This window comes from Shewanella algidipiscicola, from assembly GCF_900380485.1.
GTDB lineage: Bacteria > Pseudomonadota > Gammaproteobacteria > Enterobacterales > Shewanellaceae > Shewanella > Shewanella algidipiscicola.
In genome coordinates this window covers 1-57,671 of the sequence record NZ_OXJV01000018.1, presented here as the reverse complement: position 1 = coordinate 57,671, position 57,671 = coordinate 1, and the positions used below count along the sequence as shown (strand labels likewise).

Annotated in this window: 47 protein-coding genes and 1 pseudogene (1 of these 48 running past the window's edge); 29 read left to right on the top strand and 19 right to left on the bottom strand. The window is 45.4% G+C overall.

The annotated features are described in order from the left end of the window. The 4 genes from infB to rpsO all read left to right on the top strand — a co-directional run. Positions 1-1,037 carry the end of a translation initiation factor IF-2 gene (infB, locus tag DN599_RS14115; protein WP_110458237.1) on the top strand. 1,612 nt of this gene lie to the left of the window's left edge, so the window shows 1,037 of its 2,649 coding nt (coding positions 1,613-2,649); its start codon lies off the left edge, out of view; the stop codon is at positions 1,035-1,037. A 52-nt stretch (positions 1,038-1,089) separates the two neighbouring features. Beyond that, a complete protein-coding gene (rbfA, locus tag DN599_RS14110) occupies positions 1,090-1,512 on the top strand; it encodes a 30S ribosome-binding factor RbfA (protein WP_110458236.1) in 423 nt (140 codons plus the stop codon). Beyond that, positions 1,512-2,459: a tRNA pseudouridine(55) synthase TruB gene (truB, locus tag DN599_RS14105; protein ID WP_110458235.1), complete on the top strand. Its 948-nt coding sequence runs from the start codon at positions 1,512-1,514 to the stop codon at positions 2,457-2,459. Before rbfA ends, truB begins: the two co-directional genes overlap by 1 nt. A gap of 96 nt (positions 2,460-2,555) precedes the next feature. After that, complete coding sequence (gene rpsO / locus DN599_RS14100) at positions 2,556-2,825, top strand: 30S ribosomal protein S15 (RefSeq protein ID WP_110458234.1); 270 nt, start codon at positions 2,556-2,558, stop codon at positions 2,823-2,825. A 123-nt stretch (positions 2,826-2,948) separates the two neighbouring features. Here the strand turns inward: rpsO and DN599_RS14095 are convergent, their stop codons facing one another. After that, positions 2,949-4,982 carry a putative bifunctional diguanylate cyclase/phosphodiesterase gene (locus DN599_RS14095; protein WP_110458233.1) on the bottom strand — a complete coding sequence of 678 codons (2,034 nt, stop codon included), beginning with the start codon at positions 4,980-4,982 and terminating at the stop codon, positions 2,949-2,951. Between the two features lie 194 nt (positions 4,983-5,176). On the opposite strand from DN599_RS14095, the gene pnp reads away from it, so the two are divergent. The 10 genes from pnp (at position 5,177) to deoD (ending at position 18,921) form a co-directional block, all read left to right on the top strand. Continuing rightward, on the top strand, positions 5,177-7,279 hold the full coding sequence (gene pnp, locus DN599_RS14090; protein ID WP_110458232.1) for a polyribonucleotide nucleotidyltransferase: 2,103 nt from the start codon (positions 5,177-5,179) through the stop codon (positions 7,277-7,279). 129 nt (positions 7,280-7,408) lie between these two features. Then, positions 7,409-8,299, top strand: a complete 891-nt coding sequence (nlpI, locus tag DN599_RS14085) for a lipoprotein NlpI (protein WP_110458458.1) — start codon at positions 7,409-7,411, stop codon at positions 8,297-8,299. 425 nt (positions 8,300-8,724) lie between these two features. Continuing rightward, entirely contained in the window at positions 8,725-10,311 is a 1,587-nt protein-coding gene (gene prfC / locus DN599_RS14080) for a peptide chain release factor 3 (RefSeq protein WP_110458231.1), read from the top strand. Positions 10,312-10,694: 383 nt separating this feature from the next. Further along, positions 10,695-11,516, top strand: coding sequence for a TatD family hydrolase (locus tag DN599_RS14075; protein ID WP_110458230.1), 822 nt, complete (start codon positions 10,695-10,697; stop codon positions 11,514-11,516). Between the two features lie 177 nt (positions 11,517-11,693). After that, positions 11,694-12,953: a NupC/NupG family nucleoside CNT transporter gene (locus DN599_RS14070; RefSeq protein ID WP_110458229.1), complete on the top strand. Its 1,260-nt coding sequence runs from the start codon at positions 11,694-11,696 to the stop codon at positions 12,951-12,953. Positions 12,954-13,330: 377 nt separating this feature from the next. Then, complete coding sequence (locus tag DN599_RS14065; protein WP_110458228.1) at positions 13,331-14,146, top strand: nucleoside-specific channel-forming Tsx family protein; 816 nt, start codon at positions 13,331-13,333, stop codon at positions 14,144-14,146. A gap of 457 nt (positions 14,147-14,603) precedes the next feature. After that, on the top strand, positions 14,604-15,377 hold the full coding sequence (gene deoC, locus DN599_RS14060; RefSeq protein WP_110458227.1) for a deoxyribose-phosphate aldolase: 774 nt from the start codon (positions 14,604-14,606) through the stop codon (positions 15,375-15,377). Between the two features lie 177 nt (positions 15,378-15,554). Then, positions 15,555-16,886 carry a thymidine phosphorylase gene (gene deoA / locus DN599_RS14055; RefSeq protein WP_110458226.1) on the top strand — a complete coding sequence of 444 codons (1,332 nt, stop codon included), beginning with the start codon at positions 15,555-15,557 and terminating at the stop codon, positions 16,884-16,886. Positions 16,887-16,897: 11 nt separating this feature from the next. Further along, positions 16,898-18,115, top strand: coding sequence for a phosphopentomutase (locus tag DN599_RS14050; RefSeq protein ID WP_110458225.1), 1,218 nt, complete (start codon positions 16,898-16,900; stop codon positions 18,113-18,115). Positions 18,116-18,210: 95 nt separating this feature from the next. After that, the gene (gene deoD, locus DN599_RS14045) at positions 18,211-18,921 is read left to right on the top strand and encodes a purine-nucleoside phosphorylase (RefSeq protein ID WP_110458224.1); all 711 of its coding nucleotides are present in this window, start codon (positions 18,211-18,213) and stop codon (positions 18,919-18,921) included. Positions 18,922-19,094: 173 nt separating this feature from the next. Here the strand turns inward: deoD and DN599_RS14040 are convergent, their stop codons facing one another. Continuing rightward, on the bottom strand, positions 19,095-19,886 hold the full coding sequence (locus tag DN599_RS14040; RefSeq protein WP_239473313.1) for a YtjB family periplasmic protein: 792 nt from the start codon (positions 19,884-19,886) through the stop codon (positions 19,095-19,097). Between the two features lie 42 nt (positions 19,887-19,928). Between DN599_RS14040 and serB the strand changes: the two genes are divergently transcribed. Both serB and DN599_RS14030 read left to right on the top strand, forming a co-directional pair. Continuing rightward, positions 19,929-20,918 carry a phosphoserine phosphatase SerB gene (gene serB / locus DN599_RS14035; RefSeq protein WP_110458223.1) on the top strand — a complete coding sequence of 330 codons (990 nt, stop codon included), beginning with the start codon at positions 19,929-19,931 and terminating at the stop codon, positions 20,916-20,918. Positions 20,919-21,192: 274 nt separating this feature from the next. Beyond that, on the top strand, positions 21,193-22,113 hold the full coding sequence (locus tag DN599_RS14030; protein WP_110458222.1) for an alpha/beta fold hydrolase: 921 nt from the start codon (positions 21,193-21,195) through the stop codon (positions 22,111-22,113). A 23-nt stretch (positions 22,114-22,136) separates the two neighbouring features. On the opposite strand, the gene DN599_RS14025 is transcribed toward DN599_RS14030, so the two are convergent. Further along, on the bottom strand, positions 22,137-24,539 hold the full coding sequence (locus DN599_RS14025) for a PilZ domain-containing protein (RefSeq protein ID WP_110458221.1): 2,403 nt from the start codon (positions 24,537-24,539) through the stop codon (positions 22,137-22,139). 205 nt (positions 24,540-24,744) lie between these two features. Between DN599_RS14025 and radA the strand changes: the two genes are divergently transcribed. Continuing rightward, on the top strand, positions 24,745-26,118 hold the full coding sequence (gene radA / locus DN599_RS14020; RefSeq protein WP_110458220.1) for a DNA repair protein RadA: 1,374 nt from the start codon (positions 24,745-24,747) through the stop codon (positions 26,116-26,118). A gap of 258 nt (positions 26,119-26,376) precedes the next feature. Here radA and DN599_RS14015 read toward each other — a convergent pair whose 3' ends face one another. Further along, positions 26,377-26,862: a mechanosensitive ion channel family protein gene (locus DN599_RS14015; protein WP_110458219.1), complete on the bottom strand. Its 486-nt coding sequence runs from the start codon at positions 26,860-26,862 to the stop codon at positions 26,377-26,379. Between the two features lie 242 nt (positions 26,863-27,104). Next, positions 27,105-27,473: a PilZ domain-containing protein gene (locus DN599_RS14010; protein ID WP_110458218.1), complete on the bottom strand. Its 369-nt coding sequence runs from the start codon at positions 27,471-27,473 to the stop codon at positions 27,105-27,107. A 331-nt stretch (positions 27,474-27,804) separates the two neighbouring features. On the opposite strand from DN599_RS14010, the gene torR reads away from it, so the two are divergent. Next, positions 27,805-28,515, top strand: a complete 711-nt coding sequence (gene torR, locus DN599_RS14005; RefSeq protein WP_110458217.1) for a two-component system response regulator TorR — start codon at positions 27,805-27,807, stop codon at positions 28,513-28,515. Here torR and torT read toward each other — a convergent pair. Further along, complete coding sequence (gene torT, locus DN599_RS14000; protein WP_110458456.1) at positions 28,512-29,603, bottom strand: TMAO reductase system periplasmic protein TorT; 1,092 nt, start codon at positions 29,601-29,603, stop codon at positions 28,512-28,514. The two genes, torR and torT, sit on opposite strands and share 4 nt — an antisense overlap. 97 nt (positions 29,604-29,700) lie before the next feature. On the opposite strand from torT, the gene torS reads away from it, so the two are divergent. Further along, positions 29,701-32,700 (top strand): TMAO reductase system sensor histidine kinase/response regulator TorS, encoded by a 3,000-nt coding sequence (torS, locus tag DN599_RS13995; RefSeq protein WP_110458216.1) that lies wholly within the window; start codon positions 29,701-29,703, stop codon positions 32,698-32,700. A gap of 1,211 nt (positions 32,701-33,911) precedes the next feature. Continuing rightward, a complete protein-coding gene (locus DN599_RS13990) occupies positions 33,912-34,391 on the top strand; it encodes a hypothetical protein (protein WP_110458215.1) in 480 nt (159 codons plus the stop codon). Between the two features lie 105 nt (positions 34,392-34,496). Here DN599_RS13990 and DN599_RS13985 read toward each other — a convergent pair whose 3' ends face one another. The 3 genes from DN599_RS13985 to DN599_RS13975 are packed head-to-tail and all read right to left on the bottom strand — an operon-like array spanning position 34,497 to position 37,060. Continuing rightward, positions 34,497-35,516 carry a zinc-binding alcohol dehydrogenase family protein gene (locus DN599_RS13985; RefSeq protein ID WP_110458214.1) on the bottom strand — a complete coding sequence of 340 codons (1,020 nt, stop codon included), beginning with the start codon at positions 35,514-35,516 and terminating at the stop codon, positions 34,497-34,499. A gap of 10 nt (positions 35,517-35,526) precedes the next feature. After that, complete coding sequence (locus DN599_RS13980) at positions 35,527-36,630, bottom strand: alkene reductase (RefSeq protein ID WP_110458213.1); 1,104 nt, start codon at positions 36,628-36,630, stop codon at positions 35,527-35,529. Between the two features lie 13 nt (positions 36,631-36,643). Then, on the bottom strand, positions 36,644-37,060 hold the full coding sequence (locus DN599_RS13975) for a VOC family protein (protein WP_110458212.1): 417 nt from the start codon (positions 37,058-37,060) through the stop codon (positions 36,644-36,646). Positions 37,061-37,157: 97 nt separating this feature from the next. On the opposite strand from DN599_RS13975, the gene DN599_RS13970 reads away from it, so the two are divergent. Continuing rightward, on the top strand, positions 37,158-38,081 hold the full coding sequence (locus tag DN599_RS13970; RefSeq protein WP_110458211.1) for a LysR family transcriptional regulator: 924 nt from the start codon (positions 37,158-37,160) through the stop codon (positions 38,079-38,081). 666 nt (positions 38,082-38,747) lie between these two features. Continuing rightward, on the top strand, positions 38,748-39,968 hold the full coding sequence (locus DN599_RS13960; protein ID WP_110458210.1) for a DEAD/DEAH box helicase: 1,221 nt from the start codon (positions 38,748-38,750) through the stop codon (positions 39,966-39,968). Positions 39,969-40,027: 59 nt separating this feature from the next. Here the strand turns inward: DN599_RS13960 and torD are convergent, their stop codons facing one another. The 4 genes from torD to torE are packed head-to-tail and all read right to left on the bottom strand — an operon-like array spanning position 40,028 to position 44,601. Continuing rightward, a complete protein-coding gene (gene torD / locus DN599_RS13955; RefSeq protein WP_110458209.1) occupies positions 40,028-40,678 on the bottom strand; it encodes a molecular chaperone TorD in 651 nt (216 codons plus the stop codon). A gap of 28 nt (positions 40,679-40,706) precedes the next feature. Continuing rightward, a complete protein-coding gene (torA, locus tag DN599_RS13950) occupies positions 40,707-43,199 on the bottom strand; it encodes a trimethylamine-N-oxide reductase TorA (protein ID WP_110458208.1) in 2,493 nt (830 codons plus the stop codon). Positions 43,200-43,212: 13 nt separating this feature from the next. Continuing rightward, the gene (torC, locus tag DN599_RS13945; protein WP_110458207.1) at positions 43,213-44,391 is read right to left on the bottom strand and encodes a pentaheme c-type cytochrome TorC; all 1,179 of its coding nucleotides are present in this window, start codon (positions 44,389-44,391) and stop codon (positions 43,213-43,215) included. A gap of 39 nt (positions 44,392-44,430) precedes the next feature. Then, entirely contained in the window at positions 44,431-44,601 is a 171-nt protein-coding gene (gene torE, locus DN599_RS13940) for a trimethylamine N-oxide reductase system protein TorE (protein WP_110458206.1), read from the bottom strand. 515 nt (positions 44,602-45,116) lie between these two features. Here torE and DN599_RS13935 point away from each other — a divergent pair. Continuing rightward, positions 45,117-46,475, top strand: a complete 1,359-nt coding sequence (locus DN599_RS13935) for an NCS2 family permease (RefSeq protein WP_110458205.1) — start codon at positions 45,117-45,119, stop codon at positions 46,473-46,475. A gap of 106 nt (positions 46,476-46,581) precedes the next feature. Here DN599_RS13935 and DN599_RS13930 read toward each other — a convergent pair whose 3' ends face one another. The 3 genes from DN599_RS13930 to DN599_RS13920 all read right to left on the bottom strand — a co-directional run bounded on the left by DN599_RS13930 (position 46,582) and on the right by DN599_RS13920 (position 50,807). Next, complete coding sequence (locus DN599_RS13930; RefSeq protein WP_110458204.1) at positions 46,582-46,986, bottom strand: CBS domain-containing protein; 405 nt, start codon at positions 46,984-46,986, stop codon at positions 46,582-46,584. Positions 46,987-47,257: 271 nt separating this feature from the next. Continuing rightward, positions 47,258-48,535, bottom strand: coding sequence for a YjiH family protein (locus tag DN599_RS13925; RefSeq protein ID WP_110458455.1), 1,278 nt, complete (start codon positions 48,533-48,535; stop codon positions 47,258-47,260). A gap of 718 nt (positions 48,536-49,253) precedes the next feature. Next, positions 49,254-50,807 (bottom strand): methyl-accepting chemotaxis protein, encoded by a 1,554-nt coding sequence (locus DN599_RS13920; protein WP_110458203.1) that lies wholly within the window; start codon positions 50,805-50,807, stop codon positions 49,254-49,256. Between the two features lie 412 nt (positions 50,808-51,219). On the opposite strand from DN599_RS13920, the gene DN599_RS13915 reads away from it, so the two are divergent. Next, a complete protein-coding gene (locus tag DN599_RS13915) occupies positions 51,220-51,924 on the top strand; it encodes a DUF998 domain-containing protein (protein ID WP_110458202.1) in 705 nt (234 codons plus the stop codon). Here the strand turns inward: DN599_RS13915 and DN599_RS13910 are convergent. Together DN599_RS13910 and ubiU are read right to left on the bottom strand one after the other, a co-directional pair. After that, entirely contained in the window at positions 51,921-52,820 is a 900-nt protein-coding gene (locus tag DN599_RS13910) for a U32 family peptidase (protein ID WP_110458201.1), read from the bottom strand. The genes DN599_RS13915 and DN599_RS13910 overlap by 4 nt on opposite strands. An 18-nt stretch (positions 52,821-52,838) precedes the next feature. After that, positions 52,839-53,840: a ubiquinone anaerobic biosynthesis protein UbiU gene (gene ubiU, locus DN599_RS13905; protein WP_110458200.1), complete on the bottom strand. Its 1,002-nt coding sequence runs from the start codon at positions 53,838-53,840 to the stop codon at positions 52,839-52,841. 196 nt (positions 53,841-54,036) lie between these two features. On the opposite strand from ubiU, the gene ubiT reads away from it, so the two are divergent. After that, positions 54,037-54,549, top strand: coding sequence for a ubiquinone anaerobic biosynthesis accessory factor UbiT (ubiT, locus tag DN599_RS13900; protein WP_110458199.1), 513 nt, complete (start codon positions 54,037-54,039; stop codon positions 54,547-54,549). A 199-nt stretch (positions 54,550-54,748) separates the two neighbouring features. Here ubiT and DN599_RS13895 read toward each other — a convergent pair whose 3' ends face one another. Beyond that, positions 54,749-55,009, bottom strand: a complete 261-nt coding sequence (locus DN599_RS13895; protein WP_110458198.1) for a YfhL family 4Fe-4S dicluster ferredoxin — start codon at positions 55,007-55,009, stop codon at positions 54,749-54,751. A gap of 409 nt (positions 55,010-55,418) precedes the next feature. Between DN599_RS13895 and DN599_RS13890 the strand changes: the two genes are divergently transcribed. From DN599_RS13890 to DN599_RS13875, 4 genes and pseudogenes are all read left to right on the top strand, one after another. Next, positions 55,419-56,240 carry a BrxR family helix-turn-helix transcriptional regulator gene (locus DN599_RS13890; protein ID WP_204165138.1) on the top strand — a complete coding sequence of 274 codons (822 nt, stop codon included), beginning with the start codon at positions 55,419-55,421 and terminating at the stop codon, positions 56,238-56,240. A 128-nt stretch (positions 56,241-56,368) separates the two neighbouring features. Further along, on the top strand, positions 56,369-57,346 hold the full coding sequence (gene cas1f, locus DN599_RS13885; RefSeq protein WP_110458197.1) for a type I-F CRISPR-associated endonuclease Cas1f: 978 nt from the start codon (positions 56,369-56,371) through the stop codon (positions 57,344-57,346). Beyond that, a pseudogene (locus DN599_RS13880) lies at positions 57,343-57,516 on the top strand (hypothetical protein); the annotation flags it as partial. The gene cas1f and the pseudogene DN599_RS13880, both read left to right, overlap by 4 nt. A gap of 65 nt (positions 57,517-57,581) precedes the next feature. Further along, on the top strand, positions 57,582-57,671 hold a 90-nt coding region (locus tag DN599_RS13875; protein ID WP_162599214.1), incomplete at its 3' end, for a transposase.

The window sequence follows — 57,671 nt, the reverse complement described above, 5'->3', positions numbered from 1 at the left end:
TTGAAGGGATCTTACTTGAAGCCGAAGTATTAGAGCTTAAAGCGGTTCGTGAAGGTATGGCAGCTGGTGTTGTTGTGGAATCTAAACTTGATAAAGGCCGTGGCCCTGTGGCTACAGTACTGGTTCAAGAAGGTACCCTAAGACAAGGTGATGTTGTTCTGTGTGGTCTTGAGTACGGTAAAGTCCGTGCGATGAAAGATGAAAACGGTAATGCTATCACTGAAGCGGGTCCATCGATTCCTGTCGAGATCTTAGGTTTGTCAGGTGTACCATCAGCTGGTGACGAAGCAACCGTTGTACGTGATGAGCGTAAAGCGCGTGAAGTTGCACTGTACCGTCAAGGTAAGTTCCGCGATGTGAAACTTGCTCGTCAGCAGAAGTCTAAGCTTGAAAACATGTTTGCTAACATGACAGAAGGCGAAGTTCAGGAGCTTAACATCGTGCTTAAGGCCGATGTACAAGGTTCACTCGAAGCGATTTCTGATTCACTTAACAAGCTGTCTACCGATGAAGTTAAAGTTAACATCATTGCTAGCGGTGTAGGTGGATTGACCGAGACTGACGCATCACTTGCTGCAGCATCTAACGCGATTATGGTTGGCTTTAACGTTCGTGCCGATGCACAAGCGCGTAAGACTATCGACAGCGAAAGTGTTGACCTACGTTATTACAGCGTTATCTATCATCTTATCGATGAAGTTCGCGCTGCAATGGGCGGCATGTTAGCGCCAGAATTTAAGCAAGAGATCATTGGTCTTGCTGAAGTTCGTGATGTGTTTAAGTCGCCTAAGATTGGTGCAATTGCTGGTTGTATGGTTACCGAAGGTACCATCAAGCGTAGCGCGCCAATTCGTGTACTGCGTGATAACGTGGTTATTTACGAAGGTGAACTTGAGTCACTGCGTCGCTTTAAAGATGATGTTAGCGAAGTGCGTAGTGGCATGGAGTGTGGTATCGGTGTGAAGAACTATAATGACGTCAGAGTTGGCGATCAGATAGAGGTCTTCGAAACGATCGAAATCGCTCGAACCTTATAATCAAAAAGGGGCGGCGCAAGCCGCCTTTTTTAGTTAAGAGATGGCAATAATTATGGCAAAAGAATTTAGTCGTACTCGTCGTATTGCTCAGCAGCTTCAGCAAGAGCTTGCTCAAGTGTTACAGCGTGATATTAAAGATCCGCGTATTGGTATGGTTACCGTTAATGACGTCGATGTGTCTCGCGATCTCAGTTACGCCAAAGTCTATGTTACCTTCTTTGAAGAGGACAAAGCTGTGGTGGAGGAGAAGCTTGCTGCATTAGAAACCGCCGCTGGGTATGTTCGTTCATTGGTCGCTGGCCGTATGAAGCTGCGTGTGATGCCTGAAATTCGATTTATCTATGATGCATCCTTGGTTGAAGGTATGCGCATGTCTAACTTGGTTAGCCAAGTGATCAGCTCTGATCAGGCTAAAGCGAAAGAGCATGGCTCTGATGCAACAGACACAGATGAACTTGAGCAAGGTGATAAGTAATGGCGCGTAAACCTAAAGGTCGGTTTATCGACGGCATAGTGCTACTCGATAAAGACACTGGGATGAGCTCCAATTTTGCATTGCAGCGTGTTAAGCGCATATACAATGCCGCTAAGGCCGGACATACCGGTGCTTTGGATCCATTAGCCACGGGTATGTTACCCATCTGCCTTGGTGAAGCGACCAAGTTTTCGCAGCACTTACTTGATGCTGATAAGCGTTATTTAGTCACTGCGAAACTGGGTGTACGCACCGATACCAGTGACTCTGATGGTGAAGTGGTGCAAACGCGCCCACTCAATTTTACTCAGGCACAACTTGAAGAGGCGTTAGCGTCTTTTCGCGGTGAGACCATGCAAGTGCCTTCAATGTTTTCGGCATTGAAGTATCAAGGTCAACCATTGTACAAGTATGCGCGTGAAGGGATTGAAGTGCCTAGAGAGGCAAGGCCTATAACCGTATATGAGCTTAATTTTATTAAGCTAGATGGTGATGAGTTAACCTTGGAGATCCATTGTTCTAAAGGTACCTACATTCGCACAATTACCGATGATTTAGGCGAAATGCTCGGTTGCGGGGCCCATGTCATCATGCTGCGCCGCACCGGTGTGGCAGGTTACCCTTATGACAAAATGGTCACTCTTGAGCAGCTAGAGGCGCTATTAGCCCAGGCTGAGAGTGAGCAGCGCCCACCGAAAGAGCTACTCGACCCGTTATTGCTACCAATGGATACCGCGGTTAGTAGCTTTAAAGAGATCAATGTATCTAGTGAGTTGGCGCATTACCTCATGAATGGTAATCCGGTCCAGGTAGCCAATTTACCTATTGACCAATTAGTGAGAATTACCATTGGTGATGGGCACAAATTTGTTGGTATTGGTGAAATGAATGATGACGGTTTGCTAGCGCCCAAGCGCCTGATTGTTTTACGTGATGAGCAGGCTTAATGCTTGCAAGTGATGGCTAAAATCGTTACTATATCGCGCTCTCTTTGGCTGAGTTAGTGATCGGCTAAAGTATTTATATTATTTTTGGAGATAAAAATGTCACTAAGTACAGAAGTAAAAGCACAAATTTTGGCTGATTTCGGTCGTTGTGAGAATGATTCAGGTTCAACTGAAGTTCAAGTAGCCCTTTTGACTGCACAGATCAACCATCTGCAAGGTCACTTCAAAGAGCACATCCATGATCATCACTCACGTCGTGGTTTGCTTCGTATGGTTAGCTCACGTCGTAAGCTTCTTGCTTACCTTAAGCGCACTGAAAACGTTCGCTACCAAGAACTGATCAAAAAGCTAGGTCTACGTCGCTAATATTACATTAGTGTATGGTAGTAAATAAAGGAGGCTTAGCCTCCTTTTTTTTGCTTATATTTCAGCAAACTTAATTAAAAATGTAGACGATATATTCGCTACTTATTTCTCTTGTTCTTTGGTTTATATCTGACTAATCGTTGCGGTGTTTGGCGCAATATACTTAGCTTCAAATTCATCTAATGGCAGCGGTTGACTGTAATAGAATCCCTGACCAATTTCACAATCCATCTGCTTTAACCAATTTAATTGGGCCTCATTTTCAATGCCCTCGGCCACAATGTGTAAATTAAGTTGCTGGCCTAACATTAAAATTGTCGAGGCTATCGGACTTTCGTGTGGCAAGTCATTTACGAAGCAGCGATCGATTTTCATGGTGGTGATCGGCAGATGCTTGAGGTAAGACAAAGATGAGTAACCGATACCAAAGTCATCTACAGCGATACTAAAACCAGCCGACTTTAGCTGCTCAAGTTTATTGATGGCTAATTCAATATCATTCATCAATGATGTTTCGGTGATCTCAAACTCAAGTAAATGTGGCTCTATTTGGTACCTCAAGGCGAGCTGTTTAATATCGGGTACTAAACTGGGGTCTGCAAACTGCTGTGAGGCCACATTGACGGCTATTGGTAATGCTACGTTGTAGCGTCGTTGCCAATGCTTGAGGGTTTTACAGGCTTCTTCTATAACCCAGCGCCCTATTGGAATGATGATGCCAGTTTCCTCCGCGATGGGAATAAATGCCATAGGGCTGATCAGGCGTCCCTCTTTTTTCCAACGAATTAGCGCTTCACAGGCGACAACCTCACCGGTTTTAATATTAAACTTGGGTTGAAAGTGCAATAAAAACTCATTGTTTTTAAAGGCATCATGTAATGAGGCTTCTGTTCTTAGCCTTACTGCGGCGCGCTCAGTCATTTGCTGCTTAAAGAATGCCCACTGATTTGTTCCGGCTGCTTTGGCGCTATACATGGCAATATCGGCATGGCGGATCAAGTCTTCGGCGGTTAAGCCATCATCTGGGTATAGTGCGATACCCACAGATGCCGCAGGATGGATAGTGTGCTCGTTAAGTTGCAGTGGGAGGTTGAGTTCCATTAACAGTTTGTCGACTATATCTGCGGCTTGATCTGGTGTATGAGCTTCATTGGCTAAAATAACAAATTCATCACCACCGAGCCTTGCGACCGTGCCTGTGTCACCAATCGCTCGCTCTAAGACTCTAGCGATTCTGGCGAGGAATTGATCCCCCATGGCGTGTCCCAGAGAATCGTTAATGTTTTTAAAGCGGTCCAGATCGATGAAGAGTAGGCTAAAAGCTTGTTGATGAACGCGCGCACGCTGTATCGATATGGCGATTGTTTCGAGTAATAAGGTGCGGTTAGAAAGCCCCGTAAGCGGATCACGTGTCGCCATTTTACGGAGTTTATTTTGAGTCTGACCAAACTGAATGAGGATTTGGTTAAATTTAGAGGTGACTAAACCTAGTTCATCATCCTTATGCTCAGGTGACATTGGCAATAAGTTTTCATCGGGGGATTCGGGATCAATCTTATCAATCGCTTCGCTTATTTGCGCTATTGGTTTAGTTAAAAAACGATGAAACAGTACCGATAGTACCAAAGTTACCAACAGCGCCCTTAGTAAAGTGGCCAAGAAGCTAAATTTAAGCTGTGACAGCAGTGAGTCGGTTAATTCTTGAGTGTTATAACCAACAATCAAGGTGCCGATAATTTCTGGTGATATGGCAACATCGGATGTTGAGGGACGGTGTAATGTCCGTGATGTTTGTTTTAGGTCACTAAACAGTCTTTGACTAAGTAGACCTATGATACCTCTGTCGCTTGGCGTATTGGCCATGGTGACAAATTGTATGCCGTCTTCAAGTTGTATACTGGCTTGTGCGACATGTTCGACCTTTAATACACCCGTTAAGGTTTGCTTGGCCAAGTGGTCGTCCAGAGCCCATACTGCATTTGCGGCAGGCTGCTCAACAGAATTGAGTAGTTCAAATTGCGCTTCGATCAATTGTTGTCTGGCCGAAACGCTGACGAGTGCAATTTCGACAATGAAGATGGCAATGGCAAAAAAAAGCGCCGAAAATACCACTAAGGTTGTCTGTTTCCATGTTAATGACTTGAAACTCGCGCTCATTTGCCATTCCTATTTTGGCGACTCTTTACAGTATATTACAAAAAAAGCCGCTAGAGATTGCAGAAAACCACTTAATCTTGCCACTTTAGAGAAAAGATTAAGCTTTGTCATCCACATGTGCTCTTTATCTATTGAATAGACTTGAAGTATACTTACACGGGAAAATAAGGTTATTAAATTAAGGAATGGTTCACGTGAATCCAATCGTAAAAAGTTTTGAATATGGTCAACATACAGTCACATTAGAGACTGGGGTTATTGCACGTCAAGCTGACGCTGCTGTTTTAGCAAGTATGGGTGATACAACAGTACTGGTCACTGTTGTCGGAAAGAAAGCTGAAGAGCCAGGTCGTGACTTTTTCCCGCTAACCGTTAATTATCAGGAAAAGACATACGCAGCAGGTAAGATCCCTGGTGGATTTTTCAAGCGTGAAGGTCGTCCATCTGAAAACGAAACACTGATTGCACGTCTTATTGACCGTCCAATCCGTCCACTATTTCCAAATGGCTTCAAGAATGAAGTTCAGGTAATTATCACAGTGCTTTCTGTCGATCCTGAAATCAATCCTGATGTTATTTCTATGATTGGTACCTCTGCGGCATTAGCTATCTCTGGCCTGCCGTTCAATGGTCCTTTGGGTGCTGCTCGTGTTGGTTATATCAACGGCGAGTACGTATTAAACCCTGATGTGAGTCAACTTGCTGATAGCCAACTTGATTTGATTGTTGCTGGTACTCAAGGTGCCGTTCTGATGGTTGAATCAGAAGCCGATGCATTACCAGAAGAAGTTATGTTAGGTGGTGTGGTTTATGGTCACCAACAACAGCAATTAGTTATCGATGCGATTCGCGAGCTAAAAGCAGAAGCTGGTAAGCCTGACTGGGATTGGACTGCGCCAAAAGCGGACGAAGGCTTAGTGGCGAAGATTAAGGTATTGGCCGAAGCGGATATGACTGCGGCATACCAAATCACTGCTAAGCATGAACGTCGTGATGCCGTTAGTGCATTAAAAGAAGCGACCGTTGCTAAGTTAGTTGAAGAAGATGCTAATGTTGATTTACGTGAGCTCGACAAGTTACTGGGCAGCTTAGAAAAGAGTGTCGTACGTAACCGTATTATCGCTGGTAACCCACGTATCGATGGTCGCGAACCTGATATGGTACGTGCGCTTAGCGTGATGGCTGGCGTATTGCCACGTACTCACGGTAGTGCACTGTTTACACGTGGTGAAACTCAGGCATTAGTAACCTGTACCTTAGGTACCGAGCGCGATGCGCAGAAAGTTGATAGCATCATGGGCGAATACACTAATCGCTTTATGTTGCATTACAACTTCCCTCCATACTCTGTTGGTGAAACAGGCATGGTTGGTTCACCAAAGCGTCGTGAAATTGGTCACGGTAAGCTAGCATGGCGTGGTATTAATGCGGTTATGCCATCTGCTGAAGAGTTCCCATACAGTGTTCGTGTCGTATCAGAAATCACTGAATCTAACGGTTCAAGTTCAATGGCTTCTGTTTGTGGTACCTCGTTAGCGTTAATGGATGCGGGTGTTCCGATCAAGACGTCTGTTGCAGGTATTGCTATGGGTCTTGTTAAAGAAGGTGATAATTTCGTCGTACTTTCTGACATTCTAGGCGATGAAGATCACTTAGGTGACATGGACTTTAAAGTGGCGGGTACTCGTGACGGTATCACGGCATTACAGATGGATATCAAGATTGAAGGTATCACACAAGAGATCATGCAAATTGCATTGCAACAAGCTTATGGCGCTCGTGTACATATCCTCAATGTGATGGACCAAGCCATTGGTTCACATCGTGACGATATCTCTGATCACGCACCACGTATTACTACTATCAAGATCAACCCTGAGAAGATCCGTGACGTGATTGGTAAAGGTGGTGCAACTATCCGTGCGCTAACCGAAGAGACCGGCACGACTATCGAGCTTGAAGATGATGGTACTGTTAAGATCGCATCGTCAAATGGTGAAGCGACTCAAGAGGCGATTCGTCGTATTCAAGAGATCACTGCTGAAGTTGAAGTGGGCACTGTATATAACGGTAAAGTGGTACGTATTGTTGATTTTGGTGCGTTTGTTACCATTCTTCCTGGTAAAGATGGCCTAGTACATATTTCTCAAATCGCTGAAGAGCGTGTAGCGAATGTGTCTGACTTCCTTGAAGTCGGTCAAGATGTAAAAGTGAAGGTAATGGAAGTCGATCGCCAAGGTCGTGTGCGTCTTTCAATGAAAGAAGCGCAACCTAAAGCGGAAGCTGCTAGCGAGTAATTTTTCGCCTTCTAATTAAAGGAGACCTTTAGGTCTCCTTTTTTATTGGAATTTTTAAAATGCAGATAGCCGTTGCTATTAGGGATTGCTATGATTGAGGCTATTAGCGAAGCAAATAAGGTTAAATGGATGACTTATCAATTGCGTACAACTACAGTCGCGGTGATGGCTGCTCTGAGTATACTGCTTACAGGATGTGTATCGACTCAATTAGGACAAAATGCAGAGCAGGGCCAACTGATTGTTGCACCAGTGATGCCCGATTATAAGTTAGAAGTGACCCTTGCCCGCCTAAATGACATCTTAGCTTCAGCTGAATTGACCGTAGAGCAACGCGCTCGCTTTCATTATGATCGTGGTGTCATTTACGACAGTGTTGGGTTACGCATTTTAAGCCGTATTGATTTTCATCAAGCGTTAAAACTACAGCCAAATTTAGCCGATGCCTATAATTTTCTTGGTATTTATTATACTCAAGAAGGTGAGTTTGAGAGTGCCTATGAAGCTTTCGATGCCGTATTAGATCTTTCCCCCGATTACGACTATGCCTATTTAAATCGCGGTATTGCACTCTACTACGGCGAACGTAATGAGTTAGCGCTAAGTGATATGCAGAGCTTTTATGATGGTGATGAGCAAGATGGTTACCGTGCATTATGGTTATACATAATTGAAGCTAAAATCGATATTGAACGCGCACAAAAGCATTTACGGGCCCACCGTCATAAATTGGCAGATAGTGCTTGGTCGACGATTATAATTGACTATTACTTAGGTGATGCTAGCCGAGAACAAGTGTTTGATTTAGCCAAGCAGGGGTTAACACACCCTAATGAATATGCTGAGCGACTATGTGAAGCTTATTTTTATATTGCCAAAGTGGCACAACAGCAGCAGCGCTATAATGATGCGGCTAATTACTTTCGTTTAGCGCTGGCCACCAATATTTATGATTTTGTCGAACATAGATATGCCAGAGTTGAGTTAGCTAAAATCAGCCAAAGCTTAAACCAAGAGTGATTATTCTAATGAGATCAATTATATTGTTTTGGCTGGAAGAATGATTATTTGTTCAATGTCTTATCATTGCTCTTGTAACCGAAAAAAAGTGAGGTTACTTTATAATAACCTTTATTTTCAAATGGTTGATAAGTCATATACCAAGCAATAAATATCTTATCGCATTATTTCTTTAGGTAATATGACGTTAGATTTATGTCTTTATGATTGAAGTTTAGTGTTAGTGTCACACTAAACTTCACATCTTGATCTTAGGTTTTAGTAAAAAAGCCCCATCTATCTGCACCGCATTGATTGTTTATAACGCCTAAATCGGTGAAAATAGGCGCCAATGATTATTCACCTAACGAATTGGTTAACGCAGTCGCCCCATGGGTTACAGTAACGCGTGCTCGGTTCGTGTACCAACTAAAAAAGAACTTTTAATGGCTGACCAGACTTTCCTTAACGAAATCAATAAGCGAAGAACATTCGCTATTATCTCTCACCCCGATGCCGGTAAGACTACCATTACTGAAAAGGTATTGCTGTTCGGCAACGCTTTGCAAAAAGCCGGTACGGTAAAAGGCAAAAAATCAGGCCAGCATGCTAAATCAGACTGGATGGAAATGGAAAAAGATCGTGGTATTTCCATTACCACCTCTGTGATGCAATTTCCTTATCGTGACGCCTTGGTTAACCTGCTTGATACCCCAGGTCACGAAGACTTTTCGGAAGATACTTACCGTACATTGACCGCCGTTGACTCTTGTTTGATGGTGATCGATTCAGCTAAAGGTGTTGAGCAACGTACCATCAAATTAATGGAAGTGACGCGTCTACGTGACACGCCGATTGTCACCTTCATGAACAAGCTCGACCGTGATATTCGAGATCCGATTGAGTTGATGGACGAAGTAGAAAATGTACTCAATATTGCTTGCGCCCCGATCACTTGGCCCATTGGCGCAGGTAAAGAGTTTAAAGGGGTCTATCACCTGTTGCGTGATGAGGTGATCCTGTATCAAAATGGTATGGGACATACGATTCAAGATTCACAGATCATTAAAGGGTTAAATAATCCTGAGCTAGACCAAGCCATTGGCAGCTATGCGCAAGAGATCCGTGATGAGATGGAACTCGTTTTAGGCGCCTCTAATGAGTTTGATTTAGATGCCTTTCTAAAAGGTGAACTGACTCCGGTTTTCTTTGGTACCGCATTGGGTAACTTTGGTGTTGACCATATTCTTGACGGTATCGTGCAATGGGCACCGCGTCCACAAGCGCGCGAAACCGATGTCAGAGTCATGGAGCCTGAAGAGCCAAAGTTCAGTGGTTTTGTGTTTAAGATTCAAGCCAACATGGACCCTAAACATCGTGACCGTGTGGCCTTTATGCGTATCTGTACTGGACGTTACGAGCAAGGCATGAAGATGCATCATGTGCGTATAGGTAAAGATGTCAATGTCAGTGATGCTTTGACCTTTATGGCAGGAGATCGTAATCGCGCCGAGGCGGCTTATCCTGGCGACATCATAGGCTTGCATAACCACGGTACGATTCGAATCGGTGATACCTTTACTCAAGGTGATAAATTTCGCTATACCGGTATCCCTAATTTTGCCCCGGAAATGTTCCGCCGAATTCGTTTAAAAGATCCATTAAAACAAAAGCAACTGCTAAAAGGCTTAGTGCAGCTGTCAGAAGAGGGGGCCGTACAGGTGTTTAGACCCTTAGACACTAACGATTTAATCGTCGGCGCTGTCGGTGTGCTGCAGTTTGAGGTGGTTGTACAGCGCTTAAAAAGCGAATACAAAGTGGAAGCTATTTACGAAGCGATCAGCGTAGCAACGGCTCGCTGGGTTTATTGTGACGATCACAAAAAGCTGGATGACTTTAAGCGCAAGTGCAGTAATAACTTAGCACTCGATGGTGGCGATAACTTAACCTATATCGCACCGACTATGGTTAATCTCAACTTGTCGATGGAGCGTTATCCAGATATTGAGTTTGCCAAAACACGCGAAAACTAAGATTTAATCAAGCTTGTCTCTATAGCATTGCGCTCAGCATTGCAGATAAAAAAAAGCAGATCCGTCTGCTTTTTTTTTGTCTAAAATAGAGTGGTTTTAGTCGTGTCATTTAACCCCCTTATTGTAAGCATGCTCGTTGTGAGAGCCGTTAAATGAAATGTACATGGTGGCAAACCTACATTGCTTGGTGCGATCGCATGGGATTTACCAAAAATAGCCAGCGATGTTGTGCGTGCCATACTGGCTGAGCAGGGTTTAGTAACGCGCGTTCGGCGCAGAAAGCTCAAGTACAAGGTGTCACTTCATCCAAGCTGATGTTTGATGACATTGAACCATCAGCCAAGTGTTCATCGCATGACAGCCATTAAAGGGGGCTTAAGCGTATGGTCAATCGTATTACTTTTAACGCTAAGGCACCAGTGATGCCCGTTATTGACAGCCATATCCACCTAGATTTTGATTTGTTTGATGCAAAGCGTGACATATTAATGTTGCACATGCAGCGACTGGGTTTATTGCATGCAGTGATCCCAGGAGTATCTGCTGCCCATTGGGCTAAGCAACGCGCCGTAGCGAAGCAATATGATTGCAGTTATGCCTTAGGCATTCATCCTTGGTATTGCGATGAGCAATGGCCTAGTGACATAGTTCAACTTGAACAATTACTGATAAAAAACAAGCAAGACAAACGCTTAGTGGCGATTGGTGAATGTGGCCTCGATGGTGGATATCGTGACACGTGGGATATGCAAATTCACTGTTTCGAGGCGCAGTTAAGTTTGGCGCAGCGTTTTGACTTGCCAGTAATAATTCACAGTGTCAAAGCTCATAATGAAGTATTGCATTTACTTAAGCGTTATCCATTAAACAAAGCGGGAGTGATCCATGGCTTTTATGGCAGTACTCAATTGGCGCAGCAGTATCTCGATTGTGGTATGAAGCTGGGGATCGGCCATCTACTATTTAACAAAACGGCCAAAAAGCTACGAGAGTCCATTGTCAATCTGCCCTTAGCATCTTTAGTGGTTGAGACCGATCTGGCTCTTGCTTTACAGCAGGAAAAACCAGATGTTGACGATAATATCAGCGAATCTAACTTAATGTTGCATTTATTGATCGCAGAAATTGCAATGTTGCAGAAAAAATCTCGCGTTCTAGTTTCAGAACAAGTGTTTCGAAATACCCTGCAACTCTTTGACCTCTAATTTGATTTTTAAAAAACAGATGTGGGGCGCATCAAATTTATGGTCTAACGTGTTGAAATAAAACTTCAAAAACTTGATCAAAACGACGATTTTAACCAATCGCTCGGGTATAATCTGATGTTGAAAAAGGTTGGTTAACAACATAATTAAAAATTATTAACAATAGGGTGATGGTTAATGGATATTTTAATGAGCTTGGTAGGGGTGGTCACCCTACTTGCAATAGGTTTTTTGTTATCAAATAACAAAAAAGCTATTAACTTCCGCACTGTGTTTGGCGCGCTGGCTATTCAGGCGTTCTTCGCAGGTTTCGTGTTATATGTTCCAGTCGGTAAAGATATTCTTCAAACAGTCTCTGATGGCGTATCAAGCGTTATTAGTTACGCACAAGACGGTATCAGCTTCCTTTTCGGCGATTTAGCTAACTTCAAAGTTGGTTTCATCTTCGCGGTTAACGTGCTACCGGTTATCGTATTCTTCTCTTCACTTATCGCCGTACTTTACTACCTTGGCATCATGCAGTGGATCATCCGTATTATCGGTGGTGCGCTACAAAAAGCCTTGGGTACTAGCCGTACTGAATCTATGTCTGCGACAGCCAATATCTTCGTTGGTCAAACTGAAGCGCCACTTGTGGTTCGTCCGTTTATCGCGACAATGACGCAATCTGAGCTGTTTGCCATCATGGTCGGTGGTTTAGCCTCAATCGCGGGTTCGGTCTTAGCCGGTTACGCGCAGATGGGTGTACCTATCCAGTACCTTGTTGCTGCATCTTTCATGGCAGCTCCAGGTGGTCTATTAATGGCTAAGCTGATGCATCCAGAAACCGAGAAAACGGTTAATGAAATGGCTGAGCTTCCAGACGATCCTGATAAGCCAGCTAACGTATTAGATGCTGCTGCTGCAGGTGCTTCATCGGGTATGCATTTAGCATTAAACGTGGGTGCTATGCTACTTGCTTTCGTGGGTCTGATTGCCATGCTTAACGGCATCATTGGTGGTGTAACGGGTCTGTTTGGCTTAGAGGGTATCACTCTAGAGCTAATTTTAGGCTATGTGTTTATGCCACTTGCATTCCTTATCGGTGTACCTTGGAACGAGGCTTTAGTTGCCGGTTCTTTCATCGGTCAAAAGATTGTGGTTAACGAATTCGTTGCATACCTCAATTTTGCTCCATACCTAAAAGATGTGGCTGATGGCGGTCTATTAGTTGAAGCAACGAATGCAGTGATGACGGATAGAACTAAAGCTATCATCTCGTTCGCACTATGTGGCTTCGCTAACTTATCTTCAATCGCTATCTTACTTGGTGGTTTAGGTTCAATGGCGCCAAGCCGTCGTCACGACCTTGCTAAGCTAGGTTTCCGTGCGGTGATTGCTGGTTCATTAGCAAACTTGATGAGTGCGACGCTTGCGGGTCTATTCCTAGCGTTATAAGTCTCAGGTAATTTCTTGGGGGATGCCCCTGAATGATGACTCTGCCCAGCAGGGCAGGGTCAAAGTTAACTACACCATTTTTCACAACAAGCAAAACAGCGTTATTAATTAACACTGTACTAGCTAATCATGTGTCTGTAGCTACAGATTTATGAGGGTGCTAGACCAACGAACTCAGGGAAGTCAGCTTGTAAATAGGGTCAATATTTACTAGCGTTGACCAATCATTGCAGTTTGTTTTTATGTTAGAAAATTGTGTTCGCATTTTTACGTTAATTGTATTGTCATTTAGTACCGTTTGGGTAAAATGCGGCGCGAAACAAAAAGAAGCACTGACTCTTTAAGAGCAGTAAAACCATAAAATAATGGGGTTGATGATGAAAAACGTTAAAACTTTAGCTTTAGCTGCTACAGCGGTAGCTGCGATGTCAGGTACAGCGTTTGCAGCTGATCGCTCAGACCTACACGGTAGCGATTACAAGTGGATGCAGTTTAACTATATGTATGCTCTAGAAGAACAACCGCGTTCGCCAGATGCTCATTCAGGTCATGATTATCTTGAAATGGAATTTGGTGGTCGTTCTGGTATTTTTGATCTTTATGGCTATGTAGATCTATTTAACCCTACAGAGAGAAGTTCAAGCGATAAAGCAGACTCAGATAAAATGTTCATGAAGTTTGCTCCACGTGTTTCTATCGATGCGTTGACTGGCAAAGATCTGTCTTTTGGACCAATCCAGGAAGTTTACTTCTCTACTCTATTTAACTGGGGTGGCGGACATGGTGACTTTAATCCAAACAACTCTTTCTGGGGTATAGGTGCCGATGTAATGGTGCCTTGGTTAGGTAAAACGGGTGTGAACCTTTATGGTCTTTATGATCTGAACAAGAAAGATTGGAATGGTTATCAGTTCTCAGCTAACTGGTTCAAGCCTTTCTATTTCTTCGAAAACAAGAGCTTCTTATCTTTCCAAGGCTATGTTGATTACCAGTTTGGTGCAGATAAAGAGTACCATGGTGGAGAGCAAGCTACTCATGGTGGTGCAGCGTTCTTAGGTTTATATTGGCATTCAGATCGTTATGCGCTTGGCTATGGTCTGAAAGCATACAACGAAGTCTATTTGATTCCAGATACTGATGCTTTTGAATCTAGCGGCATCAGCCACTATTTCTCGGCAACTTACAAGTTCTAAGATTAGAATAAGTAAGTATTTGGAGCCGCGTTGGCGGCTCCAAATTATTATCTTGTAAAGGAGTTTCATCTCACGAGATAGGTTAATTTTTACTTAAGCATGAACTATATTGATAGAGCTTGTTTAGATAAAGGTTAGTCGTTTTACGCGCTAAAATGGATTTTTCGCGGAAAGGCAGGAACACTACTCTACAGTGATAATAATTCGTTCCCCTTCCCGGTCTTCAAGGATTCAAGTCGTTACCTTGTTTCAGGATGGCTCGCAACATAGTGTGCGGCAATGAACTCCTGAATGTGTAAAACATATGCCATATTCCTGTAATGGGGATTGGCTTGTTTTATGCCAACGCTGAAGGCCCGGCCATAACAATAATCACAATTGCCAACTCTTAGGCGCTGTCATACGTCGATCTCTTTTTATTATTTTCAATTAATAAATTACGTCTCGGAGAGCTATTATGAGCGATTTAAAAAAAGCAGCACAACAAGCCATTCAATTGATGGACTTGACCACGTTAAATGACGACGATACCGATCAAAAAGTGATCGAGCTTTGTCATAAAGCGCAGACCCCTGCAGGCAATACCGCCGCCATTTGTATCTATCCTCGCTTCATTCCTATTGCGCGCAAAACCCTCAATGATATGGGCTGTGAAGAGATTAAAATCGCCACAGTGACTAATTTCCCTCATGGCAACGATGACATTGCTATTGCGGTACTCGAAACCCGCGCAGCAGTGGCTTATGGCGCCGATGAAGTGGATGTTGTGTTCCCTTACCGTGCGTTAATGGAAGGCAATGAAACCATAGGTTTTGAGCTTGTTAAAGCCTGTAAAGAAGAGTGCGGTGATGATGTCTTACTAAAAGTCATTATCGAATCGGGTGTGTTGCAAGATCCAGCATTAATTCGCCGTGCTTCAGAACTCTCTATCGATGCTGGCGCAGACTTTATCAAGACCTCAACAGGTAAAGTCGCTGTCAATGCCACCTTAGAGGCGGCTGAAATCATGATGACAGTGATCAGCGAAAAGAACCCGAAAGTGGGCTTTAAGCCTGCCGGTGGTGTTCGTGATGCCGCTGCTGCGGCCGAGTTCTTAGGCCTTGCCGCCCGCATACTCGGTGATGATTGGGTCAGCCCTGCAACGTTCCGCTTTGGTGCATCGAGCCTACTCACTAACTTGCTGCATACTTTAGAGTTAGCCGACGCCCCTAAAGGGCCACAAGGCTACTAATACTTAAGCTAAGGCTTAATCAGTTTAGTGAGTTAGCGTTTAAATTAAGTGTGATCTAAATCTAATTGAAGACGCCATTTCAGCCAGTGTTTTACCTTATCCGTAGACTGGCATGGCGTCTTATAAAAGAGCTTGTCGTTATTACATAGCATTAGCGGCAAACTTGGAGGCAGCACCATGTTTTTAGCACAAGAAATTATTCGTAAAAAACGTAATGGCGAAGCATTAACCACCGCAGAGATTCAGTTCTTCGTTAAAGGGATCACTGATAATAGTGTGTCAGAGGGGCAGATCGCGGCCCTAGGCATGGCGGTTTATTTTAATGACATGAATATGGATGAGCGTATTGCGCTCACCACGGCGATGCGTGACTCTGGTACCGTGCTTAATTGGGATAGTTTAGGGCTAAATGGTCCGATTATTGACAAACACAGTACCGGTGGTGTGGGTGATGTGATAAGCCTCATGCTTGGCCCCATGGCCGCTGCGTGTGGCGGTTATGTGCCTATGATATCTGGCCGAGGGCTTGGCCATACTGGTGGTACGCTAGATAAGTTTGATGCTATTCCGGGTTACCAAACTGAACCCGACAGTCAGCTGTTTCGGCAGGTGGTTAAAGACGTCGGCGTTGCCATTATTGGTCAAACGGGTGACTTAGTCCCTGCCGATAAGCGCTTCTATTCTATCAGGGATAATACCGCTACGGTTGAATCTATCTCGCTTATCACCGCTTCTATCTTGTCGAAAAAACTGGCCTGCAGCCTTGATGCACTCGCGATGGATGTCAAAGTGGGCAGCGGCGCTTTCATGCCGACCTACGAAGCATCTGAAGCATTAGCACGTTCTATCACCGCCGTTGCCAATGGCGCAGGAACAAAGACCACCGCATTATTGACCGACATGAACCAGGTCTTGGCGTCTTGTGCGGGTAATGCCGTTGAGGTGAAAGAGGCGGTGGACTTCTTAACGGGCGCGTATCGTAATCCCCGTTTATATGCTGTTACTATGGGGCTGTGCGCCGAGATGTTGCAACTGGGTGGCCTAGCGGCCAACGAAGCCCAAGCGCGTGACATGCTTAATCGCGTCCTTGATAACGGTAAAGCCGCCGAAATCTTTGGCCGGATGATTTCGGGTCTTGGTGGTCCGAGTGACTTTATCGAAAACTACGCTAACTATCTGCCACACTCAGCCATTATTCGTCCTGTGTATGCTAACCGTAGCGGATTTGCTACGGCAATGGACACTCGCGAACTGGGTTTAGCTGTGGTGACCTTAGGTGGTGGACGGCGTAAACCTGGTGATAAACTCGATTACAGTGTCGGGTTAACCCAAGTCTGTGCATTAGGTGATGAAATCACCGCCGATAAACCCATAGCCATGATCCATGCACAATCGGAAGATGCATTTGATGCCGCGGCGCAGGCCGTACAAAATGCGATTCATATTGGCGATACCGCGCCAGAAAAAACACCAGAGATCTATCGTTACATTCGTCAATCTGATCTCTAGGAGAGTAAACGATGAAAAGAACAGTAATTATGATGCTTGACTCATTCGGCGTCGGTGCAGCATCAGATGCACAAGCGTTTGGTGATGTGGGCTCAGACACCTTTGGTAATATCGCCAAAGCGTGCGCCGAAGGTAAAGCTAACGATGGTCGCGAAGGGCCATTAAAGTTGCCAAACCTTGTTAAACTGGGTTTAGCGTTAGCGGCTAAAGAGAGCACGGGCAAGATGCCACAAGGTTTCAGCGATGACGTTGAGATCATTGGGGCTTATGGCCATGCTGATGAATTAAGTTCGGGTAAAGATACTCCCAGTGGCCATTGGGAAATGGCGGGCGTGCCAGTGCTTTATGAGTGGGGCTACTTCAGCGATCTAACCAACTCTTTTCCGAAAGAGCTGACTGATAAGATTTTGGCAAGAGCGGGTCTGAGCGATTATTTAGGTAATTGTCACGCTTCTGGCACCGCGATTTTAGAAGAGCTGGGTGAAGAGCATATGCGTTCTGGTATGCCAATTTTTTACACCTCAGCCGACTCGGTATTCCAAATTGCCTGCCATGAAGAGTCCTTTGGTCTCGAGAAACTGTATGAGCTGTGCATTATTGCCCGTGAAGAACTAGAGCCATATAACATTGGCCGCGTTATTGCGCGTCCCTTTGTTGGCACTGGCCCTAGTGATTTCGCTCGTACTGGCAATCGCCGTGATTATGCGGTTGAGCCGCCAGCAAAAACCGTACTGGATAAATTGAAAGAATCTGGCGGCGAAGTGGTCAGTGTCGGTAAGATTGCCGATATTTATGCTCACTGTGGCATTACCCAAAAAGTGAAAGCGACTGGCTTAGAAGCCCTATTCGATGCGACACTTGAGCAAGTTAAGCTGGCGGGTGACCGTACTCTAGTCTTTACCAACTTTGTTGATTTTGACTCTCATTACGGTCATCGCCGCGATATCGCTGGCTATGCTCGTGCACTGGAGTATTTTGACAGCCGCTTACCTGAAATATTGGCACTGCTAGATGACGATGATTTATTACTGCTGACTGCCGATCACGGTTGTGACCCGACCTGGCCTGGTAGCGATCACACCCGTGAGCGTGTACCGGTATTAGCCTATGGCGCCGGGTTAACCGCAGGCTCGCTTGGGCTGCGTAACAGTTTTGCCGATATTGGCCAGAGTATCGCAAGCTACTTTGAGCTTGAACCGATGGAATATGGCACATCATTTGTAGGTTAATCTACCTGTAAATGGTCTAGAATTATTGATTTGGCGGAGCTGATTTTCCGCCAGTACTAGAAAGACTTAAGTCTAAAAAAATAGGGGTTAAATAGATGGCTACACCACATATTAATGCAGTAGACGGTGCATTTGCAGATACCGTGTTATTCCCAGGCGATCCACTACGTGCTAAATACATTGCTGAAACTTTCCTTGAGAACGTTGAGCAAGTCACTGACGTGCGTAACATGCTAGGTTTCACGGGTACTTACAAAGGCGTACGCATTTCAGTTATGGGTTCAGGCATGGGTATTCCTTCATGCTCAATCTATGCAACTGAATTAATTAAAGATTATGGTGTTAAAAACCTAATCCGTGTTGGTACCTGTGGTGCGGTAAGCACCGACGTTAAAGTGCGCGATGTGATCATCGGTATGGGTGCTTGTACTGACTCGCAAACTAACCGTCTGCGTTTCAAAAACCAAGACTTCGCTGCAATTTGTGATTACAGCCTACTAAGCGCTGTAGTTAAAGCTGCCGACGCTCGTGGTACTAAGTACCGCGTAGGTAACGTATTCTCTGCCGATTTGTTCTATACGCCAGATCCAGAAATGTTTGACGTAATGGAAAAAATGGACGTACTAGGTGTCGAAATGGAAGCGGCTGGTCTATATGGCGTCGCGAAAGAGTTTGGTGCTAAAGCCTTATGCGTTGTCACCGTATCAGATCATATCCGTACCGGTGAGAAAACTACGTCAGAAGAGCGTCAAACTACCTTCAACGAAATGATTGAAATGACATTGGAAGCTGCAATTACTCTGTAATTGGCTCAACCACTTTTAATCGATTAAAACGGGCCCTAGTGCCCGTTTTTTTGTTGCCCATATTAAACTAATTGCGTTATCGGTGAGCTGATATCGGACGTTAAGCGCCTTGCAGCAAGCTATGTAGGTGAGCCTGAGAGTTAGCGTTAACCTGATGTCTGATTTAGGTGACGTTAATCAGATTTGTTTGCCTGTGTTTTAGCGTTATCTGGTGTGGACTTCTTAGTTGGTTCAAGTTCAGACTCTGCTTGTGGTGCCGTGTCAGATTGAGCCGCGTTGGGGCTCGCTTTCCTGTCTGCCGAGAGGGCTACCGCCAATTTTTTTCCGAGCCTACTTTTGCTCTTCAAACGATCGAAGTGGGCTCGCTTAAACGATAATGCCCGTGATAACAACATGCCAATCAGCCCGGCGATGATCAGCATCATCTGTTGTTGCTCCATATTGAGCTGATGCGCCTCTTTAATTTCGTTAAAAAACAGTTCCGGCACCAAACGCACCTCTACATAGCCCAAATTTTTATCTCCTTGGAGTACCGCCTCAACATAAGGCGGATAGTCGGCTAATAGGGCCTTTAACTCTTCGGAGTCAGGATCTAAATCTTGCTTAGTCACGCTTTGCGCAAATGAGAGCCGTTGGCCTTGTTCACTATAAATAGCGGCAGACATGACTTTAGGATCCAGTACTAATGCACTGGTTAGCCACTGAAGTTGTTCATCATTTTGCAATTGCAAAGCAGGTCCAGCACCATAAGCGGTCTGTTGCACTAGTAATCGTGCCATCTTTTGCGTTTGGGACTTTAGAAGCTGCTGACCTTGTAGTAGGCTTGTTTCCCATAATTGAAATAGGCCCACCATAAGCACTAGCGCAATGCCAATTTGCAGTAATCGCGATAGCCGCTGGGTTTTTTTGAGTCCTTTAAGAAAAAACACTTTGTACCTGAAGATGATAAGGGTTTGATTAATCATAATTGATTATGGTTAAACCCGATAGCCGGAGATGCAACACCAATGGAAAGTCAGCACCAAACTTCACTGTTTTCGTGGCTATATGAACAGGCCTGTGACCAGTTTGAATACCAAGGTAAGCCGTTTGTTCGCCATACGGAGGCCGAGGCGCCAGAGAGGACTTTGCGAGTTCGTTTGGTTTATGAGGTTGTCGATCTTGAGGCGTCACTCACCGATAGCCTTATGTCGCTGCCTTCGTTGGTGAGCATGGCGACTATCCAACGTCCGTTAGGACTTTGGTGTGTTGAGCTGTGTTTAAATTCGCCTTTAACCGAAATGCAGCGTGCTCTCTTATCCGCCTTACCTAAACTCGAGGTGATTGAGATGCCCAAACAGCCAGTCAGATTAGATCTCCCCGGTTTATTGGTCATGGACATGGACTCCACCGCCATTGAGATAGAATGTATCGATGAGCTGGCGAAAATGGCGGGTGTCGGCGAGGCGGTGGCTGTAGTCACAGAGCGAGCCATGCAGGGTGAGCTTGATTTTGAACAAAGCTTACGCGCTCGTGTGAGCCAGCTCGCCGGTGCCGATGCGAGCATCATAGATAAGCTATGTGCCACGCTACCTCTGATGCCGGGTCTTGAAGCCATGATAACCCTGTTACAAGCGTGCCAATGGCGTTTGGTATTAGCCTCGGGGGGATTTACCCCATTTGTCGGCCACCTTAAAGACTCGCTCGGGTTAGATGCAGCCTATGCTAATGAGCTGGTGATCGAAGCGGGTACCCTTAAAGGTGAGGTGCGTGGCACTGTGGTAGATGCACAATTTAAGGCCGACACCGTAGCACGCTGCGCAACGCAGTGGGGCATAAAAGCGGGTCAGCGCTGCGCCATTGGTGACGGTGCTAATGATATCCCTATGGTGCAAATGGCCGACTTTGGTATCGCATTTCATGCCAAGCCCAAATTACGTCTTGCTGCCGATGCGGCTATAACGCATTTAGATTTACGTGTTTTACCTTATATGTTGCTCGATCTTAGCGAGCAATAATAAATAAGGTGGGGGCGCTGCGACTGAGTATCGTCCCTATTATTTCCCCAACGTGCCGATAAGCGCTGAGCTTGTTATTTAGCGCTCATATTATTTATTGCAAGCTCACCGTTTTAATCAGAGATTTATTGCCTGATCTATAAGTTAATTTTTTTAAACAAGTGTTTACTTAGCGCGATCCAGCTGTGCGGTTTAAGTTAATTTGCTTGTTTTAGCTCATATTTGTCAGTAGCTTAGTTAAAATTCATTTTTAGTTGATGCCATTTTGAAACTAATGCAGCAATCGCTTTATATTCCCTATCGTCAAGGTCAGTTACACCTTAAGCAGCTTAAATTACCCGATGCCGATATGAGTCAACCGCCAATATTGATGCTCCATGGTGCCATGTCTAATGGGCGGGTGTTTTATAGCGATAGCGGCAAAGGTTTAGGCTGTTATTTAGCTCAGGCAGGGTTCGTGGTGTATGTACTGGATACCTTAGGCAGAGGCTTAAGTACGCCCAAGCTCGCCGCGGGCGCCAACCATGGCCAAGGTGAGGTGATCCGCGAGCAGTTGCCGTTAGTGCAGCACTATATTTTGTCTCAGCACCCACATGCTGGCAAAGTGCATTGGTGCGGTCATTCATGGGGCGGAGTCTTGATGGCCAGTGCGATTGCTCGTTTCGATTTTTTTCAGCACAGTGTGGCCTCATTACTCACTTTTGGCAGTAAACGTGCCATCAAAGTGCGCTCGTTTAAGAAGTGGTTGATGGTCGATGTGGCGTGGAATACCCTTGCACCTGCCATTGCGAAAGGTCATGGGTATCTGGCTGCCGACCGTTGGCGCATGGGGATGGACAACGAGAGCAAAGCATCACTCGCGCAAAGTATCGATTGGGTGCGAGGCGATTGGATAGATCATGATGATGGTTTTAATTATGCAAAGGCGGCTAAGCAGTTAGGGTCTAGTAAAGGTTGGCCCAAAGCTTGGTTTATTGCCGGTTTAGGCGATGCGGTACTGGGTAATCCCGCTGATGTACAGCGGATGCTCGCCGAGTGTCACTGCCATGATGTTGAATATACCTTGTTATCTAAAGCCAACGGCTATCGCCATGATTATGGCCACGCTGAAATGCTCACCCATAAAGATGCCTGTGACGATCACTTTCCACTGGTGCTCAATTGGTATCTATGTGCAAATGGTGCCGATAAGTGAACTTACTAGGGGGTGTTGAGCCATTAATGTTTAATCGGCTGGGTAAGTTCATGATAGCGGCTAGGGTAGCGTAATAGTACCTCGGCTGTAATATCGAGAAATTCCCCAACACCTATGATCCGCCACATCAATTGTTCTAGCTGCGTGGCTTTGTGATGCGCGTGTAGGCTTATGTGTTCTAACTCGCGCTTAATGTAACTCAGATCCGGTTTTGCTGTCGCGCCGCGATAAACCCGCAATGCCATAAATTTACCTAAGTGTTGACTTTGGCGAATAAAATGAATTTGCGCAGCTTCATTGCCAATATCTTGTGGGGTAATGCATTTTAGCTTTATGCGTCCCTGAGATTGCCTTGAAACCTGTAGGAAGACTTCAAAAAAGTTGAGTCCATCTTGGGGCTTCAGCTGACGTATAGGGTCGATAAAGTCACGTTTAAGACGTCCGTTATCCAGTACGCTGGCCAGATTATATTGCAGCGATTGCTGTGCGGTAGCGGCAAATAAATCAGCGATTTCATTAGCATGCTTACTTACACCTAATACGCTTAATGTCGCCGACTTGGGATTTTTTTCGATAAAGTAAGGTACAGACACAAGATCGCGCATGAGTAAGTTTTTTAATCCATCTGACAACTCTTTCATGTCGCCATTGGCTTCAGTTAATTTTTTTAGTTTATCGCGATTGGTTTCGATTAATCGGTTTAAAAAGGCGACGCCGACATGTTGAGTGTGACCTATCATGGCGGCTAAATGTATGGTAACGCCGTTTTTACGGGTGCGGATTAATCGGTATGGCAATTGCGATAACTTGGTTGTACCCGCTAAAGGTTGCAATTTGGGAAAGCTCAATAGTAAGGGTTCGCTGCTGTCAAAGTCGGCTGGGTCATCTAGGTTAACCTGTAGGCCTTTGCCCGAGATGTCTAAGGTAAAACCGGGGACCGACTGCTTGCCTTGGCTAATGTTCACCTGAGTTTTAAACGAGAATCTGGCTTCATTACGCCTTTCGGTAAACTGGAGTGACAAGAGCTTAATTTGGCTTTCGTTGATTTTTTGTTGACCAAAAGGTTTGAGTTCATTGACCTCTCGTCCTTGAGGTTGCCACTGACGGTAACGATCTAGCATCTCTTCATTAGTCAAATCGATTAGCTGTAACACATGGGTAAAACGCTTAAGCTGTGCCTCTGTGAGCGCTGAATAATGGCTACTATCACCAGGCAAAATGCTCGATTTATAAGAGGTTTGATGATCGACTTGGTGACTGACAAGCTTAAAGATGCTCCAACTGGATTTACTGGCACCAAAGTGGATAAACAGTCCCAGCAGATCCTGTTCTAGCAGCTCAGCTAAAGTGGCTGAGTAAAAAAAGATATTGCCTTGAGTCTGAAAGGTAAAGCAAAAAAATAGTGCGTGCGTTTCATTATCTGGGTGCTTAATCAAGGCATTGAGCCGTGATGGCGTGAGCATGCCAGACAGCTGGCTAACCTCTTTTTCATCGATAAAGAAGTGTTGTAAACGCTGATTATCACGACTAAGTAACTTATGAGTTACCACGTATTGACCATCGATTTGCTCGACATATAAGGGCAGGTGCGGCAGATGTGGTAAGTAGTGACGTTCAAACCCCAAGCCACTGGCCGCCACTAAAATATCGTTAATATCGACCTTGTAGCGAAACTTATAACTGTGGATCAGTTTGCCTAACATGTCGGATAACGCATCGCTACCACCAATGCGCTTAAGGCGTAACCAACTGTATTCGTGATTGCTCTCAATATCGACCACTTGGTAGTCGACCCCTTGTTGTAAGTCTTGAAAATAGTACTCGTCACTAAGCTCTAACAGTTTGACTCGTATTGGTTTGTCGGTATTGAGCCCATGTTCTAGCGGCAAGCGGACCCGGGCGCCACCCACTGATAAATCGACGGTAATACCACGGATCTCGCTTAACGGTGCTTGAATGACGCCGATGCGAATGGAGTAGTTCATGCGCTCTTCGCTGCGGCTAAAATAGCTACCTAATACCGTGCCTGAGGCGAGATAAGGGCGGGGGACAACTTGTTTTTCGATTCTATTATTGCGGGATTTTTGGCATCTTAGTTTATGGGCACTCATCACTTGCTCATAGACACCAAGGGTATAATGGCCTTGATATAGAGCGAGGGCTTCGATAAAACTGTTTTTGGCTGGAGTATCGATGAAGTGGCTCTGTTCGCCGCAGGTAAAAGTCTCGCAGGGTAGCTCTGACTTGTCTCTTAAATCTATGATACGAGTGCATAATGAGGAGAGCCGTTTGAGTTCCATCTTGAGCAAGAAACGCGTAGAGTTCGACTCTTGCGCGGTCAAATTATCGAACAGCTCATCGAAATTAGTTTCCATGAGTAAAGGTTTTAGCTGTTCAATCAATGCGTTGTGTTGCTCAAAACTCATCGGCGGTATCTTTTTAAGGTGCGAAATGATTCAGTGACGACTAATATTGTGTCGGCAGCAAGTGGGAAAACTTAATAGCCTTTTGTTTATTAAAACAAATTTTTTTGGGCGCGAACACTGATGATTATTATTATCGAAACAGTGTAAGGCATTATGGTCGACCAGTGCGACCGATTTATATCGAAATACGGCATTAGAATTGATTATGGCTAAGAATAAAACAGCGTATGTATGTAACGAGTGTGGTCAAGATTTTCCGCGCTGGCAGGGACAATGCAGTGCCTGTCATGAGTGGAATACTATTACTGAGGTGCGATTAGCCCCAAGTAAATCGGCTAAAACATCGGTATCGGGGTACGCTGGTGCGGTGGGCGGTGGCTCGAAAAAACTCAGTGAAGTGGAGGAGTTTGAAGCCAAAAAAATGCTCACGGGTATTGGAGAACTTGACCGGGTGTTATGCGGCGGTTTAACCACAGGTTCAGTGAATATTATTTCTGGCGATCCAGGGGCGGGTAAAACCACGATATTGTCCGACTTGGTGTCACGCATGTCGCAGATCATGCCGTCACTCTACTGCACCGCTGAGGAGTCGCTATCGCAGTTTAAAAACCGGGTTAATCGTCTCAAGTTAAACTGCAATGAAGATAACTTATACTTGATGGCCGAAACCAGTGTCGAGGCGATTATTGCCGAGCTTGAGGCAAAGCAAGTTAAGTTTGCGGTGATCGACTCGATTCAGGCGGTGGTGACCGACTTAGCCAATGGTAGCCCAGGCTCGCCTTCGCAAGTCAAAAGTAGTGCTCAGGCGCTGACGCAATATTGTAAGCAAAATAACGTCACCATGTTTTTAGTGGCGCATGTGAATAAAAATAATGAAACCGCAGGGCCGCAAACCCTGATCCACATTGTCGACTGTCTAACCCATTTAGAGTGCAATGATGGCCAAGTGCGTACCCTCAGAGCCAATAAAAACCGTTTTGGTGATGTCGATACTGTGGGTATTTTTAAGATGACCGAGCGCGGCATGATAAGCGTGGATAATCCCAGCGAAATCTTTCTGTCGGGCTCCACGACCGACTCGCCGGGCGCAGCCATCACCTGTATTCGCAAGGGTAATCGTAACTTGTTGTTAGAAATACAATGTTTAACAACTGAAACGGAAGGGGAGTTCCCGCAGCGGGTGTGTGTCGGTTTGAATATGAACCGCATTAAGATGCTTACAGGCATATTGCGTAAACATACCCGCACTAAGATTTTTCATGACACCTATTTTAATCTTGTTGGCGGATTAAAAATCGATGAGTCAGAAACCTGTATCGATTTGGCGCTGGTTGCGGCATTGCTGAGTAGCTTAAATGATTTTGTGGTGCCCAGAACTACCTGCATCATGGGTGAGCTTAGCCTCAATGGTGATGTGCGCCCCATAGACAGTGGTGTACCGCGGGTGAAAGAGGCGGTGCAACATGGGTTTACTGAGATCTATATCCCGTTTCGAAATTACCATAAATCGATGGAAGGCTTAGGAGCTAAGATCCACCCCATAAAAACGATTCATGAGCTACTCGAGTTGATTCACTAGTGGTTTATCGAGTCACCGGTTATAGCATTTGACTCGCAGATTGTGTTGGCAAAGATATGGGGCGAATCGCTTAAGTAACTGCGCGTGACATCAAAGTGACGCGCAGTTACTGGATAAGCGAATCTTAACCTAAGCAGAAACTGAGTTCAGTGACAGGGCTGAGCTCGCAAGGGGCTTCAAGCTGATGCCATGACGCCGATGTTGGTCAGTTATCAATCGTCACCTCAGGCCTCATTTGGCTATGGCTATTCAAGGACGCTATTCAGATTCGCTGGTGGCTTGTGGTTCAATAATCGACAACTTATTACTTAAAATCAGCGAATTAGGAATTAAGTGAGTCACTCCATCTCCTTTGATCGTGATATAACGTAAGTTCAAGTCAATCACTGTACCTTTAGAGCCCGTTACTTCAATGGTATTGCCCATTCTTATGGGTTTATAAAGTACTATCATTATCCCGGCGACTAAGTTTGATATCGCATCTTTTAAGGCGAAGCCAAGCGCAAAGCCAGTTAATCCTAAGCCTGCCACTAATGCGCCTACATCAAAGCCCATCTTTGACAGGGCTAATATGCTACCAATAAAAAGTAACATGGCTTTTTGCGAGTTAGAGATTAATCGAAATGATTCAGACGCAGTCGAATCGAACCGAGTCTCGACTTTTTTGAGTAGCTTATCAATAACCACACTTAAGATAAAAAATGCGGCAAAAACCATGATAGCGAGGATGATCTGTTGGCTCATTTAATCTGCTCATTTTATTAAAATAATGCCAGCTAATGCTGGCGAAATAACCCTAATGCGCAGTGTAAATGGCTTAAGCAAAACACTAAAGTAATTTTTAATCTTGTATTATCACTCAATAGCGCCTTGCTAAGGCGCGTTATGGCTCTCAATCAATTATCACTTTAATTATAGAGTGATTGCTTTCGTTGTTGTATCGTTCTACTGGCCTAAGCCATTTACCTTAGGCTACTGCAGAGGATTTAAGTTTGCTCGTGCACTTTTACAAACAGTTTAAGCTCACGGTTGAGTAGCTCCGCATCCCCTAAATTAAGTTCTAACATGCGCCTTAAGTGACTGATGCTATCAAGGTCGATATAGAGGCAAGACAAGCCCAATAGATCATCTTGTCGATGGCTCAATTGAGTTTCCATCGATACCACAACATCTGAGTCGCCCAAGGTAAAGCTTAATTGCAGGGGTTGGTCGTTTAGCGATAATCCGTCGGGTTGCTCTACAAGAGCGCCATTAAGGCTGAGATCATGGATTGTGGTTGGCCAGGTGTTTGGTCCCTGAGTGAGTGTCGCTTTCGCATCATATAAGATCCGCGAAAATTGGCGCCGTTCATTCATTATCTATCCTTAACAGCCTAAGCGCTGTAGGGGGCGTACACTATTGAGTAAGCATAAGCTAACATGCTCTACCTGTAAAAATCTTGTTTTACATTGATGATTTTTATTTAATCATGAGGTATTGCCGTGTGGCTAGTGGTGATTACTGGGTAAGTGGCTACTTTATGAGCTTAAGCCATGTTAAATAGGGGTTTTAAGTTACAGGTTGTTATTTAAACTCGCAGATTCACAATATTACTTATATGCTTGTAGGCAAATATGAAAAATTGTGAATAATGACGTTATTCTTAGGCAAATAACCGATTCAGGGCGGGTAATGGCTCATTCTCTTATGATTAATACAGTGCTGGTGGTGGATGACGAGGCGGTTATTCGTGCTCGGTTAAAGGGCTATTTTGAGAAAGAGGGCTATCGGGTGATAGAAGCCGAAGATGGCGAACAGATGTGGCAGCAGTTTTCTCGTCAACATGTCGATTTAGTGATGTTAGACATTAACCTTCCCGGGGTCGATGGCTTGAGTTTAGCGCGTGAGCTCAGAAGTCGCTCCGATGTAGGGATCATCTTAGTGACTGGGCGTGATGAAGCCATTGACAAGATCATCGGTCTCGAAATGGGCGCCGATGATTATGTAACGAAACCCTTTGAGTTACGTGAACTACTGGTGCGCGTTAAAAACCTGCTTTGGCGTATGTCATTGGTAAAAAAAGCGCAGCAAGAAACCATTGCCCAGCTAGAGTGTAAAGATGATGTGATTGAGTTCGAGGGGTATATCCTAGAGCTTAATAGCCGTAAATTAAAGTGCGGTGATGAGAGTATTAAGTTAACCAAAGCCGAATTTGAGTTGTTGGCGGCATTTTCGTTACACCCTCAGCAAGTGCTGTCTCGGGAGCGCTTGATGCAGCAGACCAGTCATCGAAATCAAGATGTTAATGACAGAACCATAGATGTCATTATTCGCCGCCTGCGCAATAAACTGCATCCAGAGCTGTTTGTAACCGTGCATGGTGAGGGATATCTGTTTGCAGCCAAAGTCGACAACTAGTTGTCGGTCCCCTTATTAGACGCGGTGACCCGATAGATGGGATAAAAATCGGCAGGGGCCAGGCTGTTACTCAACTGATGGGCTGAGGGCACCTCTTGGTGTAAGCCGATAATTTTTGGGCCAATATCACCAAATGCAGCGGCGCCCTGAAGTTCACGCACCACAATATCTATGGCCAGTTTGCCTTGTAATACCACCTGATCATCGGCGCTAAAAGCCACTTTTTGTCGGTAAAGCCCCCTAAGGACAGCGGGCGACAAATAACTGCTGACGAGAGTGACCTTGGTGTCCAGTTGCTGATGTTGCAATGCACCTATTGCTGCTTCAATGGCAACTGCGCTGCCTAGAATATAGTCCGGTACATGATCTTTAAGTAAATGATGCAGTTGGTCTCGATATAGGTTGCGATTATTATCGGCATGACGATTCGATGAGATGATAACTGGGCTATTGGCTAACGCATCAATGGCACCTTGTTCAACCCAAGTGGTGCCGCCCACTTTTTCGGGGCCTGTGAGCAATGCCAAACGAATATTATCCTTCGATGCAGTCTTGGTCAGCAATTGGCGGATATAGTCGCCGCCAATCCAGCCCATTTGATACCAGTTGACCCCAATGCGAGTGGTTACCAGTTCACTGTCAAGGCGATTGACGAGCGCAATAATTGGCTTATTGACCTGTCCTTGGTAGCCTCGCAGCAATAGCGGATCGACACTGCCAAGTAACACAGCGTCGAAAGCTTGTTGCATACAGTGTTCAAGCTGCGCCAGTTGGCGGTCTTTATTGTAATAACTGCCAGCTTCAAATAATTCGAGTTCAATTCCCAGTTGTGTGGCTTGGGTGACGAGTCCATAATCGATGCCTATCCAATAGGCATCTTTAAGATGCGGTACTAACACGCAGACGCGCCAAGGTTTTTTAGACGATAATAGAGCGGTATGTTCAAAAATGCTTGTCTGTTGCACTTTGGCATTATAGGGGCTGCGTTGCTCAAGTATCCATGGTCTATGATTGTCTGCAGTTGCTGGGTAACTTAACCATGGCAAGGTCAGTATGAGGTAGAGTAAGGGCGTTTTTAGGCGGCTCATAGAGTGATGCTCATCGATAGAGAGTAGAAGGGTAAGCTCATGGAACTGCATCTTAGTTTAACTTGCTTCATTGTAGTGTAACAGTTTGAGGAGTGTAGTGAGCGCGTTATCGTTATCAAGTAAAAGCTTAGTTGGCCGTTTAATGGTAGCGTTTAGTCTGCTAGGCCTGCTGTTGTTATTGCTCGTGACCCTAGGCAATGTGTCGCTTTATTGGGTTAAAGAGGCAGACCAATATCTCTATGAAGAGGCATTGCCAGCCTCCGAGGCTGCGCGGCAATTAATGCAGTCCTCCAATGCCTTACTGGATAATGCTCAAGGGCTAAAGCAGGTTGAGGAGGAGGCGCAGCGAGCATTTTTAGGTCGAAAATTATCATTAGAAGGCAGTAACTTACTGGGAGCTATTGCACGTTTAAAAACGTTAAATGTCGAAGACGATCGCCGTTTAGAACTTGCCGCGGGCGACATTTTACGTGATTTATCGCAATTAGGCCGTCATGTGGGTGAGCGTTTAACTTTGGCTCAAAAACTAAGTGAGCAGGGACAAGCATTAACAGACGCCGCCAGCCGTGCCATTGAGTTACTCGAGGCAGAGCTGGCTATTGTAGACTCAGCCGTACTGGCTAAATTAAGCTTGGCCTATCCACAAGTTGTTGGAGAGTTACAAACGGCTCATCTGCTCGACACCATCATAGAGCATGATCTCGATATTCAAGAACGACTTAACCGTGCCTTAGCGTTAGTGCATCATATCGCTCTAGTGGGGCAGTTACTGCAGTCGCCCGAGCAGCAACTAGGTTTAAATAAAGTGCTGAACAGCATGTCCAATCTAGTGCCCACAACGCGTAAAGTGTATCAAGTTGATCCTACAACATTGGCCGATTCGGCGCAGGTGTTGTCATTGACTCAAATAAATATGATGCCGTTGGAGCTGTTAAAGGGCTTGATACGTGATCCTGAACGCGCCATCGAGTTAGATAGAGAGTTAGCCATTTTACGCGGCGTGAGCCAAGGGCTCGCGTTGCAGCAAAGCTATGGTCAGGTATTAACGCAGCAAAATCGGCAGTTACTCAATTTAACCGAAAAACTGGCACTGTTAAATCGCTCGGTAGATGAGGCCATGCAAGCGCAACAAGCCAAAGCCACCGAGGCGCGGCAGCAGTTTTTACAACAACTGTTTTGGGCTAAAGCCGGATTATGGGGCACGGGGCTATTGATGCTGATCTTAATGCTGCTAGTGGTCTATCGAGTGATCTATCGTGGTATTGCACTGCGTTTAAATGAGGCGACCCATGCACTATCACGCCTCAGTCGCGGTGACACCTCTGTGGCATTAGACCCACACGGTGATGATGAGCTTACCGCCATGGCATCGGCTATCGAAGTGTTTAAGCAAAAGACGCGGCATAATCAGAATTTACAAGCTGAGCTTATCCAGCATAAAGCCTCGCTGGAAAAAACCATTCAAGCTAGAACCCAACAGCTTGCCGAGGCTAATCGTCAGCTCGACGCCGAGGCTAAGGGGCACAGCGCGGCAAGGGTTATTGCCGAGGAGGCCAGTAAAGCTAAATCGTTATTCTTAGCCACGATGAGTCATGAAATTCGCACGCCGCTCAATGGGTTATTAGGCACTTTAACCCTGCTGGGACAATCGCCGTTGCCCACAGCGCAGAAACAGATGTTGGCCTTGTCGCAATACAGCGGCACGCTGCTGCAAACGGTGTTAAATGATATTTTAGATTTTTCACGTTTGGAGCAGGGACAATTTAATAATGAGCCTCGCCCAGTCGCCTTGCCCGCGCTGCTCGACGACATCGTGGCCATTATGTTAGCAGGTGCCGGATTGTCAGGTTTATCGCTCAGGCTCGTCAGTGACAATGTGCCCGACTGGGTGTTGCTTGATGGACCTAAATTACGCCAAGTGTTGCTCAACTTATTGGGTAATGCGATAAAGTTTACGCCCAAGGGCGGGATAACCCTGCGAGTATATGCACAAGATCAGCGACTCTACTTTGAGGTGGCCGATACCGGAGTTGGTATCAGTGACGAGGATAAGGCGCAGCTGTTTAAGGTGTACGGTGACTTGCCCAATCAAGGTCGCTCGCGCGGCACAGGGCTGGGCTTAGCCATCAGTAAAGAGCTGGTGGATGTGATGAATCAAGAGGCAAGCGAAGATGCCGCGAGTGAGCACAACACCATATGGGTGCAAAGTGAGCAGGGGCAAGGCAGTGTGTTTGGTTTTAGTGTGCCGTTAATTCCCTGTAATGCGGAGATAGAAGCCAGTGGCGAAATCATCAACACAGTATCGAAGCAACGGGTGCTAGTGGTTGAAGATAACAAGGTTAATGCCATGGTAGCACAAGGCTTTTTAGCTCATTTGGGGCATGAAGCCGTGCTGGCGACCAGCTGCGCACAAGCGCTTAATTGTTATTATGCTGACGAACGAGGATTCGATGCGATCATGCTCGATATTCAATTGGGTGATGGGTCGGGATTTGAGCTACTTAGGCAATTAAAACCGATGGGAGAGGGAAAAGCCTCACCGATTAAGTTTGCGGCATTTACCGCCCAGCTGCAACGCGAGGACGTTGTCAGTTATCAGCAAGCCGGTTTCGATGTGGTATTGGCCAAACCGCTAAATATGCAAGCATTGATGAGTTGGATCGGTGTGGTTGCAGCCAAAGATGCCCCTACAATGCCAGATGAGCCAGTCAAGCAAGCAGGTGAACACACAGCTAATATGGCAATAGCAAGAGATGCAACACTGTCTTACCAGTTACTCGATCAGCGCCAGTTAGATGAAGATAGGCAATATATAGGCAAAGCCACTCTAGTCGAGATGTTTAACTTGTTTCAAACCTCGAGCCGCGAGCAGCTAGCTCGTTTAAGCGCGTTACCCGAAGATGCTGCTAAATGGCTGCATGGGTTAAAAGGCAGTAGCGCGAGTATGGGGATGTTAGCCTTGATGAAGCAGTGTCAATGGCTCGAAACGCAAGTGGCAGCTGGAGCAGCCTTGAGTCGTGAGCAGTATCAACAACTCGAAGCCTTATGGTCAGCCTCGTTGGCAGCCATGACTACTGAGTTAGATAAAGAGGTGTAATTAACTGAATAGGTTCGAACTTCATCAGACAAAACGCCTCAGCCGAGCGCGATCAAATCTAATAGTCGTAGGGTGTTAGATTTGCTCGCTCCTGATCACGAGCGGACATTCAGGTATAACTCGTTTCTGCCCCAAAGTGTGCCGATCTTGGAATGAATCTTTAGCATTTTTTGGATTAGCTTTAGTAGCGTTCGGCTAAATCTTTTTGGAAAGTGTGTTTGAAATCTTATCTTCAAAGTAGTTAATTGCTTGCAGCAGGCTTATGTGTAGATACTTCTGCTCCACGGTGAGTGAAGCGTAGCTTCGAGCCCACGAACGAGAGACAGGGTGAGCTTGGCGACAGCCATATACTCGTGAACGAGAGACAAGGATGTCGAACTGGCTTTTGTATATGGATATATTTTGTCGAACTGGCTTTTAGATAGGGATATCGTTGTGAGCCATCCTTGGAGGCTCGACGATGGCATCCCTGCCATCAACGTTCGCAGCTGCATCTACACTAGGTTATTTTCTCTCTTCGATTTGACTTTATTTGGTGTGAGTGGCGAGTAGAAAGCTAACATTTTGCCCCAAAGTTTGATGGCCTTGAAATGAAGGCTTGGCATTTTTGGGATTAGCTATAGTAGCGTTCGGCTACATCTTATTTGTTAAGTGTGTTTGAAGGTCGAACCTTCAATGTGAGTTAATTGCTTGCCGCAGGCTTTAGGTGTAAGCGCGCTTTTGGCTCGCCGTGAATATATCCCTATACGCTCCACGGCGGCATCCATGCCGCCAAGGGCCAAAACCGCGCTTACACCTGTACTCATCGTCTCTTCGATTTAACTTCATCTGGTGTGAGTTGCGAGAGAAAAAAAGTGAAAAGCACAGATTAAGTGCTCGATAAGTATCCGTAGATTCAGTAAGACCTTGCTATGAACATCAGTGAGGCAAAGGCCTGCGGTCTTAGTGGCATGAATGGTTTAAAAAGCACGGTTAATCACGAGTCTTTGCCGTGAAGAGGCGCTAATGAAATATAAAAATACTAAACAAGACCAATTGATTACCTTACCTAAGCTCAAAAAAACGACTATCACAGAAAAGCAAACTCCTATAGCGTAATGCATACCAAATACATGGATGTGGCAGCGGCCAAGTCCAACAAGCGATTTATGCCTTGCAGACAGCGCAACACATAAATACTAAGACGTTTTATTTAGAAGGAGCCTGAGTGCATGATGTGTAATCCGAAGATATTTAAAATCGCGTCAGGGCATCTGTGGATCGCTGAATGTGCGGAGGAAAAATCGATAGAGTTAGACGAATTCTATTTCGCTTATAAGGCAAATCTTGCGTTCTCAATTGAGTTGTTCCTGAAAAGTCTCGATGCAACTTCAACTGAACGGCTCATACTTGAAGTAGGTGATGCAAGAATTACCAGAATGTTCGCAGAAAGTCATCTACGCGACCATGATCTTAAGAAGCTATTTAACAGATTGGATCGTATTACTAAGGCTGATCTCCAAGCAGCATTTAAGAGTCATGAGTGTAACGTTTTCTGTCAAGAATTAGATGATGTTCTCAACAGTATTAGTGGGGCTTTTATTGAAAATCGTTATGCTTATGAAAGCGGTGGAATCACCCAATCCGACCCAGAGATTTTATTATGGACAGCACGCTTTTTCTACCGCGCGCTAAAAGATGGGGAAATATAACAGCAAGCAACGGACAACTTTCCGCTAGCGCTACAAGTTGCCCGCTGTTGCAGGCGTTATGCATATAATAATGACAACTTTTTTACCCGATAATGTCTTTATCAGTTACTCCTTTTTCGCATCTTGTTGTTCATTAGCAACAACAACTTTGCCAATCGTATTGCCTTGTTCAATAAGGGCGTGAGCTTTCCTTACGTTCTCAGCATTTATAGGTGAAAATTGTGCTTGAATCGTTGATTTAATAATCCCTTGCTCAACTAACGCGGACAATTCGTTTAATAACTCCCCTTGTTTATTTACGTCTGCTGTGTGATACAGTGAACGGGTAAACATAAACTCCCATATAAAACCAGCGCTTTTACTTTTTAACGGTTCCATATCCAGCGCTTGGTCGCTTTCAACAATACTGCAAATCATGCCTTGCGGCGCAACAAGCTGAGTCATCGCCTGCCAGTGACCTTGGGTGTCATTTAAACAAAGTATGTAGTTAATGCTATTTTCATGTAGTTGCTCTACTAAATCATCTCGATGATTAACAACCTTATCAGCCCCTAATGCTTGGCACCATGCGATAGTTTCAGGTCTTGAAGCGGTTGCGATAACAGTTAACTTGGTAAGCTTTTTAGCAAGTTGAATAGCAATTGAGCCGACACCACCTGCGCCGCCGATAATCAACAGATTACCCGTTGATTGTGAGCTAATACCTAATCGTTCAAATAAAGCTTCCCAGGCAGTAATACTGGTAAGTGGCAATGCGGCGGCTTCTGAGAACGTTAGATTATTTGGCTTTTTACCAACAATCCTTGAGTCAACCGCTTGATATTCGGCGTTACTACCTGAACGAGTAATATCACCTGCGTAAAAAACCTCATCACCGACAGAAAAACCAGTCACTTGTTCACCAATCGCTTCAACAGTGCCAGCAGCGTCCCAACCTAAAACTCTAGGTAATGTTTCAAGCTGTTCTTTAGGTGCTCGCACTTTGGTATCAACCGGATTAACAGAAACAGCGTTAACTTTCACCAGTAAATCGTAACCAGTAACCGAAGGCTTATCTATTTCGATGTCTTGTAGGGCTTGCTCATTTTCTATCGGTAAATACCGATATAGGCCAATTGCTTTCATATTTAACTCCTTAAATTTGCTTGCTATAAACTGGGTAATCTGTGTACCCACGTTCATCGCCACCGAACAATGTTGCCGGATCTGAAATATCATTTAGCGGTAGATTATTGGCTAATCGATAAGGTAAATCAGGGTTCGCCAAAAATTTCCGCCCAAAAGCTACATAATTAACTAAATTGTTATTAATTAATTCTTCTGCTTTATCTAGTGTGTAATTACCCGCGACAACAATGGCGCCAGAGAAGTTTTCACGTAATTGCTGACGAAACATTTCTGTTACAGCTGGAGCATCGTCCCAGTCTGCTTCGGCAAGATGAATGTAGGCAATACCTAACTCGTCAAAGTGTTTTGCTAATAACAAAATGGCATCGATGGCTTCTGGGTCATTCATGCCTCTTTGGGTAATAAATGGCGCTAGTCTGATAGCTGTGCGCTCAGCGCCTATTTTATCACTAATGGCTTTAACTATTTCTAACGCAAAGCGAATGCGATTTTCTAAACCACCGCCATATTGGTCAGTTCGTTTGTTTGATGTAGTTCGTAAAAATTGGTCAATTAAATAACCATTTCCTGCATGCACTTCTACACCGTCAAACCCTGCTTCAATCGCGTTAACTGCTGCTTGACGGTAGTCTTCAACAATACCTTTGATTTCTTGCGTTGATAATGCTCGTGGGATAGGACAGTCAAGCATTCGGCCAACACCGTCATCACCTACTACCCACACTTGTGCATCAGGTGCTAAGGCGCTTGGTGCTACAGGTAGTCCATCAGGATGAAACACAGGATGTGACATCCGGCCAACATGCCAAAGTTGAGAAAAAATAATGCCATTATTGTCATGAACAGCATTCGTGACCTTCTTCCAACCGTCAATTTGTGCTTGTGTATAAATACCCGGTGTAAAGGAGTAGCCCTTGCCTTGCGCTGAAATTTGCGTCGCTTCTGAAACGATAAAGCCAGCACTTGCACGTTGTGCATAGTAAGCCGCCATTAATTCAGTGGGGATATCACCGGGTTGCGCGGTACGAGAACGCGTCATAGGTGCCATAACCACTTTATTATTAGTTTTAAGGTTTCCAAGTTTGCCTGTGTTAAATAATGCGCTTTTCATAATCTTAACCTCATTAATGAATGTCATTTCTCGAAAATAAAATTTCAACTTTTAGGCCATCAGGGCCAGTGACAAATACTTGATGTTCGTTTGCTTCGGGTATCTCACGTTCAACAAAAGGTACGTTATACATTAACAAACGACCTTTGAGTCCTTGGTAGTCATTTGAGGTAAACGCTAAATGATCAACCGTTGGCAAGCTCGATGTTGAACTGCGCTTTTCATCATGTCCTAAATAAAAGGATTGCTCAGGGTTTATGTCATTTCTTCCCGCGATGTGAATACAAGGCACATTGAGTTCGTCATACAACCAAACACCAGCAAAACCAAACGGTGGGCGTTGTCCTTCTTTCAAGCCAAGTGTCTGTACTAAAAACTGCGACATCTCATCTAAATCAGATACCAGCAGTAATGCGTGATTTAATTGCATATCAACCTCCTTAAAGCGATGAAATCAGTTTAACTATTTTTACTAAATTGATAATTACTCGTATAGTTAAATCACTATTCATAAAAGCTGAATAATAATGGCGAAAATTGATGATATGGCGTTGTTTGCTCACGTAGTAAAAGCGGGAGGACTAGCGGCAGCAGGACGAAAATTAGGGCTTTCGCCTGCAAGTATGACGGCACGCATTAACCAAATTGAAAAGCGTTACGGCACAAGATTGTTGACTCGAAATACACGAAGTATCTCGTTAACTGATACTGGCGAGCGTTTTTATAGTGGTTGTTTGCGGGTAATTGAAGAAGTAGAAAATACTGAAAATATGATACAAGACTCGCAAAACACATTGCGAGGACACTTACGAATATCGGCAACGTCTGATTTTGGCCGACAATATGTAGCACCAGCACTTGCCGAATTCACCAGTAACCATCCTGATGTTTCTCCTCATTTAATGCTATCTGACGGCTTAATCAACATCATCGATGAAGGTGTTGATATCGCCTTTAGATTCGGTAATTTACCAGACAGCAATCTTATCTGCAGACCTTTAGCTCAAAATCGACGTGTGTTGTGCGCCTCCCCTGACTATATAAAGCACAATGGGTTACCACGACACCCAGAAGAGCTATCCAAGCATCGTTGTCTGATTCTAGAGCGCTCAGGTCAACCATTAAACGAATGGTATTTTGAAGTTAATAATAAACGACAGTCAATAAAGGTAGAGCCGCATTTATCATGCTCAGACGGTGAAGTCATCAGACGTTGGGCAGTTCAAGGTTATGGTATTGCTTTTAAGTCATTAATCGACATAAGAAAAGATCTATCAAACAACAAGCTTATATTGCTATTAGATGAATATGTACGAGGATTTAGTCATAGTGATACCGAGGTTGTCGGTGTACAAGCCATTTATCCTAGCAGGCAATATCTGCCAATGCAGGTAAAAGCATTTTTAACTTATTTTGAGCAGTGGTTGAATACGCAGGCCCTCAACACATAAGGAGCAACATGTCGTTGGCTATTAGAACTATTGTACAGTTTCGTGTTGTCTTGCAATAAAAAGCCTATCCTTATTCGTTCGTTATGGCGTTGGGCAGTTAGGCGTCATCCCACTAAAAGTAAAGACTGTAAATATTATTTGGACGGTAAGGGACAATGGCAATTTCATGGTTGGCATAAAATAGCGAACATGGATTGTCGATTTCACCTTGTCCAAATAGCTCAAACGCTCATAAAAAGATATGTAAAAATCAGAAGCGCAGCCATACCTTACGACCCAGAATACGAAGCTTACTTAAGTCAGCGAAAATGGACTAAGCAAGGCAGAAACTCTTGGTTCGAACCTGTTTTAGCTGCGATGTAGGGTGCTGGGTAACAGAGCACGCCTATCCGACAAAAACGAGTTAGATTGACCGTCTGCTTATCGCTCCTTTTAGACATTAATCAAGAAATGCTTCAATGTTAGATAAGGTCACGTTCAAAATCTAAAAGCGTCAGTTCGAGTATGAGTCAGTACTAATTAACACAGTGCTAGCGTAGCGTCAGTCTTAACGGGTTAGGTGGCTTACAACTGGCGGAAATCTGGTAAACTTGGCGCTTATTGATTGTCTCTTACTCGTTACTTATTGTTTTTACGCTTGTATCTGCAAGCAACAGGTTAATTTGCATGCAATTTGCTCAATTAGGCTTACATTCATCATTACTCAGTGCGCTGTCACACATGGACTTTACGCAGCCAACGGCGATTCAGGCCGCCGCCATTCCAGCCATTTTAGCGCATCACGACATACTCGCCTCGGCGCAAACCGGCACAGGGAAAACCGCCGCATTTGTGTTGCCTATCTTGCAACAACTGCTGGCGCAGCAGGATGAGGCGACTCATTCACCTGTGGCGATTAAGGCGCTCATTTTAGTCCCAACACGGGAGCTGGCACTGCAGGTGCAAGCGAGTGTACAAGCGCTTGCGCAGAGGACATCGCTGCGCAGCGCTGTAGTGTATGGTGGGGTCAGCATAGATGCGCAGCAAAGCCAATTAAACCAAGGTGTTGACCTGTTAGTCGCAACCCCTGGACGATTACTCGATCACCTTCGCCGCGGCGGATTAAATTTAGACTCGGTCTCATATCTGGTCCTTGATGAAGCAGACCGCATGTTAGATATGGGCTTTATGGATGAGATAAATGCCGTGATGGCGCAGCTGCCGCCTCGCCGTCAGACCTTGTTATTTTCAGCCACCCTTGACGATAGCGTACTGCGCTTTAGTCGCAATTTATTGCGCAGCCCCAAACGTATCGAGGTCGATTCTCCTCACAGCGCCGCGCGCGACATTGAACAGCGGGTTTATGCCGTCGATAGTGATAATAAGTTTGCTTTACTCAGCCATCTTATTCGTCAAGGTCAGTGGCAGCGGGTCTTGGTGTTTAGTCGTAAAAAGGTCGCTGCCGATAAGTTAGTTCAACGCCTGAATGATGCTGGTATCGCGGCTAAGGTGTTGCATGGTTCATTGACGCAAGGGGGGCGAGAGCAAGTGCTGCAAGGTTTTAAGGCTGGCGACATTAACGTGTTGGTAGCAACCGATGTGGCGGCTCGTGGTATCGATATTCCCTCGCTCGATTATGTGGTCAATTATGAGTTGCCGTTTGTGGCGCAAGATTATGTGCATCGCATTGGTCGCACAGGCCGAGCCGGACAAAAAGGGCTGGCCGTTACCCTGTATAGCGAAGAGGACGCATTGCTGCTCGAAGAGGTCGAAGCCCTATTGGATAAGCGTTTGCCGCAGCAGTGGTTACCAGGGTTTGAGCCGGACTTAACCAAAATGGCGCCGTTGGCGGGTAAGCTGGGGAAATCAGCGCAAAAACGCCGCGCTAAGCGCCGTGGGCGCGGCTGAACAGTACCTATAAAAAAGCGCCGCAGAAGCGGCGCTTTTATTTGTGTTGTACCAAGTTATTAATGCGATTGTGATGCGGCGAGCGTTTCACAGTCGCTCTTAACCCAATGGGTGGTTAAGTTGGCGAGCGCGGTATAAAACTGACCATTATCACACTGACCCACTTTATCGCTAAATGTCGCCAACCAACTGTTAAGATAATCGTTGATAAACGCCAGTTGTGTGGCGCTATTGACCCGATTGGCTTGATGGGCTACATAGGCCAAAATCACCGCTAGATGATCGGCAGGCTCAGGAAATTCACTCTGAACCTGTAACTGACTCTGTTCTAAATGGTCGAGCATTTGTTGATGTTGCTCACCAAATAGTAGCACTTCATCACCATCTTGTTTATTGCTGGCCATATACAGGCTGGCGTACGGGCTAGCGCTGTGTTTGGTTCCGACTAAAAACAGGCCGCAATAGTCGGCAGCCAGTTCTAGCAGCGCTTTATCTGTGGTTAAGCCTAGCAATACCGCGTTGATCTTAGCCACATCAGTGCCCAAAAGCGGGTCGCTTGCCAGTTGTGCCAAGAAAGCTTGCGCTGGCGCACTGGTCAGCTCATGCAATAACGGCTGGTCGACTTCTTTAGCAAATAATGCCGACAGTAAGCGGTAGACCATGGCTCTACCTTGGTTAATGCTATTGTCGTGTGCGTTACTGTGACTCATTGTCTGTCTCCTTGGCGTTGGCCATTACCTAAATCAGCGTTTCGATAGGGCCGCTAAATGAGCTGACCTCAGGCACTTTACCTTGATAACGCTCAAATTCGACCAAACAGGTGTAGGCCGAACAGGCTTGGGCCAATTTTGAGGTTCCGATATCCTGAGTCAAGGTATTAGGATCGCCATAGCTGCACAATGCACCAATTTCGTTGCCTCCTTGCTTGCTACCATCTTTACCGACAGGGCCATACCAAGCGCCTTCTTGGATGCGCACTATGCCTTGAGGGAAGCGGTTAGACACCACCGCACCGGCAAGCAGTTGGCCACGGTCATTAAATACCCGCACGATATCCCCATCTTTAATGCCGCGCTGCTTAGCGTCGAGCGGATTAAGGAATACAGGCTCACGGCCTTGAACCGTATACGTGGCCCGGTATTGTTCTGATTCGCACATCTGTGAATGCAGGCGATGGTCTGGGTGGCAAGATTGCAGCCAAATCGGGTGTTTATCTGAACCCGGGCCCCCATGGCTGCGCTCTGTTTTTTCTATCCATGTGGGGTGACCGGGACAATCATCGTAATTAAATTGCGCTATTTTACGACTGAAAATTTCAATTAAGCCCGAAGGTGTACCCAGCGGGTTGATTTCAGGGTCATCTCTAAAGTCGGCATGACGTGTCCATGGCTCGCCCTCGCCAAAGTGGACATAACCTTGTTGCCAGAAGGTATCAAAGTCAGGCATGGCAAAATTACCGTCGTTATCGGCTTTACAGTCGTTATACAGTTTTTTGAGCCAGTCAAACTCACTCATGCCACGAGTGTATTGCTCTCCTTTGCCCATTAAGGTGGCAAAGCGGGTGAATATCTCAAAATCAGACAAGCTTTCATACAGTGGTTCAACCATCTTTTGCATTGCCAAGATCCCACGGTTGGCATAACTGCCATACACATCCAGATCGTTGCGCTCAAAGGTGGTACAGGCTGGCAGCACGATATCAGAGAAGCGGCAAGTGGCTGTCCAGTTGGTATCTATGGTGACGACACATTCGAGTTTGTGAAATGCGCGTTTCATGCGGTTGCGATCTTGGTGGTGATTCCAAGGGTTGTTACCGGAGAACACCATCATCTTAATGTCTGGATAGGTGACTTTAGAACCATTGGCTTCAATGGTTTTGCCTGGCTCTAAGATGGCATCAATCCAGCGTGCGACCGGAATAGTGCTACTGGCGCCCTTAAAGTCATTGTTATCAAATAACGGCTTTTGGCCTTCATCGAGGTTACGCGGAAACGCGCCCGGCGCTGCGGCTCCCGATGACGGCACACCAATACCCGAATAGTGATGACCATAGCTGATGCCACCGCCCGGTAAGCCAATTTGGCCTATCATAGTGGCGAGTACGGCGGCCATCCAATAGGGCTGCTCGCCATGTTGTTGGCGCTGAATACACCAGCCCATCATGATTTGGGTGCGTCCTGCGGTCATCACCTTGGCAAGATCGCGGATGATCTCTTGGCTAACACCGCAGATCTTACTGGCCCACTCGGGGGTTTTTGGTACACCGTCAGACTCACCCATAAGATAGGGAAGGAATTGATCGAACCCTAAGCTATAGCCTTCGATAAACGATTTATCATGCAAGTTTTGGCTCACCATTTCGTGGGCGATCCCCAGCATTAAGGCGACATCGGTCTGCGGATTGACATATAGCTGTTCACAACCCAAGTATTTTTGGGTTTTGGTGACCACAGGATCTATGCTGATCACTCGGATCTTGCCTTGTTTCACTTTTTCTTTAAGTTGCGCAAGGTAAGCAAATGACTCATGAGTCTCGGCGTTCCAGCCGACCTGTAGGTTTTTATAGGGATCATTTGACCATAAAATAATGGTGTTGGACTCTTGCAGGATCAATTGCCATGAGGTGCCCTGAGCATAAACCTCGGTCGAGCCGAGCACATAAGGCATGATGGTTTGACCGGCTCCGGTTGAGTAGTCACCGATTTTTTTGATGAAGTTACCGTGCATGCCCACAGCGCGTTGCATATGGCTGGTACAAGAGTGCAGTTGGCCTGTGGCGCGCCAGCCCGTTTGGCCAGCGTGTAGGCCTGAGGGACCATATTTAGTTTGCACTTCATCGAGTGAATCTTTAAACAGTGACAAGGCCTTATCCCAGGTCACACGTACAAAGCGAAAATCACCACGTTGGCTGGTGTCACTCTTATGGCCGTTAAGCAAAAAGTCTAATCGCACCATAGGGTAACGAACTCGAGATGGATTGTAGACCAAGCCTTTAATACCGTTAATCATATCGGTTGGATATTGGTCTCGGTCAAATGGAATCACCTGATCGATAACGCCATTTTTACGTTTCATCTTAAATGCACCAAAGTGCGACCCGGTTGTTAACCAGCCATCATTGGCGTTGGCGCCTGTGTTGGCGAGGGCATTAAGGGGGGCCAATACTGACGCACCACTGAGGGTCACATAAGAGGTGGCTGCAAGGCCCTTAAGAAAATCTCTTCTGTTCATGTTGATATCCTTTTTAGTGCGCCGACTTATCGAAAGTAGATGAATGTTCTTGCAAGTATTTTTGCACTAACGCTTGAGTGTCTTGGTCCATGTTGACGAACGCTATCATGCCTTGGAACATGCCGGGCCAAGTGTTGGCGTCGAAATGTGCTTCGTCTGGTTGGGTATGACAGACGCTACAACTGGTGGAATAAGTCTCACGTGCATAGTCCCATAGGGGTTGTAAATCTTTGACGAGGAAATCTTTCTCGGTCCAAATCTTGGCCTCGACTCGTTGCCACTGTAGACCGGTCATTGGATCTTCTTTCTGCTCGAAAATTTCCATGACCCCCTCTTCCAGGGCAGCTTCTTTTGACAGTTGTGCCGACAAGATATTGAGACCAAAATCGTAGTAGATCACCCGGCCAGCCCCCACTTTTTTACGCCAGCCATCGATGCCGACTTTAACGCGGTCGCCTTGGGTTTCGAGTACCGTCACTTTAGTGGCGATGTTGAGCGTGCCGGCTTCGACATCTGTGGTGCCATTAAAGTAGAGCGGTTTGGTGAGCGCGGTGAAATAGGTGCCACCCACTTGTAGGCTGCTCTCGCCAGAACCCACTTGAGCGATGAGTTCAGGTGCGCGAGAGGTACCCATATCAGGCAGTTTGTGAGCAATACCTTTATGGCAATCAACACAGCTTTGATCGATTTCAGCGGCGCGTTTCATCTGTTTTTGCGCCAGTTTTGACATGCTTTCCCATTTCATTGAGGCATAGTCGTGGCAATTTTTACAGGCTAACGAGTCGTCGCGATCGAATCGTTTCCATTCGCGGCTAGCCATTTCAAGCCGTTTAGCTTCAAATTTTTCATCTGTGTTGACCGTTTGTAGCAACCAGCCCCAGACATCGTGAGAGGCTTCCATCTTACGGGCAATTTTACGCGTCCAGTTGTGTGGCACATGGCAGTCAGGGCAGGTGGCTCGCACCCCAGAGTGATTTGACCAATGCACCGTTTGTTGTAGCTCTTGGTATGGCTTGCTTTCCATGCTGTGACAGCTAATGCAAAACGCTTCGGTATTAGTCATTTCCAGTGCGGTATTAAAACCACCCCAGAAAATAATGCCCATGAGAAAGGCAGACAAACTGATGGTACCTAAGGTGAGGTACTTGGCGGGCTTGTTTAGCGTGCGCCAGATAGTAATAAACCACTTCATAACAGCATCCTTAAAAAATAGATCAGGTAATTATTTAACTTAGTGAGAGACGATGCCGCCAAACGCTTGGATCATCCAAATGACAAAGCCATAAGCCCCTATGCCGCTAATCGTTAAAATGGGAAACAGTAAAAAAATGATGAAGCCCAGCGCCTTAAGCTCTTTGGATTTCACCTGACTGGGTTTAGTCGCTAAATCTTGTTCTGCCATGATCTGCTCTCTTAGTGGTGATCTTTGTCTATGGCTACAATATTAGAGGAGGGTTGTTAATGGCTGTCACACCTAGGATGAATGAACATCGACAACTTATGAAAAAATATGAAAATTAATTCTGCTGATATGAAGAGTTAAGTTAATCAAGTATAAGGTTATGATTTAAAATGAGTCATCCACGTATTGAACGAGTGTCATCGCAGGTGCGACGTGTGCTTAATATCCTGCTAATTCCGCCGTGGGTGGGGCAATTAGCCGAAAATAAAAAGATCTCATGATTTGTTAATTTACGCTAGTTTATCGTGTCAGCTTTCCTGTAAAATTCGCGCCAACCTAGGTTATGTGAGCGTTCGGTTAACCGAGCACCTCTTGGCTTTGCATTCAATGTGTAAGCTTGCAGCGCACGTAAGGTACGTCACAAGTACTCGGTGGTTCTCTAACCCGATAGTGTTGAGCGGGATCCTCACTGCCATAACCTTGTAAAACTAAGAGAACAATAAAGGTAAATAATTATGAAGTCTGAACAGACTCTCGATACCCCTGCTGTACCTACAGGTTCGATGTTAGATCGTTTTTTTGCTATTTCTGCCCGTGGCAGTAACGTAAAGCAAGAAGTGATAGCCGGATTTACCACCTTCTTGGCCATGGTTTACTCGGTCATTGTGGTGCCTAATATGCTCGGCAGCGCAGGCTTTGATGCCGGCGCGGTCTTTGTTGCGACCTGTTTAATCGCTGCATTTGGCTCATTGTTAATGGGGCTGTGGGCTAACCTGCCGATGGCGATTGGCTGCGCTATCTCGTTGACCGCCTTCACCGCGTTTAGCATGGTGTTGGGCCAAGGGATCTCGATTCCGGTTACGTTAGGCGCCATCTTTTTAATGGGGATAGTGTTTACACTAGTGAGTGTGACTGGGATTCGTCAGTGGGTACTAACCAATCTGCCTAAAGGTATTGCTCACGGTACGGGTATTGGTATCGGCTTATTTCTCCTGCTTATTGCCACCAACAGTGTCCAGCTTATTGTCGCCAACGATGCGGGTTTACCGGTGAAGTTAGGCGATATTCATAGCTTACCTGTGCTTGCCACCATTATCGGCTTGGCGGCCACCATCGGCCTTGAGCGCCGCGGTGTGCCCGGTGGAATTTTGTTGGTGATTATCGCCCTGTCGGTATTTGGTCTCTTGTTTGACCCTTCGGTGACCTATCAAGGCTTGTTTGCCTTACCTGATCTGATGTCTGACAAATCATTAATTGGTCAGCTCGATATTATGGGGGCGTTAAATCCAGTCGTGTTACCTATTGTGTTGGCGTTAGTGATGACGGCCATTTTTGATGCCACTGGGACTATCCGTGCGGTGGCGGGGCAAGCCGAATTACTCGATAAAGACGATAATATTGTCGGTGGCGGTAAGGCGCTGACCTCTGACTCGGTAAGCAGTATCTTTGCCGGTGCAGTGGGCGGCGCGCCTGCTGCAGTGTATATTGAATCGGCCGCAGGAACCGCCGCAGGTGGTAAAACTGGCCTGACAGCGACCATTGTTGGTGTACTCTTCTTACTGATGATGTTCCTGGCGCCGCTAAGTTATTTAGTGCCAGCCTACGCCACCGCACCTGCATTGATGTATGTGGGATTGTTGATGTTGAGCAATGTGACCAAGCTTAATTTTGACGATAAAGTCGATGCTATGGCTGGGTTAACCTGTGCGGTATTTATCATTTTAAGTTGTAACATTGTCACTGGGATCATGCTGGGCTTTGTTACGTTAGTGATTGGCAGATTGTGCAGCGGCGAATGGCGTGCCATCAAACCGGGTGTGTTAGCGATCACTATCGGTTTAGTGGTTTTCTATCTCGGTGGCTGGGCGATTTAAACCTTTGTAGATACCAAAATCTGTCAAACATGCAGATGTAGCTGGGTGTCCCCTCAGTACATAAAAAAGATGCCACTCAAAAAGACGAAATATCCTTTCGTCTTTTTTATTGGCTGTAAGCGCGTAGTAGATCTTTCCAGGTGACAATACCGACAATCTGACCCTGTGTTAACACCGGCAGTGAACCAATATTGTGCAGCAGCAATAACCGAGAAGCCGCATGTAAGGAGCACTCGGGGGAGGTAGTGATGGGGTTGCGTGTCATGACCTGATGAGCTCGGCGCTGCAACGTTTCAACATCGCGCTCGGTTTCGTTGATCGCGCCAATATGCGGGCTCAATGTGCGCAGGTAATCTCGCTCAGATAACACCCCTTGCAGCTTATCGTTTTCAACCACCAAGAGATGGTGAAAGGGCGCACTGTCAAAAATCTCTTTGACTATGGTGAGTCGATCATCCATGTCGATAGTGACGACTCGGGTGCTCATAATGTCGGCAACAGTGACGCTCATAGTCTATTTCCTTATGTTTATGCTATTTATAACAGACAATTAACATTTCAACAAATCAACATGTTTGCTGAGGCGATTGATGAGCTCATCATTGAGAACAGGCCCTAACCATCGCGCGGTATTTTTAACGATGACGGCAGGGCAATGACTACTGGGTTATATGGTGGTATGGCTTTGGATGAGGGCTACGATTGCAGCTGTGTTATTGAGCGGGGGATAAATCAGCCCAGGCGGTCCTAGGCTGATGTTAGGTTTTTATGTGTCGAATGCCTTAGAAGATAAGATGTGCAACACCGGCAATAACAGGCAGGGTAACCAGTGTTCTTAAAATAAACACCACAAACAACTCGACAATGTTGACCGGGATCTTACTGCCTATCAACAAGGCGCCCACTTCACTCATATAGATAAGCTGGGTGACCGACAGGGCGGCGATAATAAAACGTGTCATGTCAGATTCGATTGAACTGGCTAAAATCGAGGGGATAAACATATCCGCAAAGCCAACCATAATGGTTTTAGACGCCTCGCCTGCTTCTGGAATTTGCAGTAACTCTAGCAGTGGGATAAATGGCATGCCAAGGTAGTCGAACAGCGGTGTATATTCGGCGATCATCAATGCGATTGTCCCGATAGCCATGACAACAGGGAGCACGCCAAATACCATATCGATGACATTTTTTAGGCCATCTTTTAGGGTGTGCGATACGCCTTGCGCATGTGCCGCTTTAGCCATCGCTTGCTCAAAACTCCAAGCGAAAACGCCCTTACCGTGTGGCACGACTTCATCGTCAGGATGACGTGGTGTATCGTCAATATAGTGATCTTTTTTCCAACTCAGTGGTGGCAATTTAGGCACGATAACCGCCGCGACAATACCAGCCAAACATACGGTTAAGTAAAATGGTGCAAACAGATGCTCTAATTTTACTTGAGAAATTACCACTAAAGAGAAGGTGATTGAAACCGCCGAGAAGGTGGTGCCGATCACAGCCGCTTCGCGTTGAGTATAAAGGCGGGCTTCATATTGTTTACTGGTCATTAAAATGCCGACACTGCCATCGCCAAGCCAAGAGGCCATACAATCAATGGCGCTGCGACCTGGCAAGTTAAATACGGGGCGCATAATTTTGGTTAATAAGGTGCCAAATAGCTCCAGTAAGCCGAAGTTAAGTAGTAAAGGCAATAACATGCCGGCAAAAATAAATACGCAAAATAATACGGGTAGCAGGTCATTCAGTACTAAGGCGCCTGTATTCCCTGAGCGGATAGCTTCAGGACCTATGCCCATGTAGGTCAATACAATGAAGACTGCACCAATGATGCGAACGATAGCCCACATAGGGTTTACGTTAAGTAATGCATTGATAAAGTGATGCTGTTTTAAAACATTAGGTTTGAGCAATTTGCAGATGAGCGTCGCGATAGCGGTAATGACCACGATAAAGGTCACTATGCCAGTTAGGGCATCGCCTAATAAGCTTTGTAATCCTTTTGATACGATAGCGATAGGAATGGTGATCGCATCTTGATAGCTAATCGGTGTCATAAACAGTAACAAGCCGATCAGCGAAGGGATGAGAAATGTAAGTAACGTTTTTATGTTAGTTTTTTGTTTTTTAGCCACTTTTTTGCCTTAAATTACGCTGTCTGTACAACGGCAAGAATTAAATATTGAATCCATAATGTAATTTATAATGAATATCCATTCATCTAATCGACGGAGATTACCGCCTAAGTCCAGTGATGTAAAACCATTTAATGCGCAATCTTGTGACTAACTGCTGTAGCATAGTTATTTGCACTTTATGACTATTTATATTGTACTCAAAAAAGTCGTATTTGCACCATGTACTTTTTGGTTAAATAATGATTAAAGTGATGTTATCGCTTGGTTTTATATCGCTTGCGCTACGAAAAGTGTTATAAGTCGCGCCTAGTGTTAGCGTGTGGGAGAAATGCAGGCTTGTGCTGGATCTGGTTTCCCCACTAATCGGAGGCTGAGCGAGTCAATCAGTCTGCCGCTTTTACCGGACGATTAGCCGCGGGCATATATGACCTGATTGCAGCATTGGGTAGATCCGGAGTCTGTATCGAGTTAAGTGGTAGATTAGGGGAGAGGCATGTGGCGAAGCACAGTGGCATAGGCCAAATAGATTGAGCCGTGGCAGGGCCTGCGGCTCAATCTAGATTTGCTTGTTATTGACATTTGTAATGCATCAAACCAGATGCCAGTACACAAGCGCATGTCCATTGTCGACCTTAGGTTACCCGAAGGTTTGCCTTAAGCTCTTGGCTTTATCCGCGTTAATTTTTAGTTCAGAAATTGAGTCTTCAACGCTGGTTAACGCATCTAAATTATTATTCGATGCCAGAGTGATCTGGTTAATTCCTTGATTAAGTTCTTGTACCACTTGCATCTGTTGTTGAGCCGCGACGGCATTGTGCTGGGCAAATTCATGGATACTGCTGATTGATGTGTAGAGCTCATCGAGTTTTATCGCCGAAGACTCTGTTTGCTGGGCGCAGTGTTCTGCCAAGCGTTGGCTTTGGCGCATCTCTTCGCTCCAGTCGCTGAGCATCTTAAACATCTTGTCGACGCTTTGCGATATGCTGGTGGTGGATACCTTAGTGCGGCTCGACAGTGCCCTAACTTCGTCGGCCACCACAGCAAAGCCGCGTCCCTGCTCGCCCGCTCTCGCGGCTTCGATAGCGGCATTGAGTGCGAGTAAATTGGTTTGCTCGGCGATAGCATCAATTTCCCCCATGGCATTGGCCACCTGTTGGGCTTCTTGGTGTAACAGCTGCGTATTTTGTGCCACATGGGTAACGTTCTGGGTGAGCGAGTCGATATCTTGGCTGTTTTGCTGCATTTTGTTACGGTTATCGTGACAAACTTGGTAAGTGTCGTCGATATGATTTGATGTCGATTGGATATTACTCACCACTTCATTGAGTGTTGCTCCCATCTCCTCCATGGCGCTGGCCATCTGCTCAATTTCTTGATGTTCTTTATCGATACCGCTGTGGGTTTGGTTAACTGCAACAATCAGTTGATTCGTGATATCGGTGATCTTATCGGCGCTATCCTGGTTTTTCCCCAATACCCCTTGCATCTTGGCATCTTTCATTAATATCTGGAATTTAAGCAAGGAGGAGGAGTCTTTACCGCAATAGACAAAGCGACTGATAGAGTCATACTCTTGTTTCATCGCCATTAACTGGGTAGGGATCCTAAAGGCCTCATCGTAAAAAATGACTAAATTCAAGCCGATTAGTGTCAATCCAACTAAAATCGTCTGCCAACCTAAAATATAACCGGCTAATGCGAGGCCTAGGGTAGTCACGACTGCTGAGATGATGCGCTTTTGCATTAATGACAGTGGATCTTTTATCGTTTTACCTTGGTTTATTTGTCGATATAAGGTCTGCGCATTGTTGATTTTTTGGGCATCGGGTTTAACTCGTACAGACTGATAACCAATGAGTTTACCTTGCTCATACATAGGTGATACAAAGGCATCGACCCAATAAAATGAACCATCTTTACAACGATTTTTTACCATTCCACGCCACGATTGACCGGCTTTTAATTTTTGCCAAAGATCGGCAAATGCCGCCGCGGGCATATCGGGATGGCGCACCATGTTGTGATGCTGGCCCAGTAACTCAGATTCATTGTAGCCGGATATGTTAATGAAGGCTTGATTAACATAGGTGATCATTCCACGGGGATCAGTGCTCGAAATGAGCTCGTCATTATCATTAAGCTTAACCTCTCGTGTGGATGCCGAGGGCTGATGATGTTTAGATGTTGTCATGTAAGGGAGGTCTTCATCAAGTCGCCATCTCCAGTCTTTTTTTTAGTCGATTATCTGGTAAGTGGTTGGTGGCGTAATAAAAAATTCATTGGCATTCTAACAGGCATATCACTAATTTGTTAGCTATCTCACAAAACTATTTGTAGTGAGATGTGGCGCGTAAAGTAAATGCTAAGATTTTGATCTTACTCTAATAAAAAGTATTGACTCGATGATGATGTCACGTATATTCGTTTACCCTCGATTTTATAAGGTTATTCGTGTTGTTGCGGCGATTAAGGTTATAAAGTGTCGTCATGGTTGTTGTGGTAATGTTGCTAAGGTTGTTAATGAAAATATGCGTCAAAGCTCGGCAAAAAATTTCAATTCCATATAACCTAGTAGGACGACAGCATTGCATTATCAACAGACTATGAATTCATCACAGCGAAAACTATCAGTACTGGGATTTAGATTTGGCATGCTGGGCATTATTCTACATGTACTTAGCTTACTTGTGGCGTCGTTGGGATTTAATGACTTTAACGGTAATGGTTTTAGTTTTTTTAATTTTTCATTAAGTGAACTGGGCCAATATGGTCATTCTCAATTAGCGGTAGTGTTTAATGGTGGGCTGTTTTTTGGTAGCTTGAGTTTGGTGTTATTTTGTTTATTTTCACTGCAACGTTGCGACCGTCCATTGCTGTATCCCTGCTTGTTATTGCTGATTTTAGCCATGCTCTCTCTGGCTATCACGGGGTTATTTCCCATCAATGTGTATCACTTACACACCTTAGGCATTGAATATTTCTTTTATTTTTCACTGTTGAGTATCGGTTGTTACTTAGGTTATTTATGGCAGGGCGCAAGATTGGCGGGAAATCCCCCTAAGCGTTTTGCTTATCAAGGCAGCAGTGTATTGAGCCTGCTGTGTATCGCCGTATTTGGCTTGTTTGTTTTCCTTGCACAAGTTGATAGCAGCTTAATTAATAGTGGCCAAGCATTTTACCATGGGATGATGATGATCGAGCCACGCCCTGAATTTTGGTGGCCCGCCATCCTTGAGTGGTTAGCGTTACTGCTGTTTCTTGGTTGGAGTGCGGCCTTGGTGTGGACACAACGCCCTATGCGTGACTAGCGCCCTTGTTCAAATCCCGCTTGGCCAAACCAGTATCCATTACAGGCTAAGTTGGTTTCACTGCCGTTATCTTGGCTCACAACAGAGTCTCCCTTGGTGGCCAAGTTTTTGGCTAAGCTTTTGGTTAAGTTATTAGCTAAGTCAATCGAGGCCAAGCTACTGGGGGAAACCCTAAAATAGTCGACCCCTAAATGCTGCATCACTCGTTGTTGGTCACTTAAGTCAATATAACTGGCCGATTGAGTTTGAATGCCATTAAGTCGCAGCAGTGGCTGCGACTCTTGGGTTTGCGCCAATACACCTTGCGGATAGTCAATACAGATGGTTTGGCAGCTGTCTTTAGTTAATCCCTGTTGGCGCGCGGTAAAACAGCGTGCCGAGTGTGCCAGTGGCATGTAGCCATGACCAAAGACTTCCACCTCTATCTGCCTTGGGGCCAAGTCGGTTAATACTCGTTCGAGCCAGTGCTTCGATAGCTCCAGTGGCATAACAAATCGTTGCATTCCCCACGCGGCTAATTTCTGCAAACTTGCCGCATTATAGTTGTTAATACTTGGCCCGCAGATAAAAGGTAGTCCGAGTGATTTCGCTACCTCGACGGCGCCCATATCGTTGGCTTCAACCATAAACTCACCATTATCGATTTGCTGTTTTAAAGCTGTAAATTCCGATTGGGCTTCAATCAGCGCCAGGGTAGAGAGTACCACCTGTTTACCCGATGCCCTGAGCATCTGAGCTAGCTCAAGGTAGTCGCTAAATTTCAGTTGGCGGCGACGGCTACAGACGGTTTCACCTAAATAGATCAGTTCTATGTCGCTACTGGCTGCTTGTTGATAAAACGCGCTGACCTGCGCCTTTGACCAGCAATATTGAATAGGGCCTAAAGATATGTTCATATGTGCTCCTGTTATTGGCTACTGCCAAGTGCGCTCATAGGCTCCAAGTGTCGTAACCTGACCTTCGGAGACCTTGGCTAACGCCTTGTCCCACTGAGCTTGGGTCGTATAGGCCTCGGGATGATGTAAAAAGGTGTCGATAGCCTGACGCCAAACGCGAGTGACTTGCTCTACATAGGCAGGACTACGTTGGCGCCCCTCGATTTTAAGAGAGGCCACGTTCGCCTTTGCCAGCTCTGGCAATAAACTGAGGGTATTAAGGCTGGTGGGCGATTCTAAGAGATGGCTCGCTTGCTTGTTTTCTGCAGTGATATAACGCCCCTTACACACCACGGGGTAGCCCATCTGTTCGTTAATATTGGACTTATCAATAAGCACTTCGTTTAGGCGCGTTAAGCGTTGATCACCAACCTCTTGCCAGCGCACCGCGTTAGCAGGTGAGCAGGAGCCACCAGTGTTGGGCGATTGTCCAGTAACATAGGAGGAAAGGTGGCAACGCCCTTCGGCCATGATGCACAAGCTACCAAAGGCAAACACCTCCAGATCTACTGGCGTCACCTTAGCAAGGTCGCGTACCTGTTTCATCGATAACACTCGTGGTAACACGGCTCGCTCAATATTAAACTCGCGTTTATAGAGGCTTAAGGCGCCAAGATTGGTGGCGCTGGCTTGCACCGATAAGTGCAGTGGCAGGTGAGGATAGCGGCTATGGGCGTAATCGAGTAGCGATAAATCGGCGACAATTAAGGCATCGACGCCAAGATCGGCGGCGATATCGATAGCCTGATACCAACGCTGTTCTTCCCCCGGTTGAGGAAACGTATTGATGGTCAAAAATAACTTTTTTCCCAAGCTATGAGTGTATTGCACCGCCTGCACCAGTTTCTTGGGGGTAAAGTTTAAGCCGGCAAACGAGCGCGCATTGGTGTCATCTTTAAGGCCTACATAAATCGCATCGGCACCCGCATTGAGTGCTACTTTCAATGCGGCTAAGTTCCCCGCAGGGCATAAGAGCTCCATAACTGCCTCTTTCTTAAAAAGTGTGCAGTGTAAAAGGGAATGGCCGCCTATATGTTGATGTAAAACAGGTTTGTGATCATAAAAGCTGGGTAAAATTGAATTATCTCTCACTTTCGGGGTGAAAGCCGAATCGATCATTAATATTAAGCGGGGTTGACGCGAGTTGATCACGCTTGCATAAGGAGTTATTCACGCTATGCAAAAAAGTGTGCTAGCCAATACCGCTCAACATCTGTTGCAATTTGGTCCTCAGGTGATGGCCAAGCCGTTAACTATAGTGCCTTTTGCCGTAAAGGCGCGCGTATTAGAAAAGCTGTTGAACTTGTTAATGGCGGAGCAAATCGAGGATGATGAGCTGCATTTTCTTCAGCAGCGCTGGGTTAACATCGATATTGTTGATATGAAGCTGAGTTTTGATGTCAGCTTTGATAAACACTTTGTGGTTCGAGCGCCCGCGAAGGCGGAGGTGACATTTAGTGGCCGCAGCAAAGAGTTGGTATTGATTGCCGCCGGCAAAGAAGATCCCGATACGTTATTTTTCCAACGTCAATTGGCTATCGAGGGCGATACCGAATTGGGACTTGAGGTGAAAAATTTATTATTGAGCATTGAGTTTGACACTATGCCAAGATTGGCTAGAGAAGGGCTAACCGCTTTGGCTTCGCTGCTTGAGCAACTGCAGCGTCAAGCCGATGCGCGCTGGGCATAACATCCAGATCTGCCTGCCAGCTTCGGCAACTCAAGCCTAAATCAAGTTGAGATAAGCCAAACGATAGGCGAGTGAAGTGCTCAATTTTTGTATCATTGTTTGCAAGATCGCACTTGAGCACAGCCTGCGGTTAATAAAAAGGCGAAGTGTCACACTTCGCTTTTTTTTATAATGTTGCGTCATTAATGGGGTGAGTTAATCACTCGCTTAGCGGTTTACCGGTGATCAAGTGATACTTCAGCAACAGCGCTTCATCAGACTCAATATGTTGTGGATCTGGGTCGATACAATCGATAGGGCATACCGACACACAGGTGGGCTTATCATAATGGCCAACGCATTCGGTACACAGGTCTGGATCTATCTCGTAGATCTCCTCGCCCATGGTGATCGCTTGGTTTGGGCACTCAGGCTCACACATGTCGCAGTTAATGCAGCTATCGTCTATCAGTAATGCCATTTATTTGTTGTGCCTCAAATTTCTTTATTATAACAATCAGTTTCGCAAAATGTTGATGGTTGAAGATATATTACGTTCGACCGAAAATATGCCGTTGCGTTATGTTAATTTTCAGTAATATAAAATAGCCACACAAACTTGGCTGGGGTCAGTGCCACACTTCATCATTTTTGAAGAGTTTTATATTAAATTGACTGGAGAAATAACCTTGAAAGCTATTGTATCACAGGGTCTGGCTAAACCTAGTCTATCCGTATACAAACGCGTACTTAGCAAACGGGAGACTTTCTGTCGCGATACATAACCTCACGAGTGTTTATATTCCTCCATCACAGTTAAGTGTATAATTTATTGACTATTGTTTGGGTTCTCTTGATTATAGAAGTCAATTTTGTTGAGGAAGATGTCAATGGCAAAGGATTTGTCCCGTGAACGCTTTTTATTACTCGAGTTGCTTGCCTGGTGGCAAGGTTCGATAACCAACAAGCAGTTAGTCACTGAGCTGAGTATTAGTCGTCAGCAGGCATACAGTGATCTTAAACAGTATTGTGAGCAATATCCCAATAATCTCATCAAGAATGCTCATGGGTATGTACCTTCTCCTAGCTTTAAAGCCCACTATATTTCTGGTGATGTGGGGCAGTTCTTAAACTGGTGGTCGACGGGGCAGATAGTGACCACAGAAGCAAAACCGACACACGTTGCCCATTTAACTATTCCACCTCGCACCGTTTCCGTTAGCGCTGTTCGAACGCTCGTTCAGGCAATTACACAAGGTAAAAGTGTCGAGGCGGCTTATGTTTCTTTATCTCATCCTGAAAATGATGGCCGAATTTTCCATCCTCACACCTTTGTTAATTCAGGCTTTAGATGGCATGTCAGAGGTTATTGTGAAAAATCTCAAGGGTTTCGCGATCTCGTATTAAGCCGATTTCGCGATCAAACCGAACTGCTGGGGAGCTCTGAGTATTCGATTAATCAAGACCAAGCCTGGCAAACCAAGATAGAGATTATGCTCAAGCCCGATCTTCGCTTATCGCCACTACAGCAAAGTGTATTAGCCAACGATTATCAACTAGTCGATGGCCAATTGATCATTAGCACTCGTGCCGCCTTAGCCAACTATCTCCTACAAGAGATGCGCGTGAATATAAAAATGCTGGACGGTACTCCCGAAGCACAACAATGGATTTTGGTAAATACAGATGACGTTAAACCTTGGGTTTTTTAAGCCTTCATCTGATTTACCCATGTTTTAGCTTACTGAATGTCAACTGAATTTACCTGTACTTATTAACAGTCTTTCAGCCTTCATCAGTTAGCAATAGAGTGTATAGCGCCTAGCAGATGGAGAACCACATGGACGATTTTAGCCCGACAGATTTAAAAACAATATTGCATTCGAAACGCGCCAATATGTATTACCTAGAATATTGCCGTGTGATGCAAAAAGACGGTCGTGTACTTTATCTTACCGAAGCGAAAAAAGAGAATCTTTACTTCAATATCCCCATCGCTAACACCACAGTATTACTTTTAGGAAACGGCACATCAATCACCCAAGCCGCCATGCGAATGCTCGCTCAAGCTGGCGTTTTAGTTGGATTTTGTGGTGGTGGAGGAACCCCACTGTATATGGCTTGTGAGGTAGAATGGTTTACCCCGCAAAGTGAATATCGTCCTACCGAATATCTTCATGGTTGGCTGCAATTTTGGTTTGACGATGAAAAACGCCTAAGTGTCGCCAAAATATTTCAGCAACAGCGTATCGAGTTTATTGAAAAAGTATGGCAAAGAGATCGCGACTTAAAAGGTGAAGGATTCGACTTTACGAGTTCGGTAATACAAAGCGCACTTGCCACATTCCATAGCCGCACCGACGCTGCCGAAAAACAATCGGACTTACTGCTGACTGAGGCGCAACTGACCAAGGTGCTTTATAAGTACGCCGCCAACAACACTGAGTTTGCCAACTTTACCAGACAACACCAATCTCAAGATAAGGCCAACGATTTCTTAAATCATGGCAACTACTTAGCTTATGGCCTTGCCGCAAGTTGCTTGTGGGTACTTGGCATCCCCCATGGTTTCGCCGTAATGCATGGCAAAACCAGACGCGGCGCCTTGGTGTTCGATGTCGCCGATTTAATTAAAGATGCACTAGTGTTGCCATGGGCGTTTATTTGCGCCAAAGAAAACGCCACCGAGCAAGAATTTCGCCAACAAGTATTGCAAGCCTTTACCGACCACAAAGCGCTTGATTTTATGTTCGATACGGTTAAACAAATCGCCTTACAAAACTATTCAAATGAAGACGTTGAGGCACTAAACCTATGATGGTCACCTTTGTCAGCCAGTGCGAGAAAAACGCCCTCAAGAAAACCCGCCGCGTACTGGACGCCTTTGCCAATCGCATTGGCGATAACACCTGGCAGACTCTTATAACAGAAGATGGTTTGCTCACCGTTAAAAAAATGCTGCGTAAAACTGCCAGCAAGAACACTGCCTGGTAAGCCCCTAGAACAATAGACACTTCATAGAGTTATAATGAACCAAAAATATGAGGTGTTACATGCGCGGAAAACGTTATCCTGATGAGTTCAAAATTGAAGCCGTCAAACAAGTCACTGAACGTGGTTATAAAATCGCTGATGTGGCAGAA

What these genes read in the sequence shown, in the direction of transcription:
- deoD (WP_110458224.1), top strand. Translation starts at nt 18,211, where the DNA reads ATGGCTACACCACATATTAATGCAGTAGACGGTGCATTTGCAGATACC.
- DN599_RS13980 (WP_110458213.1), bottom strand. Translation starts at nt 36,630, where the DNA reads ATGAAAAGCGCATTATTTAACACAGGCAAACTTGGAAACCTTAAAACT.
- DN599_RS14075 (WP_110458230.1), top strand. Translation starts at nt 10,695, where the DNA reads ATGGTCAATCGTATTACTTTTAACGCTAAGGCACCAGTGATGCCCGTT.
- DN599_RS14015 (WP_110458219.1), bottom strand. Translation starts at nt 26,862, where the DNA reads ATGAGCCAACAGATCATCCTCGCTATCATGGTTTTTGCCGCATTTTTT.
- DN599_RS13975 (WP_110458212.1), bottom strand. Translation starts at nt 37,060, where the DNA reads ATGCAATTAAATCACGCATTACTGCTGGTATCTGATTTAGATGAGATG.
- DN599_RS14050 (WP_110458225.1), top strand. Translation starts at nt 16,898, where the DNA reads ATGAAAAGAACAGTAATTATGATGCTTGACTCATTCGGCGTCGGTGCA.
- cas1f (WP_110458197.1), top strand. Translation starts at nt 56,369, where the DNA reads ATGGACGATTTTAGCCCGACAGATTTAAAAACAATATTGCATTCGAAA.
- DN599_RS13985 (WP_110458214.1), bottom strand. Translation starts at nt 35,516, where the DNA reads ATGAAAGCAATTGGCCTATATCGGTATTTACCGATAGAAAATGAGCAA.
- serB (WP_110458223.1), top strand. Translation starts at nt 19,929, where the DNA reads ATGGAAAGTCAGCACCAAACTTCACTGTTTTCGTGGCTATATGAACAG.
- deoA (WP_110458226.1), top strand. Translation starts at nt 15,555, where the DNA reads ATGTTTTTAGCACAAGAAATTATTCGTAAAAAACGTAATGGCGAAGCA.
- DN599_RS13930 (WP_110458204.1), bottom strand. Translation starts at nt 46,986, where the DNA reads ATGAGCGTCACTGTTGCCGACATTATGAGCACCCGAGTCGTCACTATC.
- ubiT (WP_110458199.1), top strand. Translation starts at nt 54,037, where the DNA reads ATGCAAAAAAGTGTGCTAGCCAATACCGCTCAACATCTGTTGCAATTT.
- torR (WP_110458217.1), top strand. Translation starts at nt 27,805, where the DNA reads ATGATTAATACAGTGCTGGTGGTGGATGACGAGGCGGTTATTCGTGCT.
- DN599_RS13910 (WP_110458201.1), bottom strand. Translation starts at nt 52,820, where the DNA reads ATGAACATATCTTTAGGCCCTATTCAATATTGCTGGTCAAAGGCGCAG.
- DN599_RS13890 (WP_204165138.1), top strand. Translation starts at nt 55,419, where the DNA reads ATGGCAAAGGATTTGTCCCGTGAACGCTTTTTATTACTCGAGTTGCTT.
- nlpI (WP_110458458.1), top strand. Translation starts at nt 7,409, where the DNA reads ATGACTTATCAATTGCGTACAACTACAGTCGCGGTGATGGCTGCTCTG.
- DN599_RS13960 (WP_110458210.1), top strand. Translation starts at nt 38,748, where the DNA reads ATGCAATTTGCTCAATTAGGCTTACATTCATCATTACTCAGTGCGCTG.
- DN599_RS14070 (WP_110458229.1), top strand. Translation starts at nt 11,694, where the DNA reads ATGGATATTTTAATGAGCTTGGTAGGGGTGGTCACCCTACTTGCAATA.
- DN599_RS13915 (WP_110458202.1), top strand. Translation starts at nt 51,220, where the DNA reads ATGAATTCATCACAGCGAAAACTATCAGTACTGGGATTTAGATTTGGC.
- DN599_RS13925 (WP_110458455.1), bottom strand. Translation starts at nt 48,535, where the DNA reads ATGACACCGATTAGCTATCAAGATGCGATCACCATTCCTATCGCTATC.
- torC (WP_110458207.1), bottom strand. Translation starts at nt 44,391, where the DNA reads ATGAAGTGGTTTATTACTATCTGGCGCACGCTAAACAAGCCCGCCAAG.
- DN599_RS13970 (WP_110458211.1), top strand. Translation starts at nt 37,158, where the DNA reads ATGGCGAAAATTGATGATATGGCGTTGTTTGCTCACGTAGTAAAAGCG.
- rbfA (WP_110458236.1), top strand. Translation starts at nt 1,090, where the DNA reads ATGGCAAAAGAATTTAGTCGTACTCGTCGTATTGCTCAGCAGCTTCAG.
- DN599_RS14095 (WP_110458233.1), bottom strand. Translation starts at nt 4,982, where the DNA reads ATGAGCGCGAGTTTCAAGTCATTAACATGGAAACAGACAACCTTAGTG.
- torE (WP_110458206.1), bottom strand. Translation starts at nt 44,601, where the DNA reads ATGGCAGAACAAGATTTAGCGACTAAACCCAGTCAGGTGAAATCCAAA.
- radA (WP_110458220.1), top strand. Translation starts at nt 24,745, where the DNA reads ATGGCTAAGAATAAAACAGCGTATGTATGTAACGAGTGTGGTCAAGAT.
- DN599_RS14040 (WP_239473313.1), bottom strand. Translation starts at nt 19,886, where the DNA reads ATGATTAATCAAACCCTTATCATCTTCAGGTACAAAGTGTTTTTTCTT.
- DN599_RS13990 (WP_110458215.1), top strand. Translation starts at nt 33,912, where the DNA reads ATGATGTGTAATCCGAAGATATTTAAAATCGCGTCAGGGCATCTGTGG.
- DN599_RS13935 (WP_110458205.1), top strand. Translation starts at nt 45,117, where the DNA reads ATGAAGTCTGAACAGACTCTCGATACCCCTGCTGTACCTACAGGTTCG.
- deoC (WP_110458227.1), top strand. Translation starts at nt 14,604, where the DNA reads ATGAGCGATTTAAAAAAAGCAGCACAACAAGCCATTCAATTGATGGAC.
- torA (WP_110458208.1), bottom strand. Translation starts at nt 43,199, where the DNA reads ATGAACAGAAGAGATTTTCTTAAGGGCCTTGCAGCCACCTCTTATGTG.
- rpsO (WP_110458234.1), top strand. Translation starts at nt 2,556, where the DNA reads ATGTCACTAAGTACAGAAGTAAAAGCACAAATTTTGGCTGATTTCGGT.
- DN599_RS14010 (WP_110458218.1), bottom strand. Translation starts at nt 27,473, where the DNA reads ATGAATGAACGGCGCCAATTTTCGCGGATCTTATATGATGCGAAAGCG.
- DN599_RS13920 (WP_110458203.1), bottom strand. Translation starts at nt 50,807, where the DNA reads ATGACAACATCTAAACATCATCAGCCCTCGGCATCCACACGAGAGGTT.
- torD (WP_110458209.1), bottom strand. Translation starts at nt 40,678, where the DNA reads ATGAGTCACAGTAACGCACACGACAATAGCATTAACCAAGGTAGAGCC.
- ubiU (WP_110458200.1), bottom strand. Translation starts at nt 53,840, where the DNA reads ATGGAGCTCTTATGCCCTGCGGGGAACTTAGCCGCATTGAAAGTAGCA.
- truB (WP_110458235.1), top strand. Translation starts at nt 1,512, where the DNA reads ATGGCGCGTAAACCTAAAGGTCGGTTTATCGACGGCATAGTGCTACTC.
- torT (WP_110458456.1), bottom strand. Translation starts at nt 29,603, where the DNA reads ATGAGCCGCCTAAAAACGCCCTTACTCTACCTCATACTGACCTTGCCA.
- DN599_RS13895 (WP_110458198.1), bottom strand. Translation starts at nt 55,009, where the DNA reads ATGGCATTACTGATAGACGATAGCTGCATTAACTGCGACATGTGTGAG.
- DN599_RS14065 (WP_110458228.1), top strand. Translation starts at nt 13,331, where the DNA reads ATGAAAAACGTTAAAACTTTAGCTTTAGCTGCTACAGCGGTAGCTGCG.
- prfC (WP_110458231.1), top strand. Translation starts at nt 8,725, where the DNA reads ATGGCTGACCAGACTTTCCTTAACGAAATCAATAAGCGAAGAACATTC.
- DN599_RS14025 (WP_110458221.1), bottom strand. Translation starts at nt 24,539, where the DNA reads ATGAGTTTTGAGCAACACAACGCATTGATTGAACAGCTAAAACCTTTA.
- DN599_RS14030 (WP_110458222.1), top strand. Translation starts at nt 21,193, where the DNA reads ATGCAGCAATCGCTTTATATTCCCTATCGTCAAGGTCAGTTACACCTT.